The organism is Vibrio sp., assembly GCF_038138445.1.
Taxonomy (GTDB): Bacteria; Pseudomonadota; Gammaproteobacteria; order Enterobacterales; family Vibrionaceae; genus Vibrio.
Genome location: NZ_JAYQDQ010000001.1, coordinates 1 through 57,671, shown reverse-complemented (window position 1 = coordinate 57,671; position 57,671 = coordinate 1). Strand labels below are relative to the sequence as shown.

General features: G+C 42.9%; 54 protein-coding genes (1 of these 54 running past the window's edge). 12 read left to right on the top strand and 42 right to left on the bottom strand.

Annotated elements, in window-relative coordinates; translation table 11 throughout:
• Positions 1–722, bottom strand: partial view of a TIGR03503 family protein gene (locus AAFM34_RS00270; protein WP_341658813.1) — the 5' portion only. Its footprint begins 538 nt before the window's first position; 722 of the gene's 1,260 nt are visible here — the first part of the coding sequence; the start codon lies at positions 720–722; the stop codon falls past the left edge of the window.
• 8 nt (positions 723–730) lie between these two features.
• Positions 731–1,474, bottom strand: coding sequence for a DNA polymerase III subunit epsilon (gene dnaQ, locus AAFM34_RS00265; RefSeq protein ID WP_341658811.1), 744 nt, complete (start codon positions 1,472–1,474; stop codon positions 731–733).
• Between the two features lie 56 nt (positions 1,475–1,530).
• Here dnaQ and rnhA point away from each other — a divergent pair, with 56 nt between their 5' ends.
• Entirely contained in the window at positions 1,531–1,995 is a 465-nt protein-coding gene (rnhA, locus tag AAFM34_RS00260) for a ribonuclease HI (protein WP_341658809.1), read from the top strand.
• A gap of 5 nt (positions 1,996–2,000) precedes the next feature.
• On the opposite strand, the gene AAFM34_RS00255 is transcribed toward rnhA, so the two are convergent.
• Positions 2,001–2,729, bottom strand: coding sequence for a class I SAM-dependent methyltransferase (locus AAFM34_RS00255; RefSeq protein WP_114785244.1), 729 nt, complete (start codon positions 2,727–2,729; stop codon positions 2,001–2,003).
• A 39-nt stretch (positions 2,730–2,768) separates the two neighbouring features.
• On the opposite strand from AAFM34_RS00255, the gene gloB reads away from it, so the two are divergent.
• Together gloB and AAFM34_RS00245 are read left to right on the top strand one after the other, a co-directional pair.
• A complete protein-coding gene (gene gloB / locus AAFM34_RS00250; protein WP_341658806.1) occupies positions 2,769–3,527 on the top strand; it encodes a hydroxyacylglutathione hydrolase in 759 nt (252 codons plus the stop codon).
• Positions 3,528–3,597: 70 nt separating this feature from the next.
• The gene (locus AAFM34_RS00245; protein WP_341658804.1) at positions 3,598–5,154 is read left to right on the top strand and encodes a LysM peptidoglycan-binding domain-containing protein; all 1,557 of its coding nucleotides are present in this window, start codon (positions 3,598–3,600) and stop codon (positions 5,152–5,154) included.
• A gap of 25 nt (positions 5,155–5,179) precedes the next feature.
• Here AAFM34_RS00245 and AAFM34_RS00240 read toward each other — a convergent pair whose 3' ends face one another.
• The 21 genes from AAFM34_RS00240 to rpsB form a co-directional block, all read right to left on the bottom strand.
• Positions 5,180–6,046, bottom strand: a complete 867-nt coding sequence (locus tag AAFM34_RS00240; protein ID WP_341658802.1) for an endonuclease/exonuclease/phosphatase family protein — start codon at positions 6,044–6,046, stop codon at positions 5,180–5,182.
• A 32-nt stretch (positions 6,047–6,078) separates the two neighbouring features.
• Positions 6,079–6,417 (bottom strand): nitrogen regulatory protein P-II, encoded by a 339-nt coding sequence (gene glnB, locus AAFM34_RS00235; protein ID WP_341658800.1) that lies wholly within the window; start codon positions 6,415–6,417, stop codon positions 6,079–6,081.
• A gap of 177 nt (positions 6,418–6,594) precedes the next feature.
• On the bottom strand, positions 6,595–6,909 hold the full coding sequence (locus AAFM34_RS00230; RefSeq protein WP_341658798.1) for a cytochrome c: 315 nt from the start codon (positions 6,907–6,909) through the stop codon (positions 6,595–6,597).
• Between the two features lie 52 nt (positions 6,910–6,961).
• Positions 6,962–8,281: a tRNA lysidine(34) synthetase TilS gene (gene tilS, locus AAFM34_RS00225; RefSeq protein WP_341658796.1), complete on the bottom strand. Its 1,320-nt coding sequence runs from the start codon at positions 8,279–8,281 to the stop codon at positions 6,962–6,964.
• Positions 8,282–8,439: 158 nt separating this feature from the next.
• Positions 8,440–9,399 carry an acetyl-CoA carboxylase carboxyl transferase subunit alpha gene (accA, locus tag AAFM34_RS00220; protein WP_341658794.1) on the bottom strand — a complete coding sequence of 320 codons (960 nt, stop codon included), beginning with the start codon at positions 9,397–9,399 and terminating at the stop codon, positions 8,440–8,442.
• A gap of 37 nt (positions 9,400–9,436) precedes the next feature.
• Positions 9,437–12,916: a DNA polymerase III subunit alpha gene (gene dnaE / locus AAFM34_RS00215; protein WP_341658792.1), complete on the bottom strand. Its 3,480-nt coding sequence runs from the start codon at positions 12,914–12,916 to the stop codon at positions 9,437–9,439.
• Between the two features lie 98 nt (positions 12,917–13,014).
• Positions 13,015–13,632 carry a ribonuclease HII gene (gene rnhB / locus AAFM34_RS00210; RefSeq protein WP_341658790.1) on the bottom strand — a complete coding sequence of 206 codons (618 nt, stop codon included), beginning with the start codon at positions 13,630–13,632 and terminating at the stop codon, positions 13,015–13,017.
• Positions 13,629–14,777 carry a lipid-A-disaccharide synthase gene (gene lpxB, locus AAFM34_RS00205; protein ID WP_341658988.1) on the bottom strand — a complete coding sequence of 383 codons (1,149 nt, stop codon included), beginning with the start codon at positions 14,775–14,777 and terminating at the stop codon, positions 13,629–13,631. Before lpxB ends, rnhB begins: the two co-directional genes overlap by 4 nt.
• An 85-nt stretch (positions 14,778–14,862) precedes the next feature.
• The gene (lpxA, locus tag AAFM34_RS00200; protein WP_341658788.1) at positions 14,863–15,651 is read right to left on the bottom strand and encodes an acyl-ACP--UDP-N-acetylglucosamine O-acyltransferase; all 789 of its coding nucleotides are present in this window, start codon (positions 15,649–15,651) and stop codon (positions 14,863–14,865) included.
• 1 nt (position 15,652) lies between these two features.
• Positions 15,653–16,105 (bottom strand): 3-hydroxyacyl-ACP dehydratase FabZ, encoded by a 453-nt coding sequence (gene fabZ, locus AAFM34_RS00195; protein WP_114785263.1) that lies wholly within the window; start codon positions 16,103–16,105, stop codon positions 15,653–15,655.
• Positions 16,106–16,259: 154 nt separating this feature from the next.
• Entirely contained in the window at positions 16,260–17,291 is a 1,032-nt protein-coding gene (gene lpxD / locus AAFM34_RS00190; protein WP_341658786.1) for a UDP-3-O-(3-hydroxymyristoyl)glucosamine N-acyltransferase, read from the bottom strand.
• A gap of 8 nt (positions 17,292–17,299) precedes the next feature.
• Positions 17,300–17,800 (bottom strand): OmpH family outer membrane protein, encoded by a 501-nt coding sequence (locus AAFM34_RS00185; RefSeq protein WP_341658986.1) that lies wholly within the window; start codon positions 17,798–17,800, stop codon positions 17,300–17,302.
• Positions 17,801–17,826: 26 nt separating this feature from the next.
• Positions 17,827–20,229: an outer membrane protein assembly factor BamA gene (bamA, locus tag AAFM34_RS00180; protein WP_341658784.1), complete on the bottom strand. Its 2,403-nt coding sequence runs from the start codon at positions 20,227–20,229 to the stop codon at positions 17,827–17,829.
• 38 nt (positions 20,230–20,267) lie between these two features.
• Positions 20,268–21,626: a sigma E protease regulator RseP gene (rseP, locus tag AAFM34_RS00175; RefSeq protein ID WP_341658782.1), complete on the bottom strand. Its 1,359-nt coding sequence runs from the start codon at positions 21,624–21,626 to the stop codon at positions 20,268–20,270.
• Positions 21,623–22,831 carry a 1-deoxy-D-xylulose-5-phosphate reductoisomerase gene (gene ispC / locus AAFM34_RS00170; RefSeq protein WP_341658781.1) on the bottom strand — a complete coding sequence of 403 codons (1,209 nt, stop codon included), beginning with the start codon at positions 22,829–22,831 and terminating at the stop codon, positions 21,623–21,625. The genes rseP and ispC overlap by 4 nt, the downstream gene beginning before the upstream one ends.
• Before the next feature lie 47 nt (positions 22,832–22,878).
• Entirely contained in the window at positions 22,879–23,721 is an 843-nt protein-coding gene (locus AAFM34_RS00165; RefSeq protein ID WP_341658779.1) for a phosphatidate cytidylyltransferase, read from the bottom strand.
• A 10-nt stretch (positions 23,722–23,731) separates the two neighbouring features.
• Positions 23,732–24,487 carry an isoprenyl transferase gene (locus AAFM34_RS00160; protein ID WP_341658777.1) on the bottom strand — a complete coding sequence of 252 codons (756 nt, stop codon included), beginning with the start codon at positions 24,485–24,487 and terminating at the stop codon, positions 23,732–23,734.
• 96 nt (positions 24,488–24,583) lie between these two features.
• On the bottom strand, positions 24,584–25,141 hold the full coding sequence (frr, locus tag AAFM34_RS00155) for a ribosome recycling factor (protein WP_114785226.1): 558 nt from the start codon (positions 25,139–25,141) through the stop codon (positions 24,584–24,586).
• Positions 25,142–25,243: 102 nt separating this feature from the next.
• On the bottom strand, positions 25,244–25,975 hold the full coding sequence (gene pyrH / locus AAFM34_RS00150) for a UMP kinase (RefSeq protein WP_114785225.1): 732 nt from the start codon (positions 25,973–25,975) through the stop codon (positions 25,244–25,246).
• Between the two features lie 177 nt (positions 25,976–26,152).
• Positions 26,153–26,995 (bottom strand): translation elongation factor Ts, encoded by an 843-nt coding sequence (gene tsf / locus AAFM34_RS00145; RefSeq protein WP_341658772.1) that lies wholly within the window; start codon positions 26,993–26,995, stop codon positions 26,153–26,155.
• A 129-nt stretch (positions 26,996–27,124) separates the two neighbouring features.
• On the bottom strand, positions 27,125–27,853 hold the full coding sequence (rpsB, locus tag AAFM34_RS00140; RefSeq protein WP_341658770.1) for a 30S ribosomal protein S2: 729 nt from the start codon (positions 27,851–27,853) through the stop codon (positions 27,125–27,127).
• Between the two features lie 352 nt (positions 27,854–28,205).
• Between rpsB and map the strand changes: the two genes are divergently transcribed.
• The 3 genes from map (at position 28,206) to AAFM34_RS00125 (ending at position 32,330) form a co-directional block, all read left to right on the top strand.
• Positions 28,206–29,084 carry a type I methionyl aminopeptidase gene (gene map, locus AAFM34_RS00135; protein WP_341658768.1) on the top strand — a complete coding sequence of 293 codons (879 nt, stop codon included), beginning with the start codon at positions 28,206–28,208 and terminating at the stop codon, positions 29,082–29,084.
• A 95-nt stretch (positions 29,085–29,179) separates the two neighbouring features.
• Entirely contained in the window at positions 29,180–31,801 is a 2,622-nt protein-coding gene (glnD, locus tag AAFM34_RS00130; RefSeq protein WP_341658766.1) for a bifunctional uridylyltransferase/uridylyl-removing protein GlnD, read from the top strand.
• A gap of 145 nt (positions 31,802–31,946) precedes the next feature.
• The gene (locus AAFM34_RS00125) at positions 31,947–32,330 is read left to right on the top strand and encodes a DUF3461 family protein (RefSeq protein ID WP_114785220.1); all 384 of its coding nucleotides are present in this window, start codon (positions 31,947–31,949) and stop codon (positions 32,328–32,330) included.
• Positions 32,331–32,378: 48 nt separating this feature from the next.
• Here the strand turns inward: AAFM34_RS00125 and pgpA are convergent, their stop codons facing one another.
• The 14 genes from pgpA to AAFM34_RS00055 all read right to left on the bottom strand — a co-directional run bounded on the left by pgpA (position 32,379) and on the right by AAFM34_RS00055 (position 45,010).
• Positions 32,379–32,882, bottom strand: a complete 504-nt coding sequence (gene pgpA / locus AAFM34_RS00120; protein ID WP_341658763.1) for a phosphatidylglycerophosphatase A — start codon at positions 32,880–32,882, stop codon at positions 32,379–32,381.
• A gap of 8 nt (positions 32,883–32,890) precedes the next feature.
• Positions 32,891–33,862, bottom strand: coding sequence for a thiamine-phosphate kinase (thiL, locus tag AAFM34_RS00115; RefSeq protein ID WP_341658984.1), 972 nt, complete (start codon positions 33,860–33,862; stop codon positions 32,891–32,893).
• Positions 33,863–33,927: 65 nt separating this feature from the next.
• A complete protein-coding gene (gene nusB, locus AAFM34_RS00110) occupies positions 33,928–34,395 on the bottom strand; it encodes a transcription antitermination factor NusB (RefSeq protein WP_341658761.1) in 468 nt (155 codons plus the stop codon).
• A complete protein-coding gene (gene ribE, locus AAFM34_RS00105; protein WP_341658759.1) occupies positions 34,395–34,865 on the bottom strand; it encodes a 6,7-dimethyl-8-ribityllumazine synthase in 471 nt (156 codons plus the stop codon). The genes nusB and ribE overlap by 1 nt, the downstream gene beginning before the upstream one ends.
• 162 nt (positions 34,866–35,027) lie before the next feature.
• Positions 35,028–36,137 (bottom strand): bifunctional 3,4-dihydroxy-2-butanone-4-phosphate synthase/GTP cyclohydrolase II, encoded by a 1,110-nt coding sequence (ribBA, locus tag AAFM34_RS00100; protein WP_341658757.1) that lies wholly within the window; start codon positions 36,135–36,137, stop codon positions 35,028–35,030.
• Between the two features lie 75 nt (positions 36,138–36,212).
• Positions 36,213–36,863, bottom strand: coding sequence for a riboflavin synthase (locus AAFM34_RS00095; RefSeq protein WP_341658755.1), 651 nt, complete (start codon positions 36,861–36,863; stop codon positions 36,213–36,215).
• Between the two features lie 2 nt (positions 36,864–36,865).
• Positions 36,866–37,966, bottom strand: a complete 1,101-nt coding sequence (gene ribD / locus AAFM34_RS00090) for a bifunctional diaminohydroxyphosphoribosylaminopyrimidine deaminase/5-amino-6-(5-phosphoribosylamino)uracil reductase RibD (RefSeq protein WP_341658753.1) — start codon at positions 37,964–37,966, stop codon at positions 36,866–36,868.
• Positions 37,967–37,980: 14 nt separating this feature from the next.
• Positions 37,981–38,430: a transcriptional regulator NrdR gene (gene nrdR / locus AAFM34_RS00085; RefSeq protein WP_341658751.1), complete on the bottom strand. Its 450-nt coding sequence runs from the start codon at positions 38,428–38,430 to the stop codon at positions 37,981–37,983.
• A 219-nt stretch (positions 38,431–38,649) separates the two neighbouring features.
• The gene (locus tag AAFM34_RS00080) at positions 38,650–39,900 is read right to left on the bottom strand and encodes a glutamate-5-semialdehyde dehydrogenase (protein ID WP_341658748.1); all 1,251 of its coding nucleotides are present in this window, start codon (positions 39,898–39,900) and stop codon (positions 38,650–38,652) included.
• Between the two features lie 14 nt (positions 39,901–39,914).
• Positions 39,915–41,048, bottom strand: a complete 1,134-nt coding sequence (gene proB / locus AAFM34_RS00075; RefSeq protein WP_341658746.1) for a glutamate 5-kinase — start codon at positions 41,046–41,048, stop codon at positions 39,915–39,917.
• 173 nt (positions 41,049–41,221) lie between these two features.
• The gene (crl, locus tag AAFM34_RS00070; protein ID WP_341658744.1) at positions 41,222–41,611 is read right to left on the bottom strand and encodes a sigma factor-binding protein Crl; all 390 of its coding nucleotides are present in this window, start codon (positions 41,609–41,611) and stop codon (positions 41,222–41,224) included.
• A 107-nt stretch (positions 41,612–41,718) separates the two neighbouring features.
• Complete coding sequence (frsA, locus tag AAFM34_RS00065; protein WP_341658742.1) at positions 41,719–42,966, bottom strand: esterase FrsA; 1,248 nt, start codon at positions 42,964–42,966, stop codon at positions 41,719–41,721.
• A 223-nt stretch (positions 42,967–43,189) separates the two neighbouring features.
• The gene (gene tet(34) / locus AAFM34_RS00060; protein ID WP_114785208.1) at positions 43,190–43,654 is read right to left on the bottom strand and encodes an oxytetracycline resistance phosphoribosyltransferase domain-containing protein Tet(34); all 465 of its coding nucleotides are present in this window, start codon (positions 43,652–43,654) and stop codon (positions 43,190–43,192) included.
• A 66-nt stretch (positions 43,655–43,720) separates the two neighbouring features.
• Entirely contained in the window at positions 43,721–45,010 is a 1,290-nt protein-coding gene (locus AAFM34_RS00055; protein ID WP_341658738.1) for an NCS2 family permease, read from the bottom strand.
• An 829-nt stretch (positions 45,011–45,839) separates the two neighbouring features.
• Here AAFM34_RS00055 and AAFM34_RS00050 point away from each other — a divergent pair.
• The 4 genes from AAFM34_RS00050 (at position 45,840) to AAFM34_RS00035 (ending at position 49,984) form a co-directional block, all read left to right on the top strand.
• Entirely contained in the window at positions 45,840–47,312 is a 1,473-nt protein-coding gene (locus AAFM34_RS00050) for an aminoacyl-histidine dipeptidase (protein WP_341658736.1), read from the top strand.
• Between the two features lie 275 nt (positions 47,313–47,587).
• A complete protein-coding gene (locus AAFM34_RS00045; RefSeq protein WP_341658982.1) occupies positions 47,588–48,031 on the top strand; it encodes an ATP-dependent zinc protease in 444 nt (147 codons plus the stop codon).
• Positions 48,028–48,933: a 30S ribosomal protein S6--L-glutamate ligase gene (rimK, locus tag AAFM34_RS00040; protein ID WP_341658734.1), complete on the top strand. Its 906-nt coding sequence runs from the start codon at positions 48,028–48,030 to the stop codon at positions 48,931–48,933. The genes AAFM34_RS00045 and rimK overlap by 4 nt, the downstream gene beginning before the upstream one ends.
• Positions 48,920–49,984, top strand: coding sequence for a succinylglutamate desuccinylase/aspartoacylase family protein (locus tag AAFM34_RS00035; protein WP_341658732.1), 1,065 nt, complete (start codon positions 48,920–48,922; stop codon positions 49,982–49,984). Before rimK ends, AAFM34_RS00035 begins: the two co-directional genes overlap by 14 nt.
• A 40-nt stretch (positions 49,985–50,024) precedes the next feature.
• Here the strand turns inward: AAFM34_RS00035 and AAFM34_RS00030 are convergent, their stop codons facing one another.
• The 3 genes from AAFM34_RS00030 to AAFM34_RS00020 all read right to left on the bottom strand — a co-directional run bounded on the left by AAFM34_RS00030 (position 50,025) and on the right by AAFM34_RS00020 (position 52,924).
• The gene (locus tag AAFM34_RS00030; protein ID WP_341658730.1) at positions 50,025–51,389 is read right to left on the bottom strand and encodes a sodium-dependent transporter; all 1,365 of its coding nucleotides are present in this window, start codon (positions 51,387–51,389) and stop codon (positions 50,025–50,027) included.
• A 254-nt stretch (positions 51,390–51,643) separates the two neighbouring features.
• On the bottom strand, positions 51,644–52,390 hold the full coding sequence (locus tag AAFM34_RS00025; RefSeq protein WP_341658729.1) for a YggN family protein: 747 nt from the start codon (positions 52,388–52,390) through the stop codon (positions 51,644–51,646).
• 57 nt (positions 52,391–52,447) lie between these two features.
• Positions 52,448–52,924: a GreA/GreB family elongation factor gene (locus AAFM34_RS00020; protein WP_341658727.1), complete on the bottom strand. Its 477-nt coding sequence runs from the start codon at positions 52,922–52,924 to the stop codon at positions 52,448–52,450.
• A gap of 75 nt (positions 52,925–52,999) precedes the next feature.
• Here AAFM34_RS00020 and AAFM34_RS00015 point away from each other — a divergent pair, with 75 nt between their 5' ends.
• Complete coding sequence (locus AAFM34_RS00015; protein ID WP_341658725.1) at positions 53,000–54,952, top strand: RecQ family ATP-dependent DNA helicase; 1,953 nt, start codon at positions 53,000–53,002, stop codon at positions 54,950–54,952.
• Here the strand turns inward: AAFM34_RS00015 and dinB are convergent.
• Positions 54,938–56,005, bottom strand: coding sequence for a DNA polymerase IV (gene dinB, locus AAFM34_RS00010; RefSeq protein ID WP_341658723.1), 1,068 nt, complete (start codon positions 56,003–56,005; stop codon positions 54,938–54,940). The two genes, AAFM34_RS00015 and dinB, sit on opposite strands and share 15 nt — an antisense overlap.
• A 386-nt stretch (positions 56,006–56,391) precedes the next feature.
• Here dinB and AAFM34_RS00005 point away from each other — a divergent pair, with 386 nt between their 5' ends.
• Positions 56,392–57,645, top strand: a complete 1,254-nt coding sequence (locus AAFM34_RS00005; RefSeq protein WP_341658721.1) for a hypothetical protein — start codon at positions 56,392–56,394, stop codon at positions 57,643–57,645.
• Positions 57,646–57,671 lie beyond the last annotated feature (26 nt).

The window sequence follows — 57,671 nt, the reverse complement described above, 5'->3', positions numbered from 1 at the left end:
TGAATAAAAGTGGTTTGTATCGGCGTTGGATAGACCAAGACTTCTTGCTCTTGAGCTCGCAGGAAAACACCATTGCCTGAGGTAATGCGAACGCGGTATTTGCCCGGTTCAGGAGTGATATTGAGTGACACAGTAAAGACGCCATCTCCAGCCACTTCATCCAAACCAATACCATTATCGGCAAAATCACCAATTTTATGAGCGATCGGTCTTGCCTCTTTGATCAGTGACGCTTCATTCTCAACGTACTTAGTGAAAGTAACCAAGAGATTGACTCTATCTAGAAAGTCTCTCATCACGAGTGGCTGATCATCAGAAGAAATACGCGCGGTGAATTTAATTTGCTCTCCCTGAAACAGCCGAGATGGCATTCTTTCCGTGGTGAGAGCGAGGTGAGAGATCAGGACAATTTTATTTTTGGGGGTAACTTTACCTACGGCCTGCCATGGCCCGGGCATCGGCTTATCGATAGAGATAATGTCCATCGCGGGTTCTTGATACCAGCGCACATTATCCGGCTTACGCCATGCATAATATTTCTTGCCGTCTGGGCGCACCAAAACCACAGGTCGTGAAGGTTCAGCTCGGTAGACGACAAAAGTGATTTGCTCAATGGTCGGATCGACTCGAAATCGATTATCAAGCAGAGTCATTGAAGATTCCTCAGCATAAACAAAGGCACTGGCTAACAAACCAAGTAAGGTAAACCAAATCTTCAACATTTCTTCTCCTACTGACGCCAGAGGCAGCTGCCGCTCTCCTCCACTAGGTCTAAACGATCACTGTGTGCTTTTAGTTCATCGGCCGTAGCCCGGATAACCTTTAGCGATTTTCGTCCACCAGACACTCGTTTTATAGACTCTCCTCCCAATCCACCATCTGCCGATTGACTTGAGCTAAACTGCAACGATGTCTGGCCACCTGTCATCAATAAGTATACATCGGCCAAAATCTCGGCATCAAGCAAAGCGCCGTGAAGCGTGCGGTGCGAATTGTCTATTCCGTATCGGTCACACAATACGTCGAGATTATTACGCTTGCCTGGGAAGATTTTCTTCGCCATCGCAAGAGTATCGGTAACTCGGCAGTAGTCATGAGTCTTACCAATTTTAGGATCTAATAATGAAAATTCATGGTCCATAAAACCGGTATCAAAGGGCGCATTGTGCGCGACCAGCTCGGCCCCGTGAATAAATGCCAGAAACTCTTGGTGAACATCGCGATATTCTGGCTTATCGACCAGAAATTCGTCCGTGATACCGTGAACTTCAATCGCATCCGGTTGAATGGCACGATCTGGCTTTAGGTAGACATGAAAATGGCGTCCAGTCAGCTTACGGTTGATAATTTCAACCGCACCGATTTCTATAATGCGGTGGCCTTGATAATGAGGGCCACCTTCTCGATTCATACCGGTTGTTTCGGTATCGAGAACCACAATACGACTGTGATTGGAATTGTTGCTGGTATTCATAACAAATTGTGTGTCAGACTATACAAATTCTACGCTTACTCCAATAGTATCAAATCATGACGAAACTGGTGGAAATTTTCACAGATGGATCTTGCCTGGGTAATCCGGGACCGGGCGGCTATGGTATTGTGCTTCGCTACAAACAAGTCGAAAAAACACTCAGTCAAGGTTTTACCCTGACTACCAACAACCGCATGGAAATGATGGCGACCATAGTCGCACTGCAAAGCTTAAAAGAACCTTGCAAGGTCATACTCACCACTGATAGCCAATATGTGAGGCAAGGCATCACTCAGTGGATCCACAATTGGAAAAAGCGCGATTGGAAAACCTCAGATAAAAAACCAGTTAAAAATGCGGATCTTTGGAAGGCTCTCGATAAAGAAACCGCTCGCCATGATATCGACTGGCGCTGGGTAAAAGGTCATGCTGGCCATAGAGAAAATGAAATGTGTGATGAATTAGCCCGCACCGCAGCTGAAAACCCAAGCGAAGAAGACACAGGTTACCAACCAAGTTAATTCAGTTACTTACTGGATATTTTATAGTTGACGCTAACCGGCGTCAGCTTACGTTTTAGTTTCCAGTGAGGTTTTATGGGCTTAAGAGGGTAACTTCTTTTGCGTGCTACGATAAAATACAAACTCCCCATAGGTGAAGCCCAGTCTCCTAAGCTGTTTTCAAGCCAAGTCCACATAGTGCGGTAGGTTTCCATCGGAAACAAAGCGTATTGATCGCAATCTAAAATTTGGTAATTAAGAATATTAAGCCAATCCTTAATTCTGCTCGGGGTGAACATACGCCCACTCCAAGGTAAATTATTTTTTCGCCAAGGCATTAGACTCGATAACCCAGTCAAGCTAACTGGGTTAAAGCCCGTGATAATGATGTATCCATCATCAATCATCACACGGTCCACCTCGCGCAGCATTCGATGCGGATCATTGCAGTAATCAAGCTGATGCGCTAATACAACTACATCAAAGCTTTTTTCGAGAAAAGGTAGGTTGAACCCATCAGCGATGACATTATGGAGAGGGTTCTGAATATCAAGGTGAACTTGATGTTGAATATTACAATTAAAGCTGGTTAACTCGCAGCTGAGCCCTCCCAGCTTAAGCATATGATAGCCAAATAGTTTTGGGCACCATTCATCAATGCGCGTTTGTATTGATTCACTAACCCATTGGCCATTCTTAAGCTGAGACCATGAATGAGGCTTTTCAAGCTTCTTAAAACTTCGTGCTGGCTTCATACTTAACCTGCTTTACTCTTGGGAACCGGAGAAACAACCATGTTAGATATCAAAAGCATACCTGCATTCAATGATAATTACATCTGGCTGATTGAAAATAGCGATCAACATTGTGCTGTTGTTGATCCAGGAGATGCTGCCCCTGTAATAAGATATCTAGAACAACATAATTTAACCTTAGATGCCATTTTAATCACACATCATCACAACGATCATATAGGTGGGGTACCTGAACTGGTCAGGCAATTTCCACACATTGATGTGGTAGGCCCAGCCAATGAACCCGTTCCCACATTGACTCATGCTGTCGAAGCGGGCGAACAAATTGAATTGTTTGGCGAAATATTCTTAGTATTAGGGCTTGAGGGCCACACCAAGGGGCATATTGGCTATGTTGGAGACGGCAAACTCTTTTGTGGTGATGTGCTCTTCTCAGCGGGCTGCGGCAGAGTCTTTGAAGGCACTATGTCTCAAATGCATACATCGTTAAACAAACTCATGACCTTAGCAGAAGAAACCAAGGTCTACTGCGCTCACGAATATACCGCCAGTAATGTCGCATTTGCTCTCGCCGTAGAGCCAGATAACCCCATACTCCACCAATATCGTGATGAGGTAAATCGCCTAAGAGCACAGAATAAGCCCACTCTGCCAACAACAATCGGTAAAGAAAAACACATCAACCCATTTCTTAGAACAGATCAACCGAGTGTTATTCGATCCGTCGCCAACCGCACATCGAATACCGACTCTCTCGCTATTTTTACCGCACTGCGTGAATGGAAGAACGAATTTTGAGGCGTTGTAACTTGTCACCACGGTATTTAGACAAGTATTATCAGCAGCCAACAAGCAAAAGGGTTGTGAAATGCGAGTAAAACATAGCTGGATATTAGCCTTACTGCTGACGGGATGTCAGCTAACCCAGCAAACAGAAAACCAAGTATCACCGTCTCAACATACCAATCATTCTTCTGAACAAACATCAGATCAGGTTACAAATAAGTTGGAGAGCGATAGTGGACCAGAGCTATCTCCCCAGTCTCAAGAAAATCTTTGGCAGCGTATTGCCCTGCAGCTTGAACTGCCTGTCTCAAATGACAAGATGGTCGACTACTACCGCAATTGGTACCTAACACACCCCAAGCATTTAGAAACTGTCTCAGAGCGAGCACAGCCATTTTTATACCTGATTACCGAAAAAATTGAACAGCGAGGCTTACCTTTAGAGCTAGCATTAGTTCCAATTGTCGAAAGCTCATTTGATGCTTTTGCCTATTCGCATGGTCGTGCTGCTGGACTATGGCAGTTTGTTCCAGATACCGGAAAGTACTACGGATTAACACAAAACTATTGGTATGACGGCCGCCGCGACGTATCAGCTTCAACTGATGCGGCTTTAGATTACCTTAGTGCGTTAAATGACCGTTTTGACGGCAACTGGAATCATGCCATCGCAGCTTATAACAGTGGTGGCGGTCGAGTATCCAGTGCGATTCGTAAAAATCAAAGACTAGGCAAACCGACTGATTTCTTTTCGCTTGATCTGCCAGAAGAAACCAGTGGATATGTGCCAAAATTAATGGCTTTAGCCGACATCATCGCCAATCAGGATAAATATGACATAGATATCCCGACAATTGCCAACAAACCCGTGGTAGAGCTCATCGACCCTAAAGAGCAACTCGATCTCGCTATCGCTGCCAGTTATGCCGACATTAGTGTCAAACAAATACAAGCGTTAAACCCAGCATATAACCAATGGGCAACCGCTCCTAATGGTCCGCATCAATTGCTTATACCTGTCAGCAGCCTAGATAGATTTCAAGATAACCTAGCCAAAAATCGCGGAAAAGGCATGAAATTGGTGCGATATAAGGTGAAATCAGGAGATAGTTTAAGTGCCCTTGCCGAGCAATATAATACCACCACTAAGGTGATTAAAAATGCCAATAACTTAGCGGGCGACTCGATTAGAATCGGGCAATTTCTTATGATCCCAACATCGACCAAAAACGATGCCGCCTATATTTTTAGTGCAAGTAATAGATTAGCCAAGGCACAAGCTAGATCACGGGGCCAGTATAAACTCACGCATACGGTACGCTCTGGTGATAGCCTTTGGACCATAGCCCGCGCTAACAAGGTATCTCATCAAGCTCTGGCAAAATGGAATGGCATGAGCCCGAAAGACACTCTGCGAGTAGGACAAACCTTAGTGATCTGGAAAAATACGTCCGAGGGAGCCATCATTCGTACCGTTTTTTATAACGTCAAAAATGGCGACACTATCAGTGCTATTGCCAACAAATTCAAGGTCAATTCAAAAGATATTGTCAAATGGAATGACCTCAGTCGACAGAAATACCTGCAACCAGGCCAAAAACTCAAACTGTACGTTGATGTCACCAAAGTCAGTGTATAACTCTCTATATTTACTGACTTTCCACCTAAGATTGAGGTTTCACTACATCAGTTAGTTCGAAGTAAGCTTCAATAGGGTTATGATCAGAAGCATCAGTGATTGGTGCTTCTGCTCTTATAAAGTTCAGCCCTCGATAAAAAACATGATCTAATGCGTGACCAGTAATAAACTGAGTTCGGTTATCAGGAGAGTAGTTCGCTTCGATGAGACCGAGCTGATTTAAAGCCTGTTCAATCACTGCGATACGCGCCTCACTCCAACTATTAAAGTCACCCGCAACTATGACTGGGCCGCTGTGCTGCTCAACCAAACCTATCAAGGTATCAAGTTGATTCTGATACTCTTGGGTACCATAGGTAAAATTGACCGCGTGGATATTAATAACCGCCAGCAGTTGTCCATTTGAAAGGGGATAGGTGGTATAAAGTGCTGATTTAGGCAAGCGGAGCCAAGGCTCTAACTCTGTGTAAGCACACGCTTTTTGCGGCGTGGTTTGAGATAAACTCAGCACTCCAACACTGGTATCAAATATCTCAAACGCATCCACCTGATACGAATACCAACGCTGAGATTTAAGCCAATTTTTTAATTCGACCGTTAAACGAGATTCTTGTAGCAAGACCAAGTGTTTATCTTTAGCGAAAGACTGCAAACTTTGCTGCCAATTGCCGCGATTTTGTTTATAAATATTCCATACAAGCAGGTTTAGTTGACCATTATCATCAAGTTTGCGATTCGATGTTTTTTCTACACAATATTGAGAAAATGCCTCATTTGATCGCGATATCAAGGCAATTTTAGGCTCGCTGGGCAGAGAAAAGATGGAGTCAAACGCAATGACCCCAGCCAACCCTATGCCCGTTAGACCAAGCAAAAACCACTTAATCTTCATTCAAGGTACCAATAGAAGTCATGCTATGACGATCAAATCGCCTCTTCATCCTCTTCACCTGTTCGTATACGAACAACACGTTCAATATCGGTAATAAAGATTTTACCGTCACCAATTTTTCCCGTCTGAGCAGTATCAATGATGGTATCTACACATTGTTCTGCTACATCATCTGTGACCGCAATTTCCAGTTTCACTTTAGGTAAAAAGTCCACCATGTATTCGGCGCCACGGTAAAGTTCAGTATGCCCTTTCTGTCGGCCAAATCCTTTCACCTCTGAGACAGTCATACCTGTAATACCTACCTCAGCCAGAGCTTCTCGTACATCATCTAATTTAAATGGTTTAATAATGGCTTCTATTTTTTTCATCTTCATCCCTTAATCATCAAAAGCGTCTTTATTATCCCATGGTCAATAAACAATAAAAAGCCCAAGCGAATTAAGACCATCCACCTTATGACATATTCATAACACTTTAGCGACTGGTGTAAGAAAAAGAAAGGCAAATAGCCCGTTGCTCGGGCTAGGTTGTTTTTTTACTTTAGGCTACTTTAAACTGGAGTAATAAGCCGCCAAATTTGCAATGTCCGAATCACTTAACATGGCCGCTTGAGCTTGCATAACAGCAGCAAGTCCCCCATTGCGTTGTTTGTCTTTATACGCTTTAATCGAGGAAACAATGTATTGCTCATTTTGCCCTTTCAGGTTTGGATAACCGGGAATTACCGCAATACCATCTGCGCCGTGGCAAGCCGCGCAAACCGCTGACTTAGCTTTACCAGCAGCGATGTCTCCAGCAGCAAAAGCTGAGCCGGAAATAAAACTTATCCCGATCAAGATTCCCATTAGCATTTTTTTCATTGCGCTTCCTTAGTGTATCCACTGTTTTTATGTGTGTTTATATAAAGAATCTTTACATATCTGGTACGAATTTGTCCCAAACAAGTTCACAATCTTGGCCGACAAAATCCGCATCAATAAAAACGCCGGCTACCGCCACAACCTGTTCACCACACATAAGAATCGGTAATCGACGCCTTAACCAACTCGGTACATGGTACTCTTGGAATAACTTTTTGAGTTTACGGCTATGGCGACGCCCGCAAGGCTTAGCACTTAATCCCTGAGGTTCAAAAATGATACGAAGCGGTAAGTTTGAAAGAGCTGCTTTAGATAGTGTTCCAGAGTGACTATGCTGCAGCTTTATACGTCCTAAACAATCAGGCAAAGTTAGCTCGCAATCAAACTGAATTTCGTGGTGCCAATGTGACAAGTCTTGCCATTGTTCAACAAGGTATAATCTGTGATTAAACCGGCGAACCTGCCCTTTTGCTAAAGACAAAATAGGATTAGCATCATTGCGGCTCATGGCGACCTCATGCCACATCATATCAAGCTGATCGCGACTTGGCATCTTAGCTTGCAGTTTGTTAAGCCACATCCTTAGCACCCGTGCTCGCACTAAAGGCGACATTGCTGCTAACTGAGCAATATCGATAGACTCATCTTGATATACAGATTTTTCTAGGTGCTCAGATAATAATTCATCGAGCAGTGACTCCTGCTCTGCGCAAAGCTCTGCACTTCGCTGTACAGACTTGGTAAAATGAGGCCATCGCTCTGTGAGACAAGGGATCACTTGGTGGCGAAGAAAATTACGGTCAAATCGAGTATCTTGATTACTCTCATCTTCTACCCAAGCAAGGTTATGCATTTGAGCATAAGACTCAACCTCTTCCCTACTTGCTTGCAGTAGTGGGCGAACTAACTTTGCATCAGCATATGGCGAACATTGAGCCATGGATGATAAACCTTTAGGACCGCTTCCTCGCTTTAATGCGAGAAGGAAAGTTTCTAACTGATCATCCCTGTGTTGGCCAGTGAGCAGCAAGTCTCCGCAGACTAGATGGGATTCAAGTGCTTGATAACGAGCTTCCCGCGCACTTTCCTCAATGCTTTTACCTTGCTTTTCTAACCTGACTTTCTCTAAGTGAAAAAGCACACCTTCTTCAATACACCATAATTGGCATTGCTTAGCCCAATGGTCAGCATTAGAACTCAAACCATGGTGGACATGTATGGCTATACAAGGCTTTTTAAACTCTTTTTGGTAACGAGCAGCCAAGGCAAGCAACACTCTAGAGTCAACTCCGCCACTAAGAGCAACGACAAGCCGCTCTTCTGATGAACCATATTGACCAATGACCGACGAAAAGTGCTGGTATAAATCCATATTAAAAGAAACCGTTTTACTACAAAGATAAGAGTGTCTATTTGAGTATACTGGCCTTTAAGCCTGCATTTTGGCTCAAACAATCGACCTGCTTAGTTTAACATCAACAATAAAAAAGGCCGAACCTCAGTTCAGCCTTTATTCTCTATTGCGATAGTTTAGCAATAGCCATAATTCATTAGGCGTTGGTAACGACGCTCTAGTAAGGTGTCATTATCGAAATGAGTAAGCTCATTGAGCTGTCTTACTAAGGTTGCTTTCATGTTCGCTGCCATTTTAACATGATCACGGTGTGCGCCACCTAAAGGCTCTTCAATAATCTCGTCGATCAGCTCAAGCTCTTTTAAACGTGGAGCAATCAGTCCCATTGCCTCTGCAGCCTGAGGAGCTTTGTCTGAATCTCTCCATAAAATGGAGGCGCAGCCTTCAGGTGAGATAACAGAATACGTTGAGTACTGCAGCATATTTACGTAATCACCAACACCGATAGCAAGTGCACCACCAGAGCCACCCTCACCAACGACATTACAGATCACTGGTACTTTAAGCCCTGCCATCACTTTTAAATTTTTCGCGATCGCTTCAGACTGACCACGCTCCTCTGCTCCAACGCCAGGATAAGCGCCAGCAGTATCAATAAAAGTAATGATCGGCATGTTAAAACGCTCTGCCGTTTCCATCAAGCGAAGTGCTTTGCGATAACCTTCTGGCTTTGGCATACCAAAATTACGCTTCACTTTCTCTTTCGTTTCACGACCTTTTTGGTGGCCGATGATCATCACTGGACGACCATCTAAGCGGGCCATGCCGCCAACAATGGCTTTATCATCAGCATAAGCACGATCGCCAGCCAGTTCTTCGAACTCTGTAAACACATGCTCAATATAATCCAAGGTATAAGGACGTAAAGGATGACGAGCTAGCTGAGCTGTCTCCCATGCTCCTAGATCGCTGAAAGTTTTCTTTTTAAGCTCCAAGCTTTTCTTTTCTAACTGCTCAATCTCTTTGTCTAGATCAACACCAGAATCACCACCGTGGCGAGAAACACTTCTCAAGGCTTCGATCTTAGCCTCTAATTCAGCAATAGGCTTTTCAAATTCTAAAAAGTTCAGGCTCATCTATAGATCCTTTCTTATTCGGCATGCTCTGCCGAACTTAGTTAAATTCGAGTTCTACTTGATTATTACCAAGTAGCTGCTTCAAATTGTCTATTAATTCATCACTTGGCGTCACGCGCCACTCTGTACCCAACGTCAAGCGCGCTCTTGCATCGCTGCGCTGGTAATATACGTGGACAGGCACACTACCTGCCTTATGAGGCTCTAATATGTTACTAAAGCGCTCAAAAAATTGCTCGTCGATTTGGGACTCTTCCATAAAAATCGACAGCCCTCGTGCGTATTTCTCACGCGCCGCACCAAGATCCATGACCTCACGCGCCGTCATTTTAAGACCACCATTGAAATCATCAAAGCTGACCTGTCCAGAAACAACTAAAATTCTGTCTTGTTCCAACAGTTCTGCATAACGCTCAAGTGCATCTGAAAACAACATCACTTCCATGCGACCACTTCGATCATCAAGCGTCATAATACCAATACGATTGCCCCGCTTAGTTGTCATTACTCTCGCAGCAATAACCAAGCCAGCAATTGTCACACTTTGATCACGTCGTGTCGGCGTCGCATCTTTCAATCGGCAACTGGTATATTTACCAAGCTCCTTGATATACGCATTGACCGGATGTCCGGTCAAATAGAGCCCTAGTGTATCACGTTCTCCTTCCAACCAAACTTTTTCTGGCCAAGCAGGAACCTTAGTATATTTATGTTCAACCTCTTCAGGGGCTTCAGTAAGGACACCAAATAAATCATTTTGGCCAAAAGCTTCAGCCTGATGGTATTGGCTTGCCGCTTTTACAGCATCGTTTAATGATGCCACCATAGCAGCACGATGCGGCCCTAATCTATCCAGCGCCCCTGCATAAATAAGCTTTTCAATCACACGCTTATTGACTTTTTTGAGATCAATTCTGGCACAAAAATCAAACAAGTCTTTAAAATAACCACCAGCGTTGCGAGCTTCAAGGATTGCGTCTATCGGCCCTTCACCTACGCCTTTTATTGCACCGATGCCATATACAATGGCACCGTCTTCATCGACATTAAAACGGTACAAGCCGGAATTGATATCAGGTGGCAAAACCTTGAGCTTCATGCGCAAGCATTCATCGACCAAACCTACCACTTTTTCCGTGTTATCCATATCAGCAGTCATTACCGCTGCCATAAACTCAGCAGGGTAATGTTTTTTCAGCCAAAGTGTCTGGTAAGACACCAAGGCATAAGCGGCGGAGTGAGATTTATTGAAACCATAACCTGCAAATTTCTCCACTAAATCGAAGATCTTCATTGCAAGTTCGCCATCTACGCCGTTTTTGATCGCGCCTTCTTCAAACACGGCGCGCTGCTTGGCCATTTCCTCAGGCTTTTTCTTACCCATAGCACGACGCAGCATGTCTGCGCCGCCTAAGGTATATCCTGCCAATATCTGAGCAATCTGCATAACTTGCTCTTGATACAAGATAATGCCATAGGTAGGCTCAAGCGTTTCTTTTAACGACTCATGCTGCCATGTTTCATCTGGGTAGGAGATAGCTTCACGGCCATGCTTACGGTCAATAAAGTTATCCACCATCCCCGACTGAAGAGGCCCAGGGCGAAACAAGGCCACCAAAGCGATAATATCTTCAAAGCAGTCCGGCTGAAGACGTTTAATCAGCTCTTTCATCCCTCGAGATTCGAGCTGGAATACTGCGGTGGTTTCTGCATTTTGCAGCAGTCTAAAAGACGCGTCATCATCAAGGGGAATCGACTCAATTCGCACTGGCGCTTGACCCTGCCGTTCAAGTCTCGGGTTAATCAACCCAAGTGCCCAGTCAATAATGGTCAGTGTACGCAACCCAAGAAAGTCAAACTTTACTAAACCCGCTGTTTCTACGTCATTTTTATCAAATTGGGTAACGGGAAAGTGCCCTTCTGCGTCTGCATATATAGGAGCAAAGTCGGTAATCGTGGTCGGGGAAATAACCACCCCTCCCGCATGCTTACCCGCATTACGTGTACAGCCTTCTAAAATACGACACATGTCGATGAGCTCTTTGACTTCCTCATCGGTTTCATACAGCTCAGCTAGAGCTGGCTCGGCTTTAAATGCTTTCTCTAAAGTCATGCCTGGATCGGGGGGCACCATTTTCGATATGCGGTCAACAAAACCAAATGGATGCCCTAGCACTCGACCCACGTCGCGAATAACAGCTTTGGCCGCCATGGTACCGAAAGTAATGATCTGAGATACCGCATCTCTTCCATACATTTCAGCCACATGATCAATCACCTGATCGCGTTTATCCATACAAAAGTCAACATCGAAGTCGGGCATGGAAACACGTTCTGGATTCAAGAAACGTTCGAATAGCAAATCATATTCTAGAGGATCAAGATCGGTAATTTTAAGGGCATAAGCCACTAACGAACCCGCACCGGAGCCTCGGCCTGGTCCAACTGGAATATCATTATCTTTCGACCACTGAATGAACTCCATAACGATCAAGAAATAACCGGGAAAACCCATGTTATTGATCACTTCAAGTTCGACTTGCAATCTCTCATCATATTCAGGACGCCGCTGGATACGGACGCTCTCATCTGGAAAAAGAAACTCGAGACGCTCTTCCAGCCCCTGTTGCGACTTTTTCACCAGAAATTCAGTTTCTTCCATGCCATCGGTTGGGAAGGCAGGCAGAAAATACGCTCCCAAACGAACAGAAACATTACAGCGCTTAGCAATTTCAACGCTGTTTTCTAGCGCTTCAGGAATATCAGCAAAAAGAGCGCACATTTCCTCTTCGCTACGCAAATACTGCTGAGCACTGTAGTTTTTAGGTCTGCGAGGATCTTCTAGTGTGTAACCATCATGAATAGCAACCCGAATTTCGTGCGCGTCAAACGTTGATTCATCTAGAATAACAACATCATTAGTTGCGACCACTGGAAGTTGTTCGCTCTCGGCAAACTCGAGAGCAAAGTGAAGATACGTTTCTTCGTCTGCTCGACCTGTTCGCGTTAATTCAAGAAAAAAACGGTCAGCAAAGTGTTGCCGGAAAAAATCTGCACATTGCTCGGCAAGTCGGCGATTTCCTTTTAACAGGGCTTTTCCAATTTCGCCGCTTCTTCCCCCAGACAACACAATCAAACCAGAAGAGTGTTCAATCAACCAATCTTTATCAATCACTGGTTGATGCTGTACATGCCCACGCAGGTATGCTTTGGAAATGAGTAAGGTGAGGTTCTTATAGCCCAGATTATCGGCAGCAAGTATGGTGAGCCTTGTCAGCTCTTCTCCAAACTGATCCGATTGCACAGCAAAATCAGCCCCAATAATGGGCTTCACACCACATCCATGCGCAGTACCGTAAAACTTAACCAAACCGCATAAATTAGTAAAATCGGTCAGCGCTACTGCTGGCATGCCCATCTCTGCAACTTTTTTGACCAAAGGTGGCACTTTAGATAGGCCATCAACCATGGAAAAGTCACTGTGAACTTTGAGATGAATAAATTTAGGATCTGACATGAGTATTCCGCAACTGTGCTGAGTCTATGGAGAAGCTAAGGTATTTTACGTGATATAGCATATTTGATATACCCCAGCCAAATAGGGTTTAAAAAGTTCTATAGTAAGCCCAAAGCTCTTTTTATAGGCTTAAAGCTTTTTCTGTGTTGTTCTATTACGCCATACTGCTCAATCGCTTCAAAATGGGCTTTAGTTGGATACCCTTTGTGTTTGGCAAAACCAAATTCAGGATGAATTTCATCCAGTGCTTCCATTTCTTGATCTCGTACAACCTTAGCAATAATAGATGCCGCACTAATTTCAGCAACACGCAGATCACCTTTTACTACCGCTTGTGCATCCATAGGTAAGTCAGGCACCCGATTTCCATCTATCAGAACAAAGTCTGGTGTCACATTCAAACCCTCCACAGCTCTTTGCATAGCAAGCATAGTGGCATTAAGAATATTATAGTGATCAATTTCATCATGAGAGCAGCGTCCAATTGACCAAGCTAATGCCTTATCCAAGATTTCCGGAAATAGAGCCAAGCGCTTTTTTTCAGTTAATTTCTTCGAGTCATTTAACCCAGTTATCGGCTGATTAGGATCTAAAATGACGGCAGCGGTAACAACATCCCCAACTAAGGGGCCACGTCCAACCTCATCAACACCCGCAATTTTTTTATACCCAATTGGGTATTGAAACTCCGCAACAAGCGTATTTTTTTCGTTCATGATGGTAATCTGTCGATAAGTTTTAGCACTGCATGAGCAGCTTGAGTGTCCGCACCTTTGCGGATCTGATGATGCATTTTTGTAAAGCGCTTTCGCATATACTCACCACGCTCTGTCAGTAATTTCTCGACCTCACTCTCCAGCTTCTCTGGGGTACAGGCTTCTTGAAGAAGCTCAGTCACCAACTCTTCATCGGCAAGAATATTAGGTAAAGAAACATATTTGGTTTTAAGCATACGCCGCGCAAGAAACGCGGTAAACGCATTAACCCGATAACCGACAACCATGGGACGCTTGATAAGCATACATTCAAGGGCAACAGTGCCAGAAGCAAGCATCACAACATCGGATGCTGTGATAACGTTACGAGCCGTATCGTTAATCAGTCTAAAGTCGAGTTCTGGAGCAAGTGTTTTCCATGCATGTTCAAATTGAGCTCGGCGTTTTTCATTCACTAAAGCAGCCACAAAGCCCATCTTTGGATGTTTTTTATTTAAACGTTTGCAGGTTTCAATAAAAGGCTCAGCGAGCATCTTAAGCTCACTTCCACGACTGCCTGGTAATACTGCAAGCCAAGTTTTATCTTGATCAAGACCAAGTAAGTCACGAGCTGATTCTTTTGGTGACTCAAGCGGGATAGCATCTGCTAAAGTATGCCCTATAAATTCACATGGAACCTGATATCTATCGTAGAACTCTTTTTCAAAGGGCAAAAATGCCAGCACTAAATTAGTCGCCGCTTCAATTTTAAAAATTCGTTTCTGCCGCCAAGCCCAAACGGAAGGGCTAACATAATGCACTGTCTTGATACCGGAATTTTTCAGATCGAGCTCTAAGCGAAGGTTAAAATCTGGCGCATCAATACCAATAAACACATCTGGCGGGTTATCTGTAAAATAACGTACTAGTTCGGCTTTTACTTTGAGCAAACGAGGCAAACGTCCAAGTACTTCAACCAAGCCCATCACCGCCAGCTCTTCCATATCAAACAATGACTCACAACCTTGCGATATCATTTTAGGGCCGCCAATGCCGACAAACTCAGCATTAGGGTGAATAAGCTTAATGGCTCTAATTAAACCTTCACCTAAGGTATCCCCTGAAAGCTCTCCGGCAACAATGCCAACGCGCAATGGTTTCTCCATCACTGAACTACCTTTTTCTTTTGCCATAAACGTAAAAAAGATCGCGACATCTTGCGCGATCTTTTTCTAAAATTTCCAAGTATTATCAACGAATGACGCCACGCTCAGATGTATCCACGAAGTCAATAAAGTGTTGGATTGATGGCCAGTCTTTCGCCATCTTTTGTAGGGACTGTATTGCTTCAGCTTGAGTCTTACCCGCACGGTAAAACTCTTTATAAGCATTACGCAGTGCACGTAGCTCAGCTTTTTCAAAGCCATTTCTTTGTAAACCAACAAGATTCAAACCAAAGGGAGTAGCATGATTGCCTTGCGCTAACACATAAGGTGGAACATCTTTAACAACCGCAGAACATCCACCTATGTAACTGTATGCGCCAACCTTGCAAAAAGGGTGTATTGCAGAAAGAGCCATAATGCCAGCGTAATCTTCAACAGTAACATGCCCACCAAGTATTGCATTGTTACCCACATGGGTATGATTACCAACGATAACATCGTGCGCAATATGGGCATTGACACACAACAGGTTATCATCACCAATCACCGTTGAAGCTTTATCTTGGACAGTACCACGGTGAATTTGAACCGCTTCACGAATCACATTACGGTCACCAATCACAACCGTCGTATCTTCACCACCGTATTTCTTATCCTGATTTTCTTCACCGATCACTGCATGAGGAAAAACACGATTGTCTTTACCTATTTTAGTGTGCCCCTTGATCACCACATGGGACATTATCTCTGTCCCCTCACCAATTTCAATCTTGCCTGAAATATAGGTAAAAGGCCCTACGGTGACGTTAGCAGCGATGCTTACGTCACCCTCAAGGACAGCAGATGGATGAACCTTAGCTGTTTCATGAATCATATTAGAACTCTCGACGTGCGCACTTTAGCTCAGCAGAACAAACTACTTCACCATCCACTTTTGCAACACCATTAAAAGCAGCAATTCCGCGGCGTTCTTTAACAAACTCGACTTCGATTACAAGCTGATCTCCTGGAGTCACTGGCTTGCGGAACTTAGCACCATCAACACTCGCAAAGTAATACAGCTCATTCTCTGAAGGAGCACCAAAAGATTTAAACGCAAGTAATCCAGTTGCTTGAGCCATAGCCTCTAAGATTAATACTCCTGGAAACACAGGCAACTGTGGGAAATGACCTGTAAACTGAGGCTCGTTAACTGAAACATTTTTAATCGCCGTCAGATATTTTTCCTCTTGGAAATCAATCACACGATCAATCAGTAAAAAAGGGTAACGATGAGGTAAGAGTTCTTGAATTTCAGTGATATTCATCGTTTTGTTTTCAGTAGTCAAAGTCATTTTCCTATATTGAATGCTAAATTAACTGTCAGGCATTATAACCAAGTCATCTTGATATGCTAGGCATGTGCTCTGTAGAAGCTAGTATTAACTAACATTTAAGTTTTAAAAAAGACCCGCAGAGCGAGCCTTTTTCATACAGTAGCACTTAGGCGCCGTCTTCAGTCTCTAGTTGTTTTTCAACTGCCTTGAGTCGTTTGTTCATATCATCAATACGATGAACACGAGCAGCTGTTTTACGCCATTCTTTATTTGGCTGTAGAGGAATACCTGAAGAGTACATCCCCTTTTCATCAATACTTCGCATCACCATACCCATACCGGTAATGGTGACACCGTCTGCAATTTCAATGTGGCCGTTCAATACACTTGCCCCACCAATCATGCAATATTTGCCTATGGTTGTACTGCCAGCAACTATAGTACCACCAGCCATAGCAGTGCCATATCCGATGTGTACATTATGCGCTATCTGCATCTGGTTATCGATGATCACATTATCTTCGATAATGGTATCTTCCAGTGCACCACGGTCTATTGTGGTACACGAGCCTATTTCTACTCGATTGCCAATTTTAACCGTTCCAAGCTGAGGGATTTTTATCCACTCACCTTTTTCATTAGCATAACCAAAACCATCAGCACCGATGACAGTGTTAGCATGTATAAGGCAATCAGTACCGATGACCACTTGATGATAAATACTTACATTTGACCATAATTGGGTATTAGCGCCAATTTGAGCATTTTTACCAATGAAGCAACCAGCACCAATCACTACATTTTCTGCTAGACGAACACCACTTTCTATCACAGCATTCGCGCCAACCGATACACCTTTAGCAATGCTCACATCATCAGCAATAACGGCTGATGATGCTATACCTTCTGCTGGTGCTGGCGTTGTATCTAAGGCTTGAGCAACTTTAGCAAAGGCAACATATGGATCTTCGACCACCAAAACATTACCTGGGCACAATTCTCGTTGCGCCTCTTTTACCATAATCACTGTCGCGCGGCAGTCTGCAAGATGCTTAGCGTATTTAGGGTTAGACAGGAAAGTAACATCTCCATCCTGTGCTTTTTCCATTGCGGAAACCATAGTAACAAGTGCTTGCTCATCACCGTATAGCTCTCCACCTGTTATTGTTGCCAGTTCGGCTAAAGTAAGAGTTGCCATAGTCAGTTTTACTTCAGTGTTTTAATGACTTTTTCAGAGATATTATATTCAGGTTTACCGTATTGCATAGTTTGGATATCTACAACGATATCGTAACCTTCTTTTTCTGCAACTTTCTTCACAGCATCCTGAATTACCTTAAATAGCTTCTGTTTTTCTTCTGCTTCACGGCGAGCTGATGCCTTTTCTAAAGCTTGACCTTTAATTTTGTATTTACTATCTAGCTGAGCAATTTCTACTCTCAACTTTTCAACCTCTTCAGGGCCAAGTAACTCACCATCTCGCTTAAGTTTCTCTATTTTAGTCTTAGCTTCAGCTTGGATTGACTTAAGTTCGTCTGCCTTATCTTTAAACTCTTCCTGCATTTTTTGCAATACGACTTCACGCTGAGGAAGAGCCTGGAAGACTTGAGCTGTGTTTATATAACCAATCTTTTGTGTGCTTCCTGCGGCATTAGCAACAAAAGAAGACGTCATTAGCAGTAGGCTAAGACCAGCCGCTTTTATCATTTGATTCACTTTATATTCCTCAATCTTTAGAAGGTTCTTCCAATTGTGAAAGTGAAGAATTCTTTATCATCACCTTCGTAAATTTTTATTGGTCTCGCGACGGAAAATACCAAGGGCCCCATTGGTGACATCCATTGTAAGGCCGCACCATATGACGCTCGATAATTCGTAGGATCTGAGTAATCATAATACTTGGGATCACTTACCCCTTCGCGATATCTAAACTCAGTATCCCAAACGCTTGCTGCATCAATAAATAAGCTGGTGCGAATTTGACTCCGAGCCTCATCAGATGCAAAGGGTGTCGGTACAATTAGCTCCATACTTGCTGTCGCGATGGCATTACCACCCACTGAGTCGTCCGTCACATCAACACAGCCATTGTTTCCGCACGAATCACCATTGCCGGTATAAACCGCTTTAGGTCCTGCAGAACGGGAGCCAAAACCTCGTAAAGACGTAAAGCCACCCGCATAGTAGTTTTCATAAAATGGGAATAGGTTGTCATTCCCATCGGTTTTTCCGTATCCATTACCATAGCCAAGTCTACCCCGCATTAGCAAAGTAAAATCATGTTGTTTAGTTAATGGAAAATACTGGCGTACTTCATAGTCAAGCTTAAAATATTGTGCATCTGAACCTGGCACCGTCACTTTTGCAGATGCACGCTGGTAATTACCAGCTGTTGGGAAAAAACCTCGGTTAAGGTTACTTCTAATCCAGGCGGTAGTGATATCAAAGTCATTAGTCAAAATATCACCAGTCGGCTGACCAATACTTTCTGCAAACAGCTCGGCCTGATCATAACTCGGAACATCACCAATCTTGTTGTGAGTATATCCCACACCAAACTGTAACTTAGTCAATTCATTGACAGGAAAACCCCAAGTCAAACTTGTGCCGTAACTTTCATTGGTATAGTCGATAATCCCAGCATCAGATGCTTCAAAGGTGTTATAGAATATTTTTCCACCTAGGCTAACACCATCTAAATTCCAGTAAGGATCGGTGTAGTCGAGACTTATGTTCTGCTGGTAATCGTTCATCATAGCACTAATACCAACTCGATTACCTGAACCTAAAAAGTTATCTTGCTGTAAACCTACTTGAAAACTCACACCCGATTCGGTGCCATAGCCGATACCAAAATTGACGCTACCTGAGTTTGCTTCTTTAACATTGTAAACGAGATCAACCTGATCATCACTTCCTGGCACTCGAACTGTCTGTACATCGACTGTTTCAAAATAGCCTAAGCGATTAAGGCGTTTTTTGCCCATTTCAATCGACTTCGAGTTTAACCAGCTACCTTCCATTTGACGCATTTCTCGACGCAACACTTCATCTTTAGTTGCGTTGTTGCCAACAAAGCGTATATCACGGACATAAATTCGCTTACCCGCTTCGACGTTGACGACTAAAGAAACCTGTTGATTCTCATCATCAAACTCAGGAATCGTACGAACTTTAGGATAAGCATACCCCGCCTCTCCTAGTATGCGCTTAACCCCTTCTTCCAAGCTCGTCACTTTAGAGCCGTTATATACATCTCCACTGACAAAAGGTACCAGAGCCTCAAACTCAGCTTCTTTTCCTATCAACTCACCACGAAATTTGACATCCTTAACTGTGTAAGGCAGGCCCTCATTCACCGCCAGAGTGATATAAACGCCTTTTTTGTCGGGTGAAATTGCAACCTGTGTTGAGTCGAGCTTAAATTTCAGGTAACCACGATCTAGATAGTAGGACTTCAAGGCCTCAAGATCGCCTGCCAATACTTGTTTCTGATATTTATCATCTGATAAAAAGTTCCACCAAGATACATCAACATTCAGGTTAAATCTGCCAAGTAGCTCTTCATCACTGAATGCCTTGTTACCTAAAAAGTTAATTTGCTGTATTTTGGCTGAAACCCCTTCCGAAAAGACAAATTTAAGATCAGAACGATTACGGGGTAGAGGAGTCACCACTGCTTTTACTGTCGCATTATATTTTCCGACGCTGTAATAGAAGTCTTCTAAGCCCTTCTCAATATTTGACAAAGTCGTTCGATCAAGAGCTTCACCAACACGAACTCCGGAGGCATCTAGGTTCTGCTGTAATTGTTCCTCTTTGATTGCTTTGTTACCGGAAAATGAAATACTGGCAATAGTAGGACGCTCCTTAACCTGTACAAGGAGTTGGTTACCATCCCGTAACACTTTGATATCTTCAAAGTTTCCTGATGCGTATAGTGCTCTAATAATTTCAGATACATCTTGGGCATCGATCGTATCACCTACACGCACTGGCATCTTTAACAAAGCCGCACCAAGTGCAACACGCTGTAATCCATCAATTTGGATATCTTCTACAACAAAGTCTTCGGCTCCATTTGCAGCGACGCTCGTTGCTAATAGCGTTGCAAACAGAATTTTATTCATCGCCATATTTGTTTTAGTTATTCCTTACTACAACCTTTGCTCGCCTATAAACGAGCAAAATCATTGAATATTGCCACTGCCATGAGTGAAAAAATAATCGCTCCGCCGATACGGTAGCCCATATCTTGAACCCGCTCAGGAACTGGACGTCTAGTCACCGCTTCAACGGCAAAAAACATTAGGTGTCCACCGTCTAACATGGGTAAAGGCACAAGATTGATAATGCCTAAATTAACGCTAATTAAGGCTAAAAAACCCAGAAAGTACACCAAGCCATAATCAGCTGTCGTACCAGCTCCCTTTGCAATTGAAATGGGGCCGCTGAGATTATTTAACCCTACATCTCCAACAATTAATTTTTTCAACATGCTAATAGTGAGGCCTATCACTTGTCCCGTCTTTTCAATTGCTTTTCCGACTGACTCAAATACACCAAATTGCAAATCGAAGCGATAGCTTTCAGGCCATTCTGCGACTTGTGGAGCAATTCCAGCAAACCCTATGACTCTACCGTTAGACAAAGTTCTGCTCTCAGGTAACAAGGTTAAATCTATAGTCTGACCATTACGCTCAACGGTTAAATCAATGACTTGATTAGGGTGGTTTTGTACTAATTCAACCACCTGCTGCCAATCATTGAGAGATTTCCCATTAGCCGATAACAATTTATCTCCAGGCTGTAACCCAGCAGCATCACCAGCCCCACCAGAGGTGATTGAAGATAATCGTGTTGAAATCTCAGGGGTAAAAGGCTTAAAGCCTAATGAAGACATTGCCGATTCTACTTCTGGATCAAAACTCCAATCCGTCAAATCTAACGTTTTCATCTCTTCGGGACCAAACTCATTAGCAGGCGCAACTGTCAAAATCATTTGTTTATCACCGATGTGTGAAATCAATCCCATGTTTACGGATTCCCAGTCCGGTGTTTTGACGCCAGAGACTGATTTAAGTTCCGTATTCGATTCTAAACCAGCTCGGGCGGCGATTGAATTAGGTTCAACTTGGCCAATAACAGGCTTGACGGCTGGTACGCCTATTAAGAAAACAAGCCAGTATGCAAATACAGCGAACAGAAAGTTAAATACTGGGCCAGCCGCTACAATCGAGGTTCTTTTCCATAAAGGCTGAGTGTCAAATGCCTCTCCCTTTTGCTCAGGCGGAACTTCATCTACGCGACCGTCAAGAATTTTGACATAGCCACCCAATGGTATTATCGACAGACTATACTCGGTTCCATCTTGGCCAGTTTTGCTCCAAATTGATTTACCAAAACCAATGGAGAATTTTTCTACTTTAACACCGCAACGGCGTGCTACCCAGAAATGACCATACTCATGCACCGCAACCAAGATACCAAGGGCGATGAGAAAGGAAACAAAGTTCCATAAGATATCTGTCATGATAAACACTCTTTAATTGTCTCGACAGCTAAGGCTCGCGCCATTCTATCTAGCTCAATGATACTTTCCAAGCTATTACAATCTGACTCGCTGTTCTTACCACAAATAAAATTTGCGACTCGCTCATTAACGATTGCAATATCGGTAAACTTTAACTTGTGTGCAAGAAAGGATTCAACGGCTATTTCATTGGCCGCATTAAGCGCAGTGGTGGCATGTTGCCCTTCGTAGCAAGCGTCAATCGCTAACTTTAAACATGGGTATCTTTGATAGTCGGGTTCAAGAAAGGTAAGCTGACCGACTTGAGTAAAGTCAAGAGGGGCAACACCTGCAGGCACTCTATCAGGATAAGAAAGGGTATAAGAAATCGGTGTCGCCATATCAGGATTACCCATCTGCGCAAGTAAAGAGCCATCTTTATACTGCACCATAGAATGAATCACTGACTGAGGATGGATTAATACCTTGAGCTGATCTCGATGCGTATTAAAAAGCCATTTAGCCTCTATATATTCCAAGCCTTTATTCATCATACTGGCAGAATCGACCGAGATTTTTGGCCCCATAGACCAATTAGGGTGTGCGATCGCTTGTTCGGGCGTGACTTGCGACAATACACTCATATCACTGTAACGGAATGGACCTCCAGAACCAGTAAGCGTAATGTGCTGGATACCGTGCTGGGTTAAATCACAGTCCCCAAGGTTGGTCTGAATAGCGTCAGGAAGGCATTGGAAAATCGCATTATGTTCACTATCAACAGGCATAAGCTCTGCATCGTACTCTTTTACTGCATCCATGAACAATTTTCCAGACATGACTAACGCTTCTTTGTTAGCCAACAAAACTCGCTTACCCGCTTTAACAGCAGCCATTGTTGGTACAAGACCAATAGCCCCAACAATTGCTGACATAACGGTGTCAACTTCATCAAAAGAAGCAACATGAATAATGGCTTCAGGTCCGGATAATATTTCTGTAGGAAGTTTGAGATGTTGGATTTGAACACTCAACTTTTGTGCCGATTCTTCACAAGCCATAACCGCATATTTAGGCTGCCACTTTTGGCACAACTGGCGCATTTTATCGACGTTTGTCCCTGCAACCAATGCAACAACAGCAAACTCAGATGGATTGTGTTCAATCACTTTTAAAGTACTCTCACCAATCGAACCTGTTGCACCTAGAATTGTCAGTCTACGCATAAAAAACCAGTAAAATTCATAAGGCAGGTCAAGGCCTGCCGATGTAATTAAAAAATGAAGTAAAGAAGTGCAAATACAGGGAAAGCAGCTGTCAGGCTATCTACGCGATCCAATATCCCACCATGCCCTGGTAAAATATTACCACTATCTTTTATGCCTGAAACTCGTTTAAACATGCTTTCAACAAGATCACCTAGCACACTAATCACCACTGTGATTAATGTAATGATTACCATAGAAAAGGTACTAGTGAATTCAATATTAAACCAAACAGCAGTTCCCCACCCGACAAGAATTGCTGTAACTACTCCTCCAATCAAACCTTCAATAGTTTTATTCGGGCTAACCTGAGGAGCCATTTTACGGCGACCTAAGCTCTTACCACAAAAATAAGCGCCACTATCTGCAGCCCAAACAATGAAGCATACAAAAAGCACTAGCTTAGCCCCATGGTAGCTATCCTCATAGATACCCTCAGCTCGTAGAAGTAAAATGCTCCAGAAAAAAGGTAAAAGAGTCAGTACACCAAACACCTGCCTGAGCAAATTGGAACTTTGCCAAAACCTGGCGGAGCGAGGGAAAGAAAGTACTAAAGCGCTAGAGACAATCCACCACATACTTCCTACTGAAAGCACAGCGATATGCGCGTCAGTCATCAAGCTTAAACTTCTAGCGTCAAAAGGAATAAAGGCTAAGGATATGGCACTAATAACAAGACTTGGAATTAGTGCTAAAAGACGCGTTTTGGACTCAACAAATTGGGTCCATTCCCAGTAACCGATAACAGTTACTGTTGCTACAGCCAGCATAAATAATGCTAACGGCAACTTGAAAATACCAAGAATAACAGCAGGTGCAAGAATCAGTGCTGTGATAATTCGTTGTTTCAAACTTAAACCCTTAATCGCTTTCGATCAGTTCTTTAACCTGTTCGTCGGTGCAACCAAAGCGTCTCTCCCGATTAACAAACCACGTAATTGCTTCAATTAAACTATCTTCATCGAACTCAGGCCAATAGATTGGTGTGAAGTACATTTCAGCATAAGCCATCTGCCAAAGCATGAAGTTACTAATTCGACACTCACCACTTGTTCGTATTAACAGATCAACTTCAGGGAGATCAGCCATCGTAAGGTGGGAAGTGATCAATTCTTCATTAACATCATTTGCATCAACTTCACCACTTGCCACTTTAGAGGCAATAGTTTTTGTTGCCTCGACAATATCCCATTTCCCTCCGTAATTCGCTGCTATGTTAATTACCATACCAGTATTACTTGCAGTCAAAGATTCAGCTTGGGCTATCTTGTTTTGTAATCTTGGGTTAAATCGACTTTTATCACCAATAACACGTAGGCGTAGGTTGTTTTTATGTAGCTTCTTAACTTCCGTAGACAAAACGGTAATAAATAACTCCATTAACACACCGACTTCGTCCTCTGGCCTGCGCCAGTTTTCACTGCTAAATGCAAACAAAGTGATGGCTTTAATGCCTAATTTTGCAGACGTAGAAATGGCTTTTCTTACCGCAGACACACCGTTTTTATGACCAAATACGCGAGGTTTTCCCTGCGCTTTTGCCCAGCGGCCATTACCATCCATAATGATAGCAATATGCTTGGGGAGTAGTTCTGAAGATAGTTGAGTGTTTTGCATACAAGGATTTATGGTTATCAGCAGGTGACAAAGAGTAGCATAAAAAAACGCTGTACTGCGAGCACAGCGTTGTTTATATTTAGAGTATGAATGAAATTAGACTTCCATTAATTCTTTTTCTTTTGATGCGAGCGCTTCATCGACTTTTTTCACCGCAGCATCAGTAATTTTTTGAATTTCATCTTGCGCTTTGCGATCTTCGTCTTCAGAGATTTCTTTATCTTTAAGCAGTGATTTTAATTCACCATTGGCATCGCGACGAATGTTACGAATCGCCACTCGTCCACCTTCTGCTTCACCACGCACAATTTTAACCAAATCTTTACGTCGTTCTTCTGTCAGTGGTGGAAGTGGTACACGAATAATAGTTCCAGCAGACATTGGGTTAAGTCCAAGGTCTGACATCATGATGGCTTTCTCTACCTTCGGTGCCAGCTCTTTATCAAAAACAGTGATGGCTAGAGTTCTCGCATCTTCAGCAACAACGTTAGCCACTTGGTTTAATGGCGTTGGAGCACCATAGTACTCAACTGAAATCCCTGAAAGCAGACTCGGATGAGCTCGACCTGTACGAACTTTCGAAAGGTTATTTTTTAGCGCTTCTACGCTTTTTTCCATACGCTCTTGAGCGTCTTGTTTGATTTCATTAATCACGATATCACCTTAAATGTGTCATTCTTTTTAGAAGAAAGCCTAAGCAGGATCCTTCAAAAGGCAATGCCGCAGCATGAATTAGTCACGCTGCGGTTGAATGAATTATTCAGCAGTGCTAATCAGAGTGCCTTCTGCTTCACCCATAACCACGCGACGTAGTGCACCTGGTTTGTTCATATTGAATACACGGATTGGCATTTTATGGTCACGAGCTAGTGTAAATGCTGCTAAATCCATCACTTTCAGTTCTTTATCAAGAACTTCTGAATAAGCCAACTTATCATACAGCTCTGCATCTGGATTGGCTACAGGGTCGGCGGTAAATACACCGTCAACTTTGGTCGCTTTTAAAACCACATCGGCTTCAATCTCAATACCACGTAAGCAGGCAGCGGAGTCAGTCGTAAAGAATGGGTTACCAGTACCAGCTGAGAAAATAACCACTCTTCCTTGTCTTAGTTCACGAATAGCGTCAGCCCAGTTGTAATCGTCACAGACTCCTTTAAGGGGTATGGCAGACATTACCCGAGCATTAACATAAGCTCGATGCAAAGCATCTCGCATGGCAAGTCCGTTCATTACTGTTGCAAGCATCCCCATATGATCACCTACAACACGATTCATTCCAGCTTCTGCAAGCCCTGCTCCTCGGAAAAGATTGCCTCCTCCGATTACCACCCCTACTTGTACTCCAAGCTCCACCAGTTCTTTCACTTCTTGAGCCATACGATCAAGAATCGCAGGGTCGATACCAAAACCCTCTTCACCTTGAAGAGCTTCACCGCTCAGTTTTAACAGAATACGTTGATATGCTGGTTTAGGGTTTGTCGTCATGGAGTTTACCTTCCAAAGAGAGTTATTAATTAACAGTCATGAATAGCCAAGTAAGTCATAATTAAAATGATGTTAGTCACATCAAACTTACCTATTCATCACGATTAACCACACAAATGCCATTCGTAAAAAGACCGTAGCCTAGGCTACGGTCTAAAGTTATAGCATATCTAAGGATTAACCTTTTTGAGCAGCTGCAACTTCTTCAGCAAAGCTCATTTCTTCGCCTTTTTCGATACCTTCACCCACTTCTAGGCGAACAAAGGTAGCAACAGAAGCACCACGCTCTTTTAGAATTTCACCAACAGATTTCTTTGGCTCCATAACAAAAGCTTGGCCAGTTAGAGAAATCTCACCAGTGAACTTCTTCATACGACCAACAACCATCTTCTCTGCGATTTCAGCTGGCTTACCTTCGTTCATAGCGATTTCTACTTGAACTGCTTTTTCTTTCTCAACAACGTCAGCTGGTACATCTTCAGGGTTAACATACTCAGGACGAGAAGCCGCTACGTGCATCGCAACATGCTTAAGTGTTTCAGCGTCGCCTTCACCAGCAACAACTACACCAATTTTCTCACCGTGACGGTAAGAAGCAATTGCAGCACCTTCAACGTATTGAACGCGACGGATGTTGATGTTTTCACCAATTTTAGCAACTAGAGCAACGCGAGTTTCTTCGAACTTAGCTTGTAGTTCTTCTGCCGTCGCTTTAGTAGAAAGCGCGTAAGCTGCAACTTCTTCAGCAAATGCTGTAAAGTTAGCGTCTTTTGCTACGAAGTCAGTTTGGCAGTTTACTTCAAGAAGTACAGCAACGCCGTTATCTTCTTTAATGATGATCGCGCCTTCAGCCGCTACATTACCTGCTTTTTTAGCAGCTTTTGCAGCACCTGATTTACGCATATTGTCAATTGCCAGTTCGATATCGCCGTCAGTTTCAACAAGCGCTTTCTTACATTCCATCATGCCTGCGCCAGTACGGTCGCGCAGTTCTTTCACTAGAGCAGCAGTTACAGCCATTCTCTATTCCTCAGTTTAATCTGGATTTGGTAAAAAACAGGGGCCTAACATGTTAGCCCCTGCTGATAATGATAACTTAGCCAACATAGACATTAACTCACGCTGGCTAAGTATGGCTCAAAGCCGCTATTATTCAGCTTCTACGAAACCGTCTTTTTCAGCAGCTGCAGCTACGTCTTTGTTACGACCTTCAGTTACTGCAGAAGCAGCAGCGTTTAGGTATAGCTGTACCGCACGGATAGCATCATCGTTACCAGGGATAACGAAATCTACACCGTCTGGGTTAGAGTTAGTATCAACTACAGCGTAAACTGGGATACCTAGGTTGTTTGCTTCTTTAACTGCAATGTGCTCGTGATCAGCATCGATTACGAACAACGCATCTGGTAGACCACCCATGTCTTTGATACCACCAAGAGACTTCTCTAGCTTCTCCATTTCACGAGTGCGCATTAGAGCTTCTTTCTTAGTCAACTTGTCAAAAGTACCGTCTTGAGACTGAGCTTCTAGCTCTTTTAGACGCTTGATAGACTGACGAACAGTTTTGTAGTTTGTTAGCATACCACCAAGCCAGCGGTTGTTAACATAGTACTGGTTGCTTGCAATAGCAGCTTCTTTAACAGCTTCAGATGCAGCGCGCTTAGTGCCTACAAATAGAACCTTACCTTTTTTCTCACCGACTTTACCTAGCTCAGCTAGGGCGTCGTTAAACATAGGTACAGTTTTTTCTAGGTTGATGATATGAACACGGTTACGAGCACCAAAGATGAATGGCTTCATTTTTGGGTTCCAGTAACGAGTCTGGTGACCAAAGTGAACACCAGCTTTTAGCATATCGCGCATTGATACAGTTGCCATTTTAAATTCCTCTATGGGGTTAGGCCTCCACAACCCCCATAATTCCGACCAAGCTCATTGCTCAGCACCCCGGAATATGTGACGGATTGTGTGTGATTTAAAGATAAATGTTTTATGGAAGTCATCAGCTTCGCCAGTTAAGGAGAGAACAGACAACATTTCCGGCGCGTTTTATACCATATTTTCATCCATCTTGGCTAGTAAAAAGTCACCCTATGAGGTTAATTGGACTATAGCTTTGAATGCTCCACTCAACCGCATACATGAAGAATCATTCTCATTAGCCTAGCTTCCTGATAGAATGCGCTCATTCGCACGGATAAGTGCTACTGATTAAATTAGAGAAAAAACGATGTCCATCAAGATAAAAACCTCTACAGAAATCGAGCGCATGCGCATCGCAGGCGCATTAGCCGCCGAAATCCTAGAAATGATCGAGCCTCATATCAAGGAAGGTGTCACCACTGACGAATTGAATAAGATTTGTCATGATTACGGGATTGAGAAAGGGGCTTACTCTGCACCTCTTGATTATCATGGATTTCCTAAATCTATCTGTACATCCATAAACCATATTGTTTGCCACGGTATCCCAGCATCAGAAGATGAAATCGGGAGTAACGGCCAGAAAAAACCGGCCGTACTTAAAAATGGCGATATTATTAACGTCGACATTACCGTTATCGTTCCAAACGACGAAAACGCAGACCTCAGCGTGCGCCCCCAAGGCTACCACGGTGACACTTCTAAAATGTTCCTCGTCGGAGACGTGTCTCCAGCAGATAAGCGCCTTTGCATGGTTACTCAAGAAGCTTTATATGTCGGCATACGTAAAGTAAAACCTGGCGCGACTGTCGGTGATATAGGGACAGCGATTGAAAAGTACATCAAGGAAAATAATAAAAAGAACCCTAGAAATAAGTTTTCGATCGTAAAAGACTTCTGCGGACACGGTATAGGCAATGAGTTCCACGAAGAGCCACAAATCGTTCACTACAAAAATAATGACCGCCGAGTGCTGCAAAAAGGCATGTGCTTTACCATTGAACCCATGATTAATGCTGGCAAATTTGGCGTGAGCGTTGACGCGGAAGACGATTGGACTGTCTACACTGGGGACGGTAAGAAATCAGCTCAGTATGAGCATACCGTTGTGGTAACCGACACTGGATGTGAAATTCTAACACTGCGCAGCGATGACACTATTCCACGAATTATGAATAATGCCTAGTTTCACCATAAAATATCCTCGCTAAACGAGGATATTTTTTTATCTTCTACATTTTGATAGATTGTTATATACGGATGCCTCGCACGGACTTGCTTATGTCTTATCAATCGCCTTCTAACTTGCAAGACGATCAAATATCAGTTGCTGAGCTTAAATCTCAACTCAAAAAATTTGCTGACGACCAAGAGGGGCAATTCACCTCTCACACCTCGATATCAGAGCTCGTCTTAGGCCGTGCAAACTACATGGATGGAATCCTTAAAAGGCTTTGGCACTATTTCGGCTTTACTACAGAGCCCGATATTTGCCTAGTCGCCGTAGGTGGCTATGGTAGAGGTGAACTGCATCCTCTTTCCGACATTGATATATTGATCACTTCAACCCAAGTTTTACCCGAGAGCCTGAATACAAAAGTAAGCCGCTTTATCACGTTTTTGTGGGATCTAAAACTCGAAGTTGGACACGCAGTGAGAACCATTAGTGAGTGCTCATCAATAGGTCGAGAAGACTTAACTGTCGCTACTAACCTTCAGGAATCACGACTGCTTTGTGGTTGTGAAGAAACCTTTGATAAACTGCAACACGAGATTCATTCCGAGTCTTTTTGGCCCAGTGAAACCTTTTATAAAGCAAAGGTTCAAGAACAACGTGACCGTCATTCACGCTATCATGATACAACCTACAACTTGGAACCCGATATCAAGTCAACACCCGGGGGATTGCGTGATATTCATACCCTAGGCTGGATCGCAAGAAGGCACTTCGGCGCGACCTCTTTACTTGAAATGAGTCAATACGGTTTTTTGACTGATGCAGAATATCGCGAACTTTTAGAGTGCCAAAATTATCTTTGGCGAGTGCGTTTTGCGCTACATCTACAACTTAAAAGGTACGACAATCGACTAACCTTTGCTCATCAAGTACAAGTTGCAGAGAGCCTTGGTTTTTCGGGAGAAGGCAACCGCGGCGTTGAGATGATGATGAAGGAGTTCTATCGCACACTTAGACGTGTTGCTGAACTCAATAAAATGCTACTTAAGCTATTTGACCAAGCAATTTTAAACAACGGCATTGAAAATGATCCTGAAATACTCAGTCAGGACTTTCAAAGGCGAGGTCCACTGATAGAAGCACGTAAACCCGCATTGTTTCAATCTCGTCCAGAAACAATACTCGATATGTTTTTACATATAGCCAATGATTCCACAATAGAAAGCGTCGCACCATCAACACTTCGTCAACTAAGAACAGCTAGAAGGCGACTTAACAAGTTTCTTCACACTATTCCAGCAGCCAGAGAGAAGTTTCTCGAGCTTTGCCGTCACCCTAATTCTCTTACCAGAGCGTTTATTCTGATGCACAAGCTCGGTGTGCTTGCGACATATTTACCTCAATGGAGCCAAATTGTTGGCCAAATGCAGTTTGACTTATTCCATGTTTATACTGTTGACGAGCATAGCATTCGCCTTCTTAAACATATTCACACCTTTAGCCAGCCAGAAAATCAGCAAAAGCATCCTATTTGCTGTGAAGTGTTTCCTCGCATACAAAAAAAAGAGCTACTTATCATTGCTGCTATCTTCCACGATATAGCCAAAGGTCGCGGGGGCGATCATTCCGAAATTGGGGCAGAAGAGGCGTATGAGTTTTGTATCAACCACAGCCTTTCAAATCATGAAGCCAAGCTGGTATCTTGGCTAGTTAGGTTTCATTTATTAATGTCCGTAACGGCTCAAAGGCGCGACATTTACGATCCTGATGTGATCACTGAATTCGCTAGACAGGTAAGAGACGAAGAATATTTGGAGTACCTAGTATGCTTAACTGTCGCGGATATTTGTGCAACCAACCCTGCCCTCTGGAACAGTTGGAAGCGAACCTTACTGGCAGAGTTATTTTATTCCACTCAAAGGGCACTGCGTCGAGGGCTTGAAAATCCAGTTGATGTGAGAGAAAGAATCCGTCATAACCAACAGCTTGCCTCTGCGCTTTTACGCAAAGAAGGGTTCAATGCTAGAGATATTGAGGTTTTGTGGCAACGATTTAAAGCCGATTACTTTCTCAGGCATTCACACAAGCAGATAGCATGGCACAGCACACACATTCTGCGCCACAGTGATCATACTCAACCTCTAATCCTTGTATCCAAAAAAGCCACTCGTGGTGGTACTGAAGTCTTTGTCTATAGTGGTGACCAACATGCACTTTTTGCATCCATAGCCGCCGAATTAGATCGAAGAAACTTAAACATACATGATGCTCAAGTTATGACAAGCAAAGATGGGTATGTACTCGATACCTTCATAGTGCTCGATCAACGTGGTAATGCCATAGATGAAAGCCGCCATGCTGCAATCATAAAGCAGTTACTGCGCGTTCTAAATGAAAGGCGAGCAAGCAAAATAAAAACGCGCCGCCCTCACCGTAACTTACGTCATTTTAAAGTAAAAACCCGAATTGAATTTCTACCAACCAAAGGTAAGAAGCGTACCTTGCTTGAATTTGTGGCGCTTGATACTCCCGGTTTACTGGCGATTGTTGGAGCAACCTTTGCCGAACTAAATCTACATCTCCATGGTGCCAAAATTACAACAATTGGTGAACGGGCTGAGGATTTATTTATTATTACTAATGCTCAAGGCATTAAGCTGAGTGAAAAAGAAGAACTCGAACTTCAACAGCAGCTCATAGAAAGTGTCAACAAGCTGGCTCCTTAAGCGATCTCACCCACAAGTTACACAGGCGCGCTAGAAATCAACTATCTCAAGCTAAATTCCACTGCTACATTAAGTGTTGTTAGCCGTTATGCTCTCAGTGCATACATAAACAAAAGGTCGTTAAATTCATCATAAGAGGTCGCCTATGTTTCAACACCTCACAGCGTTAGGAATTCAAGAGCCTAAACAAATTGAACGTTACTCCCTCAGACAAGAGGCGCACAAAGACGTATTAAAAATTTACTTTCGTAAACAAAAAGGCGAGCTATTCGCAAAAAGTGTCAAATTCAAATACCCAAGGCAAGTTAAAAATGTGTTGGTTGATGGGGGAAGCAATAAATACAAGGAAGTTACTGAAATAAATCGCAACCTAACGCTTATCATTGATGAATTGAATACCATCACTAAACCGAAAAAACTTACAAAAGTAGACACGAAAGAAAAAATCCTTTCAGATCTGCGCCATCTTGAAAAAGTTGTTTCAAGCAAAATAGCTGAAATCGAAGCTGACCTCGAAAAGCTAAAATAAAGCACGACAGGGTAAAACCCTGTCGTTCAAGCATTCAAAAAGTAGCGATTATATCCAGCCAGCTAACCTTCCAACGAGGTAAAGCGAGGCAAATGCCATGACCCCGGCGATAATATCGTCAAGCATAATACCAAAACCGCCATGGACATGGTTATCTAACCAATTGATAGGCCATGGCTTTACCATATCAAAAAACCTAAACAACACAAACCCAGTAAGTAGCCACTTCCAATCTGTTGCAGATAGATGAAATAAGGGCACAACCAGCATAGTAATCCAAAAGCCAACAAATTCATCCCATACGATAGCACCATGATCATGCACGCCCATATTATCTGAAGTTATTTGACATATTTTAATTCCAGCTATGGACGCCACCACAAGAGCGATTATGTAGACAGGTAACGGTAGCTGAGCTAACAAAAGGTAAAAAGGAATAGCAGCTAGTGTTCCCACTGTACCAGGCATAAAGGGAGATAAACCGCTGCCAAACCCAGTTGCCAGAAGGTGCCAAGGGTTTTTAAGCGATATAAGTGTTAAAGGGTTTGTCATACTGCTCATTAATTCGGTTGAAAATGATCAAAACCTTGCTGAGGCCAATCAAGGGTTTGTCCTTTATTTGAAAGTGAAAATTGTCCTTTGGGACGAATTTGGCCAACGCAACTCACCTGACATCCGCAATGTGCCAGCGCACTGTCAATCACTCCTTTATGTTGCTCAGGTACAGTGAAGCACAATTCATACTCTTCACCACTTATGAGTGCGTATTGCAGTGCTTTATCCACACTGCCCATAAACTGGATCAATTGATTAGAAACGGGAAGCTTACTAAGTTCAAGGTGAGCACCGACATCAGAGCGTCTAAGAATATGCTTTAAATCAGCTGCTAAACCATCAGAAATATCAATCGCAGAGCTTGCTATACCCAAAAGCGCTTGGCCTGCCAAAACACGCGGAGTAGATAGATAATGCGCTTGTTCAAGCTGCTCAGCAAATGGTTTATTACCCAGCTCTTTATTAAGAATCACATCCAAACCGGCTTGACTGTCGCCTAACTCACCCGTCACATATATCCAGTCACCTACCTGTGCGCCATCGCGTCGAATAGCCTTTTCAGAGTCGACAAAACCCTGTACCGTGAGCGTCAAGCTCAACGGTCCTTTGGTTGTGTCACCACCTATCAAATGGATATCAAAATAGTCGGCAAGCTTAAAAAACGAGTCACAAAACGGTGCTAACCAAGACTCATTGGGTTCAGGTAGAGTCAAAGCTAAAGAAACCCAAGCAGGCGTAGCGCCCATAGCCGCTAAATCACTTATATTTGACGCTAAAGCCTTGTGTGCTATCCAAGCGGGGTTAGCCTCTTTAAGAAAGTGTGTTCCTGCTACCAGAGTGTCGGTACTAACCGCCAAAGACATACCTTCTGGCACCTTGACCAAAGCACAATCATCGCCAGCTGCCAGCAGCACATCTTTACGACGAGACTGACGACCGACAAAGTATTTTTCAATAAGATTAAATTCACCAAACATAGTATTCAATGTAACGTGCAATATAAAAAAGGTCAGCATTTGCTGACCTTTTTTAGCTATATATCCTACTTCTTGCGAACGTGTGGCGCTGCTTTATCCAGCACACCATTCACAAACTTGTGACTTTCCTCAGCTGCAAAGACTTTGGCCAACTCAATAGCTTCATTAATCACTACTTTATATGGCACGTCTTCGCGACGAGTCATTTCATACATAGCCAGACGAAGCAAAGCCAGCTCCATCATATCCAAGTCTTGCATCGGACGGGCTGTATAAGGGCGGATTTTACTGTCCAGTTCTGTGTGACTTAGCACTACACCGGTTAACAGATCACGGAAGTATGCTACATCTGTATCTGGCGCAATCAATGAAGGCTCTGCAGCATGATGTTCTTCTTCATCATACTTGCCACCAGATAAAAACTGCTCTTCAATTGTGGCAACATTTTCTTTTGTAATTTGCCATGAGTAGATCGCTTGCAGAGCGAATCGACGTGCATTACGACGTGCGGCTGGTTTCACGCTGGCCCCCATTAGGAATCGATTTCAGATAATACGTTAATCATTTCAAGTGCGCTTAGTGCAGCCTCTGCACCTTTATTACCAGCCTTGGTTCCGGCGCGCTCAATAGCTTGGTCAATGGTATCAACAGTCAGGACACCAAATGCAACTGGAAGGCTATATTCCAAAGACACTTGAGCCAAGCCCTTGTTGCACTCACTGCAAACATATTCAAAATGAGGCGTGCCACCACGGATCACTGTACCCAGTGATACAATAGCATCAAACTTACCAGTTTTAGCCACACGTTGGGCGACTAAAGAAAGCTCAACCGCCCCTGGGCAACGCACAACTGTGATGTTGTCATCACTAACTTGCCCATGACGCTTTAAAGTATCGATTGCACCAGACAATAGACTTTCGTTAATAAAACTGTTGAAACGAGAAATAACGATAGCAATTTTTGCGTTTGGCGCTGGGAAGCCACCCTCGATCACTTTCATAAGCTTTCCTTTAACTATGTTCATCAAGTGAGAATCGCCGGATTCTAGCACAAACCTGTGATCAATATCTAATAGTAATTTGTCATTACTCAATGAAAAAAACAGTCACAGGAAATGTATCTAAAAAACGACTCTCGTATTAAGAAAATCTCTGCTCACACATTAGTCACAAACGTATTCAACGACATTTAGGCCAAATCCACCCAATGCGTGGTACTTCTTATTTGTCGAAGAAAGAAGACGCATATCACGAACACCAATATCAGCCAAAATTTGCGATCCTACGCCAACACGTCGAGAAGTACCTTGTTTTTTCGCCAAGGTCGGTGCTTGACCTTTATCCTGAGCTTCAAACATTTTCACACGATGAATAAGAAGATCGCTAGATTCTTCATTGCCAAGAATGACTAATACTCCACCTTCTTTACCAATACGTTTCATAGCTTTATCTAAAGTCCAACTACGCTCAGCATTTCTATCGCTGCGCAGCAAATCAGTAAAGGTATCTTGCAGATGAACTCGAACCAAAGGCGCATGCTCGGTTATCTCACCTTTACACAGAGCATAATGAACTTGATTATCAATAACGTCTCGATAAGTCACCAGCTCAAACTCACCATATTCGGTGGGCAATTGACACTGTGCAACACGCTCTATCGTCGTTTCAGTGTTATTACGATACTCGATAAGATCAGCAATAGTCCCAAGTTTAATATCATGTTGTTCTGCAAACACTTCGAGATCAGGGCGACGAGCCATAGTGCCATCTTGATTAAGAATTTCAACAATCACTCCAGCGGGTTCAAATCCTGCCAATCTCGCAAGATCACAGCCTGCTTCTGTATGACCAGCCCGGGTTAGTACCCCTCCTTCTTGCGCTGCAAGTGGAAAAATATGCCCAGGTTGTACTAAGTCTGCTGCTTTGGCATCAATGGCAACCGCAGCTTGAACTGTTTTTGCTCTATCTGCCGCAGAAATACCAGTTGTGACACCCTCAGCTGCCTCGATAGACACGGTAAAGTTTGTCGTAAACTGGGCATTATTATCTTGAACCATAGGCGGGAGACCTAAACGCTCACAACGCTCTTTAGTCATAGTAAGACAGATAAGCCCTCTGCCGTGAGTCGCCATAAAATTGATAGCTTCAGGGGTTACATGCTCTGCCGCCATGATAAGATCCCCTTCATTCTCGCGATCTTCATCATCCATCAAAATAACCATCTTACCTAGACGAATATCTGCTATGATTTCCTGCGGAGTACTAATTGGCATTACTGGATTCCTGTATTTTGGGCACTGAACTCTATTATCGTTATTAGAAGTGCAGCATGCGCTGCAAACTATTTATTAAGCAAAACCGTTTTGCTGGAGAAACTCCATGGTTAAGCGTGATTCTGGTTGTGAAGATTGACTAGTCAAAAGGCGCTCCATATAACGAGCTAGTACATCAACTTCTAGATTAACTTTACGCCCAACATGAAAGTCTTTAATGGTCGTTTCATCTCCGGTATGAGGCACTATCGTCAACTTAAACGCATTTTTTCGCAATGCATTAACCGTTAAACTAATACCATCAACAGTAATAGAGCCTTTTTCCGCAAGATATTTAGACAACTCTTGAGGCATAGAGACCCAGAATTCAATTGCACGACCGACTTGGTTACGTTCAACAATTTCGCCAACACCATCAACATGTCCAGAGACGATATGACCGCCAAATCGAGTTGTGGGTAGCATGGCTTTTTCCAAGTTAACCTTCCCACCCACCTGATAATCAGTAAAACCCGTTTTATTTAGAGTCTCCAAAGATAAATCAGCACTATAACTTGTCGAATTATAATCAACCACAGTCAAACAAACTCCATTAGTGGCAATACTATCGCCAAGTTTAACATCAGACATATCAAGCTTGCCGACTTCAACCGTTACACTGATGTCTTCACCTTTAGGAGTAATCGCGGTCAATGTCCCAACCGCTTCTATGATTCCTGTAAACATAACTAAGATTCTTTATTTTCCACTTTAGCAATAATACGAATATCAGGGCCAATCTGCCTTACATCGCAAATATTTAGTTCCAAGATATCTTGCATAGACTGCAAACCGAGTGCACAGAGTAAGCCTCTACCATCACTGCCCATGATTTTAGGTGACAAGTACAATACTAACTCATCCACTATACCTTGCTTAATTAGACTGGTTGCTAGTGTGGCTCCCGCCTCTATCCAAAGATGATTGATTCCAAAGTTTGATGCCAAATCAGCGAAGGTGGGTACTAAATCAATTTGACCTGTAGAGGTTAGATGAGGATTGAGATCGCCTTGCTCAGAAACCATGATCCTAGGCCCCTCTGTTGAGAAAAGCTTAAGCTCAGGCGTAAGCAGGTTTTGCCTGTCCAAAATAACTCGTTTGGGTTGACGCACTTCATCCTCGGCAAGCTGTTTTTTGACCGTTTCGGGCAACTCAGACCAGCGTACATTGAGAGAAGCATTATCATCAATTACCGTCTTGCTGGTTGATAAAATAGCATCAGATTGAGCGCGATATTTCTGTACATCGCTTCGAGCCTGAGCTGAAGTAATCCACTTGCTTTGGCCATTAGATAAAGCGGTTTGACCATCAAGGCTGGAGGCCATTTTTAATTGTACGAACGGGAGTCCTGTTTTCATCCTTTTAATAAAAGCGGGATTCAAAACTTCTGCATCATTTTTTAAAAGACCAACTTGAACTTCAATCCCAGCTTCACGCAGCATTTTAATGCCTTCAACTTTAGGATTGGGATCTTCCATCGCACAAACCACTTTTGCCACTTTAGCCTGAATCAAAGCAGATGCACAGGGAGGCGTTCTACCGTAATGAGAACAAGGCTCAAGGGTAACATAGACAGTTGAGCCAGCGGCTTTGTCCCCTGCCATATTAAGTGCATTGACTTCAGCATGGGGTTCGCCGGCACGGTAGTGAAAACCTTCGCCAACAATGGCATTATCACGGGTAATAACACACCCTACATTTGGGTTAGGTGGGGTGGTATAAATGCCGCCCTTTGCCAAACTAATGGCACGCGACATCATTTCATAATCTAGAGACGAAAATTCAGACATTGTACTGCTAACCGTTAATCTTCTAAGCGCGCTATTTCTTCACCGAATTCTCGAATGTCTTCAAAACTTCGATAAACGGAGGCAAAACGAATGTAAGCGACCTTGTCGAGTTCTTTAAGTTGATCCATCACCAAATTACCAATCATCTCACTAGATACTTCTCGCTCACCTGTTGCTCGAAGTTGTGACTTAATCATACTAATGGAGAGTTCAACTGAATCTGCACTCACAGGGCGCTTTTCTAGCGCACGCTGAAGCCCACCAATCATTTTGTTTTCATCGAAGGGTTCACGGTTTCCATTTGATTTAATTACTCGAGGCATTACCAACTCAGCGGTTTCAAAAGTGGTAAAACGCTCATTACAGGCTAAACACTGCCTGCGACGACGAACTTGATGGCCATCAGCCACCAAACGAGAATCGATCACTTTGGTGTCATTCTCTGCGCAAAAAGGACAATGCATATCACCTCCATAATATACTGAAATACCCTCAGATTGACGAGCTAATTCCATCAACAAAGCTACTTTAATATATCGTTGCTAGTGTAACGGATTTGCTAAAGTGAAGAAAAGCAAAAGGGGCAATATCGCCCCTTTTTTATCCTAAAGATGATCAAAATGTTGAGTTGTACTTTACTGAGCACAAAACTCTTAAAAATATGTATGTTCTTTATACAAAATTTAATTTCGTACTAAATAGTTCGCTTTGCCGACCCATTTATAGCTAGTCAATTCTTCAAGTCCCATTGGGCCTCTAGCATGAAGCTTTTGTGTTGATACTGCAACTTCTGCTCCTAACCCAAATTGCGCACCATCTGTAAATCGAGTCGATGCGTTAACATATACCGCTGCAGAGTCCACTGAATTGATGAACCTCTCTGCATTTTCCAAGCTATTTGTCATGATTGCATCTGAATGACTAGCGTTGTGCTCTCGCATATGTTCAATCGCTTCTGCTATATCTGATACGACTTTTACACCTAAAGTGTAGCTCAGCCATTCAGTATCGAAATCTCCTTCTGCGCTATCACGAATGCTTTCTGCATCTCCTAGCAATGTTTTTGCTCTTGGCTCTGCAACAAAAGTCACTTTATTTTGCATACGAGTTTTCAACTTTGCCAGCAAATCGGCTGCAATATCCTGATGGACGAGTAAGGTATCTAGTGCATTACAAGCCGATGGGCGTTGAATTTTTGCATTTTCAATCACATTGACTGACTTTTCTAAGTCTGCACTTTGATCGACAAAGATGTGGCTAATACCAAAGCCACCAATTATAACGGGGATGGAGCTGTTCTCTTTACACATTTTGTGTAAACCAGCACCACCACGCGGAATAATCATATCAACGTAATCATCAAGCTTTAAAAGCTGAGAAACTAATTCCCGATCTGGTTTTTCGATATATTGTACAGAAGCGGCCGGAAGGTCTGCCCTTCTCAAAGCAGATTGAATAACCTTAACCAGTTCCATATTGGAGAAAAACGTCTCTTTGCCACCTCGAAGGATGCTGGCATTACCCGTTTTTAAGCACAAAGAGGCAATATCTATCGTCACATTAGGGCGCGCTTCATAAATCACTCCCACTACCCCCAGCGGTACTCGGCGGCGAGCCAACGACATGCCATTTTCCAGTACTTTACTCTCTATTTCGCTGCCAACAGGATCATCGAGTTTTATCACATTTCGAACATCATTAGCGATGGCGACTAAACGAGCTTCATCAAGTAAGAGCCGATCAAGTAATGCATCACTCATTCCCACCTCTCTCCCGAGCTCAATATCCTTAGCATTGGCATCAAGAATGCTGGCACAATTGGCTTCCAATTCATCCGCAATTATTGCCAAAGCATGGTTTTTTTGTGCAGTCGATGCGTTAGCTAGTTGAAATGCAGCTTGCTTTGCAGCCTTGCCTATAGAAATCAGTTCCACTCTTATTACCTCAATTATTCCTGAATTATGACCATATCATCACGATGCAATACTTCACTGCCGTAGTCATACCCCAAAATGCCTAAAATATCTTTGCTGTGCTTACCTATGATCCGAATCATGTCTTGGCTAGAGTAACTCGAAATACCACGAGCAATAAGAGCTCCTCTCTGATCCGTAATTCTCACTACTTCACCTCGTGCAAACTCGCCGCTGATACGAGTTACACCTTTTGCCAATAAGCTACTTCCTTGCGATAAAACCGCTTTGACGGCTCCGTCATCTATCACAATGTCACCGGAAGCAGAAGGCCCAGCCAAGATCCAACGTTTACGACTTTCTAATGCCTCTTCAATTGGCAGAAAACGCGTACCTTGTGGCTGCTCACTAAGAGAATCGAACACAACATTTGGTGCACTGCCTGCTGCAATAATCACTTCGATTCCGGCACGGCGAGCAATGTCTGCTGCTTGAAGCTTGGTTGCCATGCCTCCTGTTCCGAGAGAGGTTCCACTATCTCCCGCAATCTTTCGCAAAGTATCATCTATGGTTTTTACTTCTTTGATCAATTCTGCATGAGGGTCTTTGCGGGGATCTGCAGTAAATAGTCCTTTTTGATCAGTGAGCAATAAAAGCTTGTCGGCACTGCACAAAATGCCGACTAAAGCAGAGAGGTTATCATTGTCACCCACTTTAATTTCACTGGTCGCGACAGCATCGTTTTCATTAACAATAGGGATAATATCGTTATCCACCAGCGCATTGATGGTGTCACGAGCATTGAGGAAACGTTCACGATCTTCTAAGTCAGCACGAGTGAGCAGCATTTGCCCAATTTTAATGCCATAGATCCCAAACAATGCTTCCCAAGTCTGAATAAGCTGGCTTTGACCAACTGCAGCGAGAAGCTGCTTGTTTGCCATTGAGTTGGCAAGAGCCGGGTAGCCTAAATGCTCTCTTCCAGCGGCTATTGCACCAGATGAAACCATCACCACAGAGTGACCTTGCTTTTTAAGCTCTGAGCATTGTCTTGCCAGCTCAACCATGTGTGCTCTATCTAATGCTAAGGTGCCGCCGGTTAATACACTGGTACCCAATTTAATAACGAAAGTTTGACGACTCGCAACTTTTGCGCATTTTTGATTCATTATCTATCTGCTATAAAAATAAAATAGTCCGCTCACCCGCGAGCAATGAATGTGGGAGTCACTGCTAGGTGTTCTTGAACTAGATGTTTTAACAATCAACGCAGCAATTAACAAGCAGAAAAGGCGCTAATTCGCGCCTTTTTTTAATCTAGGATATGGATACAGATACTTACTTAACCGAACTCTGCAGACTCTTTATGAAAATCAAGCGTCATACCAAATTGTGTTGCTAGTGTTTCTATGAGTTTCTGATGGAAACCTTCTTGAGTGCGGCTAACTTCCGCTATCGCTTTTTTAGGCAGCTTCTCATCCATCCAATCGCCTTTGGCGTCATATAAACCAACCCGGTATTTTGCTTCAAACGCCTCACCTTCTTGTTCCAGCTCTAACCACAATCCCCAAAACTCTCTCTCTTCTGGTGATTTTTTGTCATTCACGCATACAGAAAGGCAATCAAACAAATATTTGCCTTGTTCACACTGTGCTTCTCGTAAATAGGGACCAATTGCTTTTAATGTAGATAATAAACGGTAATGGGTTGGATTCTTCGACTGTTCAGACATAATGAATCTCCATATTCAATATCTGTTGTAATTATGATGAGCAAAAATCAGGACTACTTAGTTTGGGTATTGCCCGTATATAAGTGTTGACTAATTTATGAGATTTGTCATCTAATTAGCTCTTCTTCCAACCACTTGATGGCTAAATCGAGGGATTGCTCATACCCCTGTGTAATTGTTTTCGCACTGATTTTCCTTGCTTTTCCATAGTCGCTAAATAATGCAACTAGCTGATTATCACTATGTGGAGAGACAGGGTCATTCTCCAAACTCATCGCTAAAATAGGCACTTTGGTTTTACGACTGGATAATATTCCCTGGACCTTTAAAGACCACGCCATTAACTGACCAGCTAAACTGTTAATATCAACAGCATTTTTTCCCAAGCGAGAAGCCAATACATCAAGATACATCTTAGGCATTTTTTTCAGCTTCTCTGGTGAGGACAAGACATCATGGATCGGCGCCCCTAAGCTGACACAAGCTTTTAGTTTATCTTGCTCAACAAAAGACAGCCTGACCATTGCATTACCACCGAAACGAAAGCCCAATAATCCAACCTTATGGTGATCTACCCAAGGAATATTAAACAATTCATTAAGTACCGCTTGATGTAAACACGAAGTATCTTCAGTCAAGCTCCAATGGCTGTTATGGCCGATAGACGGCATATCAACCGTCAGCATGGCAATATTTTTAGCCGCTAAATGATTACGAAACAGCCTCCACAAATCCGTTTGCAGGCTATCTAATCCAGCACTCACCATAACAACAGGTTGGGGTTTGTCCGTGCTGGTGAGGTGTAAGTGAGCAATAATACGTTTGTTTTGATAAGGAATTTCTAATTTCTTAATTATATACCGAGTCTTTTTTGCCGCTTCAGAGTATGCATTACTTGCCAGAATTTGCGCTTGAGAGGCCAAGTTATCGTTTTTTAAATGGGGGTAGCCAGCAATACTAAAACACAAGGAGGCATTAAAAAGTGCGTCAGCAGCCTCCTCACCCTTAAGTTCATTAGAGCGAAGGGTGTGTGACATACCCAACTTGGTCCATTCATAGGTCCAGTTACCACTATGATATCCCATTACAGTATCAAGCCATTCATCATAAGTTCTTGAATGTTTCGATGATGCTATCTTGGATAACACTTCATCTGCTTCAATCGGGTCTAAGCCTTGCCAAGCCCACTGCATTCGGTTGACATTCCGGTACCACTTAGAACCCTCATTTTCCCGTTTATCATCCAATATTTTCTGGCTGCTCGGCATATATTGAGTAAGCGAAGAGGTTTCCTTGGCTTGTTTGTGGTTGGTGAACAGCGTTTCTGAAAGGTTTTTGCTCACTTCTTCAGACATGACATGGCCTAGTTATTAAGTTTTCTATATTGTATACATGAGTAGGATTAAAAATCAGCTCTAGCTCGTCGTTTGATGTACAAGTTCACATTCCCCAACTAACCCTTAAGCACAGCAGATAAAGACAAACCAAAAATGACCCACTAGGGGTCATTTCAGTCTGATTTGGCACCTCAAGCCGTGTGTCTTACTAAGCAAGCTACGACCTGTGGTTTTAATCCGATTATTTTTGCTTGCGGTTTATTGGTTCAATGTACTGAATCGACATATCCCAAGGTTGCTCAATCCATGTTTCTTGCTCAATATCTACCACGTAATCATCAAGCAAAAGCGCACCAGAAGGTTTGGCACAAACTGCAATAAGTTTAGCCCTTGGATAAAGTTCACGTAACTTACGCGCCGTATCACCACTGTCTACCAGATCTTCAACGATTAAATAACCTTCACCATCACCTTCAGGCGCTTTTAGAACACTCATGTCGCGTTGATGATCATGGTCGTAACTAGAAATACAAATCGTATCCACATAGCGAATACCCAGTTCACGAGCTAAAATAGCTCCTGGAACAAGGCCACCTCGACTCACAGCCCATATTCCTTTCCACTGCTCTGCTGGCATTTGCTTCTCAGCAAGCTCACGGCAGTAAGCATGCATTTGATCCCACGTAATAATGAACTTCTTAGTCATTGTAATAACCCAATAATCTAACTTGCTACTGCATAAATTGAAGCAGGTTAGCAAGTATTAAAATAGTTAAGCAACCATGTACTTGATGATAAATATTAACGACATTACCCAAACACTAAGAGAAACGTCTCGACCTTTTCCACTGCATAATTTTATTGCCGCGTATGCAATAAAGCCCAACGAGATGCCTTCAGCAATGGAGAAAGTTAAGGGCATTAGCAAACATGTCACGACAACAGGAGCCGCTTCGGTTAAATCCTGCCAATCAATGTTTGCCAATCCTGATAACATCAAGATTGCTACGTAAAATAGCGCACCAGCCGTGGCATAAGCTGGAATCATCCCCGCCAAAGGAGAGAAGAATAAAGCAAGTAGGAATAAAATACCAACAACAACAGCAGTTAAGCCCGTACGGCCACCAGCGGCCACACCTGATACACTTTCTATGTAAGATGTGGTGTTGGATGTCCCAAGTAAAGCGCCAACTGATGTTGCGGTTGAGTCAGCCAACAACGCCTTGCTTAAGCGTGGGATCTTGCCATCTTTGTCCATTAAACCTGCTTTTTGTGTGACACCTACTAAAGTTCCAGCAGTGTCGAACAAGTCGACAAACAAAAAAGCAAAGACAACTGAAATCATGCCTACTTCAAATACTGCAGAGAAATCCAGTTGCAGAAAAGTAGGTGCGATACTCGGCGGCGTCGACATAATACCCGCCCATTGAACATCGCCAAAAACCAAACCTAAGCCAGTCACCGCTAAGATAGCAATCATAACAGCGCCTTTAACACCACGATTGACTAAAGCAATGGTTAGGAAGAAGCCCACGGATGCCAATACAGCAGGTAGTGATGTGATGGCTCCCAGTGAGACTAAGGTTGCTGGATTATCAACCACTATGCCAGCATTTTTTAACGCGATGAAAGCAAGAAAAAGTCCAATACCCGCAGAGATCCCTGTACGTAGTGACAAGGGGATAGAATGTATGATCCATTCCCGAATCTTAAACACGCTCAATAAAATAAAGAGCAAGCCAGACACAAATACTGCAGCTAAAGCAACTTGCCAAGTGTACCCCATTCCAAGCACAACAGCATAAGTAAAGAAAGCATTAAGCCCCATTCCTGGTGCTTGGGCGATAGGGTAATTAGCAACAAACCCCATAATAAAACAACCTATTGCCGCGGCTAAACAGGTCGCTACAAATACCGCACCATGATCCATGCCCGCATCAGCTAAAATTGCCGGATTAACAAAGATAATGTAAGCCATGGTCAAGAAGGTTGTTAGACCGGCAATGATCTCAGTTTTTATACTTGTGCCGTGCTCACTGAGCTTAAAGATTTTGTCGAGCATAATCGAATTCCAAAGGTAAAAAAGTAAACGGTTGCGTAATCGATTGGCGGAATTATAGAGTTTAATATTTTCAAATTCCAGACAGATTTCATCTACAAGAAAGTAATCTGTCTATAAAACTTAAGCTCGAATGAGGTGAGACAAGATCACTAAATAGAAAACATCTTTAAGTTCATAGAGTAATAAAAAAACGCCACTCAAAAGGAGTGGCGGTTGATTCATATCTTTAGCTAGTGCACTAAGATAAAATTCTAATGAATAGGGGTATATAAACTTCGTTCAGGACTATCCGTTTAAGCTTAATAACCAAAACTAGATGAATAGACAAAATTGCCAGTATAAACAGAGTTGCTTATCCAGAATTTTGCACTTGGCAAACCTTTCATAACTATCACCTTCTCAACCAATTAAAAAAACAATCTAGATTGATTTCTCAGTTCCTTGGAGGCGAAAAAGCGGACTCTTCCTTTGAGCATTTTATCTTCACTTCAGAAGTCAGTATCTGATCATAACAAAAAGGAAATTTTATTACAACATTAAATGGAAATCGTCACAAAAAGTTAATTTAAATGGCGTCGAATACCTACAAATGTAATTTAATTACACAAATGTCAGTTATAAACTTTCTTCATAGGCAATCAAGATTGTATTAATAACTCTTGAAAATGTAATGATTAAACGGTTTTTTGTTCACTTTTACTACTAGGTTGCAGTAAGGAATGATATTCTCAAAGACTCTAATTCGTGTGCCAAACAGAGCTATGTAAGATACTCAATCGTCAAAATTACATGCCCAAGCCTTGGCCCTATCACAGTAAAGGAGTCACCTGTGTCTGAATTTCATTCTGAAGTCAGCGGCTTATCCCCAAGCCTCGTATGGCAATTTTTTGATAAAATTTGCTCTATTCCTCACCCTTCTAAGCATGAAGAAGCATTGGCCCAGTACATAGTTAACTGGTCAAGAGAACAAAATCTAGAAGTCCGACGAGATCCTGTGGGTAATGTTTTCATCAAAAAGCCCGCAACTCCGGGAATGGAACATAAAAAAGGCGTGGTACTCCAAGCTCACATTGATATGGTGCCGCAGAAAAATGAGGACACAGATCACGATTTTGCTAAAGATCCAATCCAACCTTATATTGATGGCGAATGGGTAACAGCGAAAGGTACAACTCTCGGTGCTGACAATGGTATGGGTATGGCCTCATGCTTAGCTGTACTGGCTTCCAATGATATAAAACACGGACCACTAGAGGTTTTGCTTACTATCGATGAAGAAGCAGGTATGACAGGAGCCTTCGGACTTGAAGCAGGCTGGCTAGAAGGCGAGATCTTACTTAATACTGACTCAGAACAAGAAGGTGAAGTCTATATGGGCTGCGCTGGTGGAGTTGATGGTGAGATTGCCTTCGATATTCAGCGTGAAGCAATCCCGAGTGGCTACACAACTCATCAGCTAACCTTGAAGGGGCTAAAAGGTGGTCATTCTGGCTGTGACATACATACAGGGCGTGGTAACGCCAATAAACTCGTTGCTCGTTTTCTTGCTGGCCACGCTCAAGAGCTCGATCTACGCCTAGTTGAATTTCGCGGTGGAACACTGCGTAATGCGATTCCACGCGAAGCCTTTGTGACTGTTGCGATTCCTGCTGACAACGAATCTAAGCTGTCAGACTTATTTGATGCATATACACTCCAAATACAGCAAGAGTTGGGAAAAACAGAAACCAGCATCATTTCACTAAACCAAAAAGTTGAATGCACCCAAGAAGTGATTGCAATCGCCGATCAACAACGCTTTATAGCGGCGCTTAATGCATGCCCGAACGGAGTCATTCGTATGAGTGATGACATCGAAGGTGTGGTTGAGACCTCTCTAAATGTGGGTGTTATTAGTACGCAAGAAAACACCATCAAAATCCTTTGTCTGGTGCGCTCCTTAATTGATTCAGGACGTAGCCAAGTCGAAAGTATGTTGAGATCAGTTGCTGAGCTTGCTAATGCAAGCATTGAATTTTCCGGTGCCTATCCAGGTTGGAAACCTGATCCAAACTCTGAAATCATGTCAATATTCCGCGAGATGTACCAAGGCATTTACGGACACAAGCCAAACATTATGGTAATACACGCGGGCTTAGAGTGTGGGTTATTCAAAAAGCCTTACCCAAATATGGATATGGTTTCCTTTGGCCCAACCATCAAGTTTCCCCATTCCCCAGATGAGAAAGTCAAAATTGACACTGTTGCTCTCTATTGGGAACAGATGGTAGCTCTACTCGAAGCTATTCCAGAAAAAGGGTAATCTCATAAACTTCTATATAATAGAGTATTGCAGGGGCAAATAAGCAGCCCCTGTATCCTCGTACCTAGGCCCTCCTTCAACACAGCATTAAAGCTAGGCTCACCGATAGATATTATTTGTCGTCACGATGAGTTTTTCTGTTCGTCTAATCTCTCCCACATTGCTAGGATAGCCCCCTCGTTCAAATAGACAGCCAGTCGCTCTTAACAAGATTTTTGTCATACAAAACAATTTGTTAAAGTGGCTTTCAAATCATGGCTAGGGTTAAGATTGTGATAAAAGAAAAAATGGTGCTTGGCTGGCGAGAAACAGTTAGCCTGCCTGAACTTGGAATAGCCCAGATTAATGCCAAAGTTGATACGGGTGCACGCACTTCATGTCTTCATACCTTTAAGGTGGAAAAGTTTGAGAAGCACAATACTCCTTGGGTTCGGTTTTGGATTCATCCTATACAACGCAACACCGAAGAAGAAATCATTTGTGAAGCAGCTATTATTGATGAGCGAGTCGTCAGAGATTCAGGAGGACATGAAGAGTCTCGCTACGTTATTGAGTCCATGTGCTCATTGGGAGGAGAAACTTGGCCGATAGAAATCACTCTCACCAATCGTGAAAATATGTCATTTCGCATGCTTCTAGGAAGAACAGCCATGGGGAAACGTATTGTCGTTGATCCAAGTAAGTCATATTTAATCCCTTTTGAGGAAAGTACCCAATGAAAATAGGTATCCTATCACGTAATGCTCAGTTGTATTCTACTCAACGTTTGATAGAAGCGGCACAAAACAGAGGACATGAAGTCAAGGTGATTGATGCCCTACGTTGTTACATGAATATCAACTCAGACAAGCCTCAAATTCACTTCAAAGGGGAAGAGCTTTCTGGATTCGATGCCGTGATCCCAAGAATCGGAGCTTCGGTTACTTTCTATGGTACAGCCGTTCTGCGTCAGTTTGAAATGATGGGTGTCTACCCTGTCAACGAATCCGTTGCTATCACTCGCTCGCGCGACAAACTTCGTTCAATGCAGTTGTTATCTCGTAAAGGCGTAGGGATGCCAATCACTGGCTTTGCCAGTAAGCCTGATGATGTTAAAGATCTCTTAGAGATGGTGGGCGGGACGCCTGTTGTTATCAAGCTGCTCGAAGGTACCCAAGGCATAGGTGTAGTGCTGGCGGAAACACGTAAAGCGGCAGAAAGTGTGATTGAAGCTTTTATGGGCCTCAAAGCAAACATTATGGTGCAGGAGTACATCAAAGAAGCCGAAGGGGCCGATGTACGCTGTTTTGTTCTCGGAGATAAAGTGATTGCATCCATGAAACGCCAAGGTGCAGAAGGAGAGTTTCGCTCTAATTTACATCGTGGTGGCAGTGCATCTTTAACAAAAATCACCCCACAAGAGCGCCGAACTGCTGTTGCAGCAGCTAAAATAATGGGACTAAATGTTGCTGGCGTCGATCTATTGAGATCTTCTCGAGGGCCATTGGTTATGGAAGTTAATTCCTCTCCGGGCCTAGAAGGTATCGAAGCTGCAACTGGAAAAGACATTGCTGGAATGATCATTGACTTTATCCAAAAAAACGCAGCAAGTAAAAGGACACAAACTCGTGGCAAAGGCTAAAAAAAATCACGTATTTGAGTTTCTCGGTCAATCAATTTTACCCGGTGAGAGAAAAGTCGTTGAATTGGAGGCCGCCAAACTCTATACGCACTCTCCTCTCTCCTTCCCAGTAGAAATAATTCATGGGAGGCTAGCAGGACCTGTACTTATGGTTAATGCCGCCATCCATGGTGACGAACTGAACGGGGTTGAAATTGTTCGCCAGTTGATAGACACCATAGAGATCGACAAACTCAAAGGTACACTCATTGCGGTCCCTATAGTGAACGTCTTTGGTTTCATTCACAAATCACGTTACCTTCCCGACAGGCGAGATCTTAACCGCTGCTTTCCCGGCAGTGAAAAAGGCTCTCTCGCCTCTCGTATGGCCCACACTTTTTTCTCTCAAGTAGCGAAGCGTTGCGATTACATCCTTGACCTGCATACTGGCTCAACACATAGAACTAACTTACCGCAAATTCGTGCCAACCTGACTAATGCCGAGACACTACGTATTGCACAAGCTTTCGCAACTCCGGTTATTATTGATGCTCCATTAAGGCCCGGTTCACTGCGCAGTGAAGCAGAACAACTCAATATCCCTGTGCTTACCTATGAAGCCGGAGAGGCGCTACGATTTGAACCCATATGTATAAATGCTGGTTTTTTAGGGGTTAAGCGAGTGATGCAAGCGATAGGAATGCTGAGAAAAAGCCGAAAAACTTTACCAACATCAGTAATAGCCAAATCGACCAACTGGCTCAGAGCAGAAAGTAATGGCATTTTAAGAACTATGGTTACGTTAGGAGAAAAGGTCACTCGAGGTCAAGTACTCGCCTACATTAGTGCACCATTAGGCCACAGTGAAATCGCTTTAAAAGCGCGTAAAGGCGGAATCGTAATCGGCCAACAAACACTGCCGCTAGTCAATGAAGGGGATGCCATCTTCCATCTCGCCTATTTTGAAGAAGACGATCAGCAAGTAGAGCAAGTGGTAGGCGATTTTATTGATGAGGTCTCAGACGCCGATCTTGAGCCACTCACCACAGGACAGATTACTCAGCCCAACTAAGCAACACCTCATATCAAATGAGGTGTTGCTAGTCATTTTATTAGCTAAACGATGCCCAAATAACCGTGGCAACTAACACAGGGCAAACAAACTTAACGTATACAGGCCAGAGTTTTCCAAACCAACCGAGAGTAAAATCCGGACATCCTTGCTCTAATTCTTTGATTTTCGAACTTCGATTCCAAACCCAACCACCAAATACACAGAATAAAAGTGCAGCTACAGGCTGAAGATATTGAGTCGCCACTGTGGCAACTAGACCAAAGAGATGACCAAAATTGAATACGATCACTGTACTAAATAGTGCAATCAAGCCTCCCAAAATCCAGCTAGTCGAACTGCGTTTAGTACCAAGTCTCTCGCTCACTAGAGCCACTGGACACTCCAGCATTGAAATGGATGAAGTTAAAGCGGCGATCGTCAGTAGGGTGAAAAAGACAATAGCAAATACCTGGCCTAAAAGTCCTAAGCTATCAAACATTAAAGGTAGAACAGTAAACACTAAGGTATCTGAACTCAGTAACGTCCCATCCTCTGCATAGATCTGAACCCCTTTGTGCATGGCAACAAACATCGCAGGCATAACCACCAAACCTGCGATAAAGGCAACCGATGTATCAACCAGAGTGACATGCATCGCCATCTTGGGTAGGTTTTCTTTCTTACTCAGATAGGAACCATAAATCAGCATAGAACAGCCACCTATGGTCAAAGAGAAGAAGCCTTGGCCCATAGCTGCCAAGATCAATTTGCCATTCATCACCTTACTAAAATCGGGAACCAAATAATGCTTTAACCCTTCTGTTGCCCCACTCTGAGTCATGATGTAAACAAAAAGTAGTCCAAACAGAACAAATAGTGCGGGCATCAGACGCGTTGACCATTTCTCAATACCTTGCTTTACACCGCCTTGCACGATCAAAATCGTCAGTACATAAAAAGCCAGAGTACCAAATAAGTTACGCTCGACACTAAACCCCTGAAGCCATTTCGTCGCAAATTCTAGACCTAGAATTTCGGTGATAGCCCCAAGGAGAAAGCAGATAAGCCAACCGCCAACAATACTGTAAAAGGCAAGTACCATACTAGGGACACTAAGGCCAATCCAACCAACCGTAGCGCCAAGTTTTTTCATCACTCGATTAGGTGTCAAAGCTCGCATGCTATCCACAGGGTTGGCTTGTCCATGGCGACCAATCGCCATTTCTACGACAAGCATGGGAAAAGCGACAACCAAAATCATGACTAGGTAGACCAGCAAAAACGCGCCTCCACCATTGCTCGCCGCTTGAGTCGGAAATCCCCAAATATTACCCAATCCGACCGCTGCACCAGCCGCCGCTAAAATAAAACCCAATCGAGAGCCAAAGTGTTCCCGAGATTCACTATTATCTTTTGCTACCATAAAACGAAAAATACTGCATTCACAAACTAGTTGGCTAGTACAATATTACAATCGCTGATTTCTCTCTAGTGGTATCAGGCGCTAGTCAGCAGTTACTCAGCAAAAAATAACATCACAGATTGTAAATATTTATTTACATAAATAATCAGCTAGTCAATAGGTCTCTGATAAAAAGGCAAAAGAGTGAAGGTACAGAACGAAAGAGCGCTCAATGCGCTCTATCTAAAGGTAAAGGAGGAGTATTAAATAAGTGTCTAAATAGTAAACACTTGGTAACCTTGAAGCTGAGGAATAATCTGGTGCAGCTCTTGCTCTTCTTCTGCAAGTTCACCCAAAGAATCACAAAACTCTTGGCTCTGTTGCTCAACCTCGCCAGCATGTTTTTTCAACCTAGCCGAGATACGCTCTTTAAGCTCGCTCATCGTTTCAGTTATTTGAGTAAGATTAAGGCCATCTTCGGCCTTCATTTTCTCAGACATTGCAGTAAAAGCACTGGATATAAATTCTTTATTGAAAAGCTTTTTAGCATCTTCCAAATCTTGATTCCAAGTTTCACTCAAAGAAGAAAAGCTATCTGCCGGTAAAATCAAATCTCCTTCTTTGTAATACCTTTGTTCAATACTCGCGTAAAATTCTTGCATCGAAGCTTTAACCCCTTCAAATGCTTTAGGCGCATCAAAGCTTTTTGCAACATCATCGATAATGTCATTGGCTAGTGCAAGCCCATCACGAGCCATTTGTTTTGCTCGTGGTAAGTAATCATTTAAATGAGCACGATAGTCGGATATTGCTTGTGTTTGTTCAGGTTTAAGCGTGACTTCCTCTCCTTGAATCAACAAACGATTGTTCGAATCTAGCACCGCAGTGTTACCACCTTGCTGATGAATTTCCAGTCTTTCGTTATTCAATCGAATATCATTTTTTAGATCGACACTGCACTGAGCAGCAGTCACCTGATTTACCACCATAAGTAAAGGGATCATCCAAAGCACTTGTTTCATTTTTATCTCGCTTTATTAAATACTTCCAAACCCTAGCAAACAATTTACTCGCTTACGTCAAATTATTGTATCGATTTGATAATAGAAGTTCTTTGGTCCAACTTGATATTCCACTTCATCACCAACTAACTTTCCTTTTAATGCCTTTCCTAGTGGTGAACTTAATGTGACTAACATGACTCGCTTTTCTTGGTAGTCAACTTTCAATCCACCTGAACATGGCGCAATAAAAAAGTATCGAGCTTGGTCACTATCGTCCAAAAGTGAAACTAAGCAGCCAAGCATCACTGATTCGGCATTTTTCGGTAATTGCATCTGTTTCATCAAGCTCAGTTCACGCTCACACTCTTCAACTCTCATGGCTTGCCCATGTGCCAAGTAAGAAGCCTCTAATGCCAAGGTGTCATATTTATGCTCAGGAACTGTCTCTTCGTCCGTTGCCGATTCAATCGCTCTTTGGGTTGCGCTTTGAGCAATGACGAGTGACTTTTCCATCGCGAGTAATATTGTTTGCAGTAGCTCAAACTTATTCATACTAAAATCATATTCCTCAACTGATAATCTCTTTAGAATACTATTTCATGAGTCCAAGTCATACAGATAGCAAAAATGCAGACTTCAAATAACCAACAAATCATCTACCAAAAATTACAACAGTGCTTTGGTTTTGAGCAGTTAAGAGAAGGGCAATACCAAGTCATAGACAAGGTATTGAGCGGGAAATCATGTGCGGCTATCTTCCCAACGGGCTCAGGAAAGTCCCTCTGCTACCAGCTTTCTGCTTTGTGTCTTCCTCATCTCACCCTTGTGATCTCTCCCTTGCTAGCGCTGATGAAAGACCAGCTTAGTTTTCTTCAAAGCAAAGGGATCAAAGCAGCCTCACTTCATTCTGGTCAGGCTAAAGAAGAAGTTCAGGCTACAATGAGTAATGTTCAGGCGGGTGAGACACGTATTTTGATGGTGTCGGTAGAGCGAATGAAGAATGAACGTTTTCGTCACTTTTTATCTCAACAAGCGATATCTTTACTGGTAGTTGACGAAGCACATTGCATCTCAGAATGGGGGCATAACTTTCGCCCCGATTATCTAAAGCTTCCTCAAATTCAGCAGCAACTTTCCATACCTCAGGTGTTGCTTCTTACTGCAACAGCCACTCAAGCAGTACTGGATGATATGAGCAATAAGTTCGCGATTGAACAAGATGATATTACTGTCACTGGTTTTTATCGCCAAAATCTCGATCTGTCAGTACTGCCATGCCAAGTAAACCAAAAAGAAACGGTGTTACTCTCGTTGCTCAATCAAGCGCCCAAACTCTCCACCATCATTTATGTTACTCAGCAAAATACTGCCGAAACGTTGGCCAAGATGCTGCTCTCGAGGGGCATCAATGCTGTAGCCTATCATGCTGGCCTTGAGAGTGAACAGAGAGAAAACATTCAACACGCCTTTATGGCAGGTAACACAGATTGTATCGTCGCTACCATCGCCTTTGGAATGGGGGTAGACAAAGCGGATATTCGCCGAGTTATTCATTTCGATTTGCCCAAATCTATAGAAAACTATGCTCAGGAAATTGGCCGAGCAGGCAGAGATGGCCTTTCTTCACAATGTATATTGCTTGCAAACGAAGACGGGATTTGCACTTTAGAAAATTATATTTACGGTGATACACCTGAATACGGAGAAATCCTCAATATCATTAAGCAAGCCTCCTCCTCAGCTCCCCGATGGGAGGTCGTCGTTTCCAGGTTGTCTAGTGAAAGTAACGTTCGCCCATTACCTCTCAAAACCTTGCTGGTTTATATGGAATTGCACGGGTTTATCTCCGCTCAGTATACCTATTTTGCACAATATAGGTTTAAGTTTCTGATAGCTAAAAATGACATCATAAGCCGCTTTAATGGTGAAAGACGAACATTTACCCAAGCGCTACTTGATAGTATTTCTGCCGCCAGAATATGGAATCAAGTAGACTTTGACCATTTATGGAATACCTATCAAGGTGACAGAAACCGAGCGATAGCCGCACTGGATTATTTTCATCAGCAAGGATGGATTGAACTCGAAAGTAAGCTAATGACCGAAGTGTATCAAGTTGATGATATTTGCGATGACAAAGAGAAGAAAGCTCAGAAGCTATGGTCTTTGTTTAAAGATAAAGAGTCCTGCGATATCGAACGACTTCACACTCTGCTTAAGCTGTTTAAGTCCAATCAGTGTTTAAGTTACGCTTTAGCATCCTACTTTTCTGATCCCAATTCGCCGCTACAATGTGGTCACTGCAGTGTGTGTAAAGAGGAGATCAAGCCTTGGCCAGAGAAGGTAAACTCAAATATACCTATATCAGAATTGGATAATTGGTTACAAGAATTAGAAGATCTGACATCAGATACATTATCAGATAGAGTGAAAACCAAATTTCTTTGTGGCATTCCAACTCCTTGCTTTACCAAGATAAAAGCCAAGAAATTGATGGGGTTTGGCAAGCTTGGCCATTGTGCCTACCAACAGGTTCTTGATGAAGTCGTATCGAGGAAGAAAAGTTTAGAAAAAGCTTAGTTGCTGACCTCCTTCTTCGGGTTTGAGCATCACATTTAGGCCAAGTAGGCGAATCTCGCGACCTTTTTGCCGCTTGAGAATATCGCGAAGTAAGCCTTTATAATCGCCAAGGTCCAGCTGTGAATGCAAGTGTTCTATCGTAGTTTGTTGAAAATCAGCAAACTTAAGCTTAATACCCTGCTTTAATATCATTTTTTCAGGAGAAACTTTGCTGAGCCTTATTTCTAGCTCAGGAAACAGTTTACTTTCAATAACCTGCCAACACTGATCAAATGTCATAATATTATGAGTCAATGTGCTTTCCACCCCTACAGATTTGCGCTCTCTCTCGACAATAACGGGCCGGTTGTCAATGCCGTGACTTTTCGTCCATAAAGAAGCACCGAGACGACCAAAGCCCAACAGTAAATTGCGATAATCACTGTTTTTGATATCCGAGCAAGTATATAAGCCCGCTTTGTTGAGCTTAGCTAAGCTCACTTTTCCAACACCTGGGATTTTTTCCAGTGGCAATTTGTCCACTTCATGTTGTACATGACTTGGCGGTATTACATATTGTCCATTGGGCTTATTTAGATCTGAAGCCACTTTTGCCAAAAATTTAATCGGTGCAATGCCTGCTGATGCGGTCAGATTAAGTTCTTTCGCAATATCACGTCGAATAGCCTCAGCAATGAGCGTTGCTGAACCTTTATAAAGTGGGCAGTCGGTTACATCTAAATAGGCTTCATCTAAAGACAAGGGCTCAATCAGAGAAGTATAGCGAGAGAAAATACGTCGGATATGCTGCGAAACTAGCTTATAAACCTGCATTCGGCCCGGAATCACCACAAGATTCGGACATAAAGTCAGAGCTTTCCCCGTAGGCATAGCGCTTTTAACTCCATACTTTCTCGCCTCATAATTACAGGTAGATATCACTCCCCTTTGCTTTTCCCTACCTCCCACAGCCAAAGGTAGAGAACGATAGCTTGGATTGTCACGCATCTCTACAGCAGCGTAAAAGCAATCCATATCAATATGGATAATTTTCCTTATTTTGCCTTGCTCCATGATTCCACAAAACCCACAAGCTGTATATAAATACAGTATATTGTAATTTTACTGGTGCGCCAAGGCAGAAGACGTTGTTTATGCACTGTCGCTGGACAACAAAAATGAAAACTGTCTGCCCCCGAAACACGCTTCTATCATGGCTACCAAAAGCCAATTGTGAAAATAGAGTTGCAAACTTCCCAATACTTTTTTGTCGTCGTTTGTCTTTCGCTCTGAGAAGGTTTTGCCCCTTTTTGAGCTACGTATCGAGGTTTGAGCAAAACTCATTGGTTAGGCTTGATATAGAATAACTAATTAATGCGAAGGGATAACCTAACCCAATTTCTCTTTGCCGTTTCATAATGATAATGGTTTAAACAAGAACGACTCACGCGGAGCAATCAATGGACAAGCTAAGCATTACAACCCATTTAATGGCCATTCTCACTGCTTTTTCAGCTTTTACAATGCCAATTGCGCTTGAGGTCTTAAACCGAGTTAAAAGTCGCTACGGTTCTGCGTATTACATGGATTCAATCGAAGGAATAATGGGCTTTAAAGTTCATTATTTATTCCGAGAACTTATCCTGACTTTAGTCGCACTAATGTTTTTTTCCGTTTGTGTCGCATTCTCAAGCGAACAAGTTTTCGCTGAGAGATTGGTTTTGTTCTTCGAGTTAGTTTTTGCACTTGTCACTGCTGCGTTACTTATTAAAGAGTTCCGGTTCATAAAAACGATTCTCCAAGCCACTCGTTCAGATGACTTAGTAACAGACTACCTGATTGATAAACTCTCAGAACCAGAATCAAATCACTCTAATCACACAAGAGAAATTGAGCTTTTGATTCAGATTGCTTGTTACAACATCGAGAACACTACCTCATTCACTGAAGAATCCATCGAAAACAGGTTATTTGGAGTTATCAAGAAAGCGTACCTCAGTCACACTAGTTCCATTCACGACGAAACAATTAAGAAGTTAATTGATGGCCTTGCAGTAGTATTAACATCAGCAAGAAGTACCAACAACAGAAAGACTTACGTTTCTCTACAACGAAATTACGCACAACACTTGATTTTATTTTTCGATAGGAAAGTAAAAAATTACGATGTCTTTGAACAGTACAGCGATGAATTTTACGAGGAAAGTATCAAGGAACTCAGTTCGGGCAACTATTGGTTAATGAAAGCAGACTTTCTAATCAGCGTAAACATGTGGGATTTGAAGAGTCCGCAAACAGTTAGCTTTATCGATAAAATCATCCGAAATTTAATAGACTTCGCCGCAAGGGAAAAACCAGACTTAGTGCCTGACATCCTCGAGCGCTATCGTAATTTTGTTGGCTATGAAAGCTACTTCACTAGTGAGTTACACAACCTGTTAACCCTGTTTGGCTCATACAGCGCTGAATTGGATAGTGAAATTAATCAACTAATTGCATCGCATGAGGAACAAATAACCAAAGACCCAGAAGCTCATGTAAAACAACTAATTTCACTTGTAGACAGAGCCAAAATTGAAGCCATAAAAAGTTCGCCATCGATAGCTCAGTACGAGCAAATTAAATCAACCGCTGTTGAATTCAAACAAGAGATGATTCTTGAAATAATTAAATCAAAAGGGGGAATAGCGCTGAGGAATCCCCTGATAATTTAGATAAAAATCATCAAGTTAAGGTAGAT

What these genes read in the sequence shown, in the direction of transcription:
- dnaQ (WP_341658811.1), bottom strand. Translation starts at nt 1,474, where the DNA reads ATGAATACCAGCAACAATTCCAATCACAGTCGTATTGTGGTTCTCGAT.
- rnhA (WP_341658809.1), top strand. Translation starts at nt 1,531, where the DNA reads ATGACGAAACTGGTGGAAATTTTCACAGATGGATCTTGCCTGGGTAAT.
- AAFM34_RS00255 (WP_114785244.1), bottom strand. Translation starts at nt 2,729, where the DNA reads ATGAAGCCAGCACGAAGTTTTAAGAAGCTTGAAAAGCCTCATTCATGG.
- gloB (WP_341658806.1), top strand. Translation starts at nt 2,769, where the DNA reads ATGTTAGATATCAAAAGCATACCTGCATTCAATGATAATTACATCTGG.
- AAFM34_RS00245 (WP_341658804.1), top strand. Translation starts at nt 3,598, where the DNA reads ATGCGAGTAAAACATAGCTGGATATTAGCCTTACTGCTGACGGGATGT.
- AAFM34_RS00240 (WP_341658802.1), bottom strand. Translation starts at nt 6,046, where the DNA reads ATGAAGATTAAGTGGTTTTTGCTTGGTCTAACGGGCATAGGGTTGGCT.
- glnB (WP_341658800.1), bottom strand. Translation starts at nt 6,417, where the DNA reads ATGAAAAAAATAGAAGCCATTATTAAACCATTTAAATTAGATGATGTA.
- AAFM34_RS00230 (WP_341658798.1), bottom strand. Translation starts at nt 6,909, where the DNA reads ATGAAAAAAATGCTAATGGGAATCTTGATCGGGATAAGTTTTATTTCC.
- tilS (WP_341658796.1), bottom strand. Translation starts at nt 8,281, where the DNA reads ATGGATTTATACCAGCACTTTTCGTCGGTCATTGGTCAATATGGTTCA.
- accA (WP_341658794.1), bottom strand. Translation starts at nt 9,399, where the DNA reads ATGAGCCTGAACTTTTTAGAATTTGAAAAGCCTATTGCTGAATTAGAG.
- dnaE (WP_341658792.1), bottom strand. Translation starts at nt 12,916, where the DNA reads ATGTCAGATCCTAAATTTATTCATCTCAAAGTTCACAGTGACTTTTCC.
- rnhB (WP_341658790.1), bottom strand. Translation starts at nt 13,632, where the DNA reads ATGAACGAAAAAAATACGCTTGTTGCGGAGTTTCAATACCCAATTGGG.
- lpxB (WP_341658988.1), bottom strand. Translation starts at nt 14,777, where the DNA reads ATGGAGAAACCATTGCGCGTTGGCATTGTTGCCGGAGAGCTTTCAGGG.
- lpxA (WP_341658788.1), bottom strand. Translation starts at nt 15,651, where the DNA reads ATGATTCATGAAACAGCTAAGGTTCATCCATCTGCTGTCCTTGAGGGT.
- lpxD (WP_341658786.1), bottom strand. Translation starts at nt 17,291, where the DNA reads ATGGCAACTCTTACTTTAGCCGAACTGGCAACAATAACAGGTGGAGAG.
- AAFM34_RS00185 (WP_341658986.1), bottom strand. Translation starts at nt 17,800, where the DNA reads ATGATAAAAGCGGCTGGTCTTAGCCTACTGCTAATGACGTCTTCTTTT.
- bamA (WP_341658784.1), bottom strand. Translation starts at nt 20,229, where the DNA reads ATGGCGATGAATAAAATTCTGTTTGCAACGCTATTAGCAACGAGCGTC.
- rseP (WP_341658782.1), bottom strand. Translation starts at nt 21,626, where the DNA reads ATGACAGATATCTTATGGAACTTTGTTTCCTTTCTCATCGCCCTTGGT.
- ispC (WP_341658781.1), bottom strand. Translation starts at nt 22,831, where the DNA reads ATGCGTAGACTGACAATTCTAGGTGCAACAGGTTCGATTGGTGAGAGT.
- AAFM34_RS00160 (WP_341658777.1), bottom strand. Translation starts at nt 24,487, where the DNA reads ATGCAAAACACTCAACTATCTTCAGAACTACTCCCCAAGCATATTGCT.
- pyrH (WP_114785225.1), bottom strand. Translation starts at nt 25,975, where the DNA reads ATGACGACAAACCCTAAACCAGCATATCAACGTATTCTGTTAAAACTG.
- tsf (WP_341658772.1), bottom strand. Translation starts at nt 26,995, where the DNA reads ATGGCTGTAACTGCTGCTCTAGTGAAAGAACTGCGCGACCGTACTGGC.
- rpsB (WP_341658770.1), bottom strand. Translation starts at nt 27,853, where the DNA reads ATGGCAACTGTATCAATGCGCGATATGCTAAAAGCTGGTGTTCACTTT.
- map (WP_341658768.1), top strand. Translation starts at nt 28,206, where the DNA reads ATGTCCATCAAGATAAAAACCTCTACAGAAATCGAGCGCATGCGCATC.
- glnD (WP_341658766.1), top strand. Translation starts at nt 29,180, where the DNA reads ATGTCTTATCAATCGCCTTCTAACTTGCAAGACGATCAAATATCAGTT.
- AAFM34_RS00125 (WP_114785220.1), top strand. Translation starts at nt 31,947, where the DNA reads ATGTTTCAACACCTCACAGCGTTAGGAATTCAAGAGCCTAAACAAATT.
- pgpA (WP_341658763.1), bottom strand. Translation starts at nt 32,882, where the DNA reads ATGACAAACCCTTTAACACTTATATCGCTTAAAAACCCTTGGCACCTT.
- thiL (WP_341658984.1), bottom strand. Translation starts at nt 33,862, where the DNA reads ATGTTTGGTGAATTTAATCTTATTGAAAAATACTTTGTCGGTCGTCAG.
- nusB (WP_341658761.1), bottom strand. Translation starts at nt 34,395, where the DNA reads ATGGGGGCCAGCGTGAAACCAGCCGCACGTCGTAATGCACGTCGATTC.
- ribE (WP_341658759.1), bottom strand. Translation starts at nt 34,865, where the DNA reads ATGAAAGTGATCGAGGGTGGCTTCCCAGCGCCAAACGCAAAAATTGCT.
- ribBA (WP_341658757.1), bottom strand. Translation starts at nt 36,137, where the DNA reads ATGCCAATTAGTACTCCGCAGGAAATCATAGCAGATATTCGTCTAGGT.
- AAFM34_RS00095 (WP_341658755.1), bottom strand. Translation starts at nt 36,863, where the DNA reads ATGTTTACAGGAATCATAGAAGCGGTTGGGACATTGACCGCGATTACT.
- ribD (WP_341658753.1), bottom strand. Translation starts at nt 37,966, where the DNA reads ATGTCTGAATTTTCGTCTCTAGATTATGAAATGATGTCGCGTGCCATT.
- nrdR (WP_341658751.1), bottom strand. Translation starts at nt 38,430, where the DNA reads ATGCATTGTCCTTTTTGCGCAGAGAATGACACCAAAGTGATCGATTCT.
- proB (WP_341658746.1), bottom strand. Translation starts at nt 41,048, where the DNA reads ATGAATCAAAAATGCGCAAAAGTTGCGAGTCGTCAAACTTTCGTTATT.
- crl (WP_341658744.1), bottom strand. Translation starts at nt 41,611, where the DNA reads ATGTCTGAACAGTCGAAGAATCCAACCCATTACCGTTTATTATCTACA.
- frsA (WP_341658742.1), bottom strand. Translation starts at nt 42,966, where the DNA reads ATGTCTGAAGAAGTGAGCAAAAACCTTTCAGAAACGCTGTTCACCAAC.
- AAFM34_RS00055 (WP_341658738.1), bottom strand. Translation starts at nt 45,010, where the DNA reads ATGCTCGACAAAATCTTTAAGCTCAGTGAGCACGGCACAAGTATAAAA.
- rimK (WP_341658734.1), top strand. Translation starts at nt 48,028, where the DNA reads ATGAAAATAGGTATCCTATCACGTAATGCTCAGTTGTATTCTACTCAA.
- AAFM34_RS00030 (WP_341658730.1), bottom strand. Translation starts at nt 51,389, where the DNA reads ATGGTAGCAAAAGATAATAGTGAATCTCGGGAACACTTTGGCTCTCGA.
- AAFM34_RS00025 (WP_341658729.1), bottom strand. Translation starts at nt 52,390, where the DNA reads ATGAAACAAGTGCTTTGGATGATCCCTTTACTTATGGTGGTAAATCAG.
- AAFM34_RS00020 (WP_341658727.1), bottom strand. Translation starts at nt 52,924, where the DNA reads ATGAATAAGTTTGAGCTACTGCAAACAATATTACTCGCGATGGAAAAG.
- AAFM34_RS00015 (WP_341658725.1), top strand. Translation starts at nt 53,000, where the DNA reads ATGCAGACTTCAAATAACCAACAAATCATCTACCAAAAATTACAACAG.
- dinB (WP_341658723.1), bottom strand. Translation starts at nt 56,005, where the DNA reads ATGGAGCAAGGCAAAATAAGGAAAATTATCCATATTGATATGGATTGC.
- AAFM34_RS00005 (WP_341658721.1), top strand. Translation starts at nt 56,392, where the DNA reads ATGGACAAGCTAAGCATTACAACCCATTTAATGGCCATTCTCACTGCT.